The 57671-nt window shown below is 27.5% G+C and carries 49 protein-coding genes (2 of these 49 running past the window's edge); 24 read left to right on the top strand and 25 right to left on the bottom strand.

The genetic code is table 11. The features are described from left to right. Nucleotides 1-489, top strand: partial view of a sensor domain-containing diguanylate cyclase gene (locus ACKU3H_RS14800; protein WP_320034644.1) — the end only. The gene continues 954 nt to the left of window position 1, outside the view; only the last 489 of its 1443 coding nucleotides appear in the window; its start codon lies off the left edge, out of view; its stop codon occupies nucleotides 487-489. Between the two features lie 71 nt (nucleotides 490-560). Beyond that, on the top strand, nucleotides 561-1985 hold the full coding sequence (locus ACKU3H_RS14795; protein WP_320034643.1) for a HAMP domain-containing sensor histidine kinase: 1425 nt from the start codon (nucleotides 561-563) through the stop codon (nucleotides 1983-1985). On the opposite strand, the gene ACKU3H_RS14790 is transcribed toward ACKU3H_RS14795, so the two are convergent. The 12 genes from ACKU3H_RS14790 to ACKU3H_RS14735 form a co-directional block, all read right to left on the bottom strand. Beyond that, nucleotides 1976-4705 carry an EAL domain-containing protein gene (locus ACKU3H_RS14790; protein ID WP_320034642.1) on the bottom strand — a complete coding sequence of 910 codons (2730 nt, stop codon included), beginning with the start codon at nucleotides 4703-4705 and terminating at the stop codon, nucleotides 1976-1978. The two genes, ACKU3H_RS14795 and ACKU3H_RS14790, sit on opposite strands and share 10 nt — an antisense overlap. 103 nt (nucleotides 4706-4808) lie before the next feature. Beyond that, nucleotides 4809-6536, bottom strand: coding sequence for an FMN-binding glutamate synthase family protein (locus tag ACKU3H_RS14785; protein ID WP_320034641.1), 1728 nt, complete (start codon nucleotides 6534-6536; stop codon nucleotides 4809-4811). A gap of 92 nt (nucleotides 6537-6628) precedes the next feature. Then, nucleotides 6629-10201 (bottom strand): bifunctional proline dehydrogenase/L-glutamate gamma-semialdehyde dehydrogenase, encoded by a 3573-nt coding sequence (locus tag ACKU3H_RS14780; RefSeq protein ID WP_320034640.1) that lies wholly within the window; start codon nucleotides 10199-10201, stop codon nucleotides 6629-6631. A gap of 136 nt (nucleotides 10202-10337) precedes the next feature. Then, nucleotides 10338-11060, bottom strand: coding sequence for an ABC transporter ATP-binding protein (locus tag ACKU3H_RS14775; RefSeq protein ID WP_320034639.1), 723 nt, complete (start codon nucleotides 11058-11060; stop codon nucleotides 10338-10340). Continuing rightward, on the bottom strand, nucleotides 11060-11842 hold the full coding sequence (locus ACKU3H_RS14770) for an ABC transporter ATP-binding protein (RefSeq protein ID WP_320034638.1): 783 nt from the start codon (nucleotides 11840-11842) through the stop codon (nucleotides 11060-11062). The genes ACKU3H_RS14775 and ACKU3H_RS14770 overlap by 1 nt, the downstream gene beginning before the upstream one ends. Beyond that, nucleotides 11842-12795, bottom strand: coding sequence for a branched-chain amino acid ABC transporter permease (locus ACKU3H_RS14765; protein WP_320034637.1), 954 nt, complete (start codon nucleotides 12793-12795; stop codon nucleotides 11842-11844). The genes ACKU3H_RS14770 and ACKU3H_RS14765 overlap by 1 nt, the downstream gene beginning before the upstream one ends. Continuing rightward, complete coding sequence (locus ACKU3H_RS14760) at nucleotides 12795-13697, bottom strand: branched-chain amino acid ABC transporter permease (protein WP_320034636.1); 903 nt, start codon at nucleotides 13695-13697, stop codon at nucleotides 12795-12797. Before ACKU3H_RS14760 ends, ACKU3H_RS14765 begins: the two co-directional genes overlap by 1 nt. Before the next feature lie 21 nt (nucleotides 13698-13718). Beyond that, on the bottom strand, nucleotides 13719-14837 hold the full coding sequence (locus tag ACKU3H_RS14755) for a branched-chain amino acid ABC transporter substrate-binding protein (protein ID WP_320034635.1): 1119 nt from the start codon (nucleotides 14835-14837) through the stop codon (nucleotides 13719-13721). Between the two features lie 43 nt (nucleotides 14838-14880). Further along, the gene (locus tag ACKU3H_RS14750; protein WP_320034634.1) at nucleotides 14881-15540 is read right to left on the bottom strand and encodes a hypothetical protein; all 660 of its coding nucleotides are present in this window, start codon (nucleotides 15538-15540) and stop codon (nucleotides 14881-14883) included. After that, nucleotides 15540-15773, bottom strand: a complete 234-nt coding sequence (locus tag ACKU3H_RS14745; RefSeq protein WP_320034633.1) for a hypothetical protein — start codon at nucleotides 15771-15773, stop codon at nucleotides 15540-15542. Before ACKU3H_RS14745 ends, ACKU3H_RS14750 begins: the two co-directional genes overlap by 1 nt. A gap of 254 nt (nucleotides 15774-16027) precedes the next feature. Continuing rightward, nucleotides 16028-16915, bottom strand: coding sequence for a DMT family transporter (locus ACKU3H_RS14740; RefSeq protein WP_320034632.1), 888 nt, complete (start codon nucleotides 16913-16915; stop codon nucleotides 16028-16030). A gap of 45 nt (nucleotides 16916-16960) precedes the next feature. After that, nucleotides 16961-17377 (bottom strand): NUDIX hydrolase, encoded by a 417-nt coding sequence (locus ACKU3H_RS14735; RefSeq protein WP_320034631.1) that lies wholly within the window; start codon nucleotides 17375-17377, stop codon nucleotides 16961-16963. A gap of 102 nt (nucleotides 17378-17479) precedes the next feature. Between ACKU3H_RS14735 and ACKU3H_RS14730 the strand changes: the two genes are divergently transcribed. From ACKU3H_RS14730 to ACKU3H_RS14715, 4 genes are all read left to right on the top strand, one after another. After that, nucleotides 17480-19069, top strand: coding sequence for a PAS domain-containing sensor histidine kinase (locus ACKU3H_RS14730; protein WP_320034630.1), 1590 nt, complete (start codon nucleotides 17480-17482; stop codon nucleotides 19067-19069). Then, a complete protein-coding gene (locus tag ACKU3H_RS14725; protein ID WP_320034629.1) occupies nucleotides 19062-19601 on the top strand; it encodes a hypothetical protein in 540 nt (179 codons plus the stop codon). Before ACKU3H_RS14730 ends, ACKU3H_RS14725 begins: the two co-directional genes overlap by 8 nt. Nucleotides 19602-19687: 86 nt before the next feature. Continuing rightward, on the top strand, nucleotides 19688-20482 hold the full coding sequence (locus ACKU3H_RS14720) for an SPASM domain-containing protein (RefSeq protein WP_324292201.1): 795 nt from the start codon (nucleotides 19688-19690) through the stop codon (nucleotides 20480-20482). After that, nucleotides 20475-21302 (top strand): EI24 domain-containing protein, encoded by an 828-nt coding sequence (locus ACKU3H_RS14715; protein WP_320034627.1) that lies wholly within the window; start codon nucleotides 20475-20477, stop codon nucleotides 21300-21302. Before ACKU3H_RS14720 ends, ACKU3H_RS14715 begins: the two co-directional genes overlap by 8 nt. Here ACKU3H_RS14715 and ACKU3H_RS14710 read toward each other — a convergent pair. Continuing rightward, a complete protein-coding gene (locus tag ACKU3H_RS14710; RefSeq protein ID WP_320034626.1) occupies nucleotides 21297-21980 on the bottom strand; it encodes a response regulator transcription factor in 684 nt (227 codons plus the stop codon). The two genes, ACKU3H_RS14715 and ACKU3H_RS14710, sit on opposite strands and share 6 nt — an antisense overlap. A gap of 61 nt (nucleotides 21981-22041) precedes the next feature. Here ACKU3H_RS14710 and ACKU3H_RS14705 point away from each other — a divergent pair, with 61 nt between their 5' ends. Next, a complete protein-coding gene (locus ACKU3H_RS14705; RefSeq protein ID WP_320034625.1) occupies nucleotides 22042-23598 on the top strand; it encodes a cache domain-containing protein in 1557 nt (518 codons plus the stop codon). Nucleotide 23599: 1 nt separating this feature from the next. Here ACKU3H_RS14705 and ACKU3H_RS14700 read toward each other — a convergent pair whose 3' ends face one another. Genes ACKU3H_RS14700 through ACKU3H_RS14690 form a run of 3 tightly spaced genes read right to left on the bottom strand, consistent with a single transcriptional unit; the run spans nucleotide 23600 to nucleotide 26328 of the window. After that, nucleotides 23600-24874: a response regulator gene (locus tag ACKU3H_RS14700; RefSeq protein ID WP_320034624.1), complete on the bottom strand. Its 1275-nt coding sequence runs from the start codon at nucleotides 24872-24874 to the stop codon at nucleotides 23600-23602. Continuing rightward, entirely contained in the window at nucleotides 24867-25601 is a 735-nt protein-coding gene (locus tag ACKU3H_RS14695; RefSeq protein WP_320034623.1) for a response regulator transcription factor, read from the bottom strand. The genes ACKU3H_RS14700 and ACKU3H_RS14695 overlap by 8 nt, the downstream gene beginning before the upstream one ends. 46 nt (nucleotides 25602-25647) lie before the next feature. After that, nucleotides 25648-26328, bottom strand: coding sequence for a winged helix-turn-helix domain-containing protein (locus ACKU3H_RS14690; protein WP_320034622.1), 681 nt, complete (start codon nucleotides 26326-26328; stop codon nucleotides 25648-25650). Between the two features lie 131 nt (nucleotides 26329-26459). On the opposite strand from ACKU3H_RS14690, the gene ACKU3H_RS14685 reads away from it, so the two are divergent. Genes ACKU3H_RS14685 through ACKU3H_RS14670 form a run of 4 tightly spaced genes read left to right on the top strand, consistent with a single transcriptional unit; the run spans nucleotide 26460 to nucleotide 31934 of the window. Further along, nucleotides 26460-28235: an HD domain-containing phosphohydrolase gene (locus ACKU3H_RS14685; protein WP_320034621.1), complete on the top strand. Its 1776-nt coding sequence runs from the start codon at nucleotides 26460-26462 to the stop codon at nucleotides 28233-28235. Between the two features lie 14 nt (nucleotides 28236-28249). Beyond that, a complete protein-coding gene (locus ACKU3H_RS14680) occupies nucleotides 28250-29320 on the top strand; it encodes an FIST C-terminal domain-containing protein (protein WP_320034620.1) in 1071 nt (356 codons plus the stop codon). Beyond that, nucleotides 29314-30813, top strand: a complete 1500-nt coding sequence (locus tag ACKU3H_RS14675; RefSeq protein ID WP_320034619.1) for a HAMP domain-containing sensor histidine kinase — start codon at nucleotides 29314-29316, stop codon at nucleotides 30811-30813. The genes ACKU3H_RS14680 and ACKU3H_RS14675 overlap by 7 nt, the downstream gene beginning before the upstream one ends. Nucleotides 30814-30815: 2 nt before the next feature. Further along, nucleotides 30816-31934, top strand: coding sequence for a hybrid sensor histidine kinase/response regulator (locus tag ACKU3H_RS14670; RefSeq protein WP_320034618.1), 1119 nt, complete (start codon nucleotides 30816-30818; stop codon nucleotides 31932-31934). A gap of 42 nt (nucleotides 31935-31976) precedes the next feature. Here the strand turns inward: ACKU3H_RS14670 and ACKU3H_RS14665 are convergent, their stop codons facing one another. Together ACKU3H_RS14665 and zupT are read right to left on the bottom strand one after the other, a co-directional pair. Further along, a complete protein-coding gene (locus ACKU3H_RS14665) occupies nucleotides 31977-32165 on the bottom strand; it encodes a hypothetical protein (protein ID WP_320034617.1) in 189 nt (62 codons plus the stop codon). A 71-nt stretch (nucleotides 32166-32236) separates the two neighbouring features. Then, entirely contained in the window at nucleotides 32237-33082 is an 846-nt protein-coding gene (gene zupT / locus ACKU3H_RS14660) for a zinc transporter ZupT (protein WP_320034616.1), read from the bottom strand. A 98-nt stretch (nucleotides 33083-33180) separates the two neighbouring features. Between zupT and ACKU3H_RS14655 the strand changes: the two genes are divergently transcribed. Further along, the gene (locus ACKU3H_RS14655; RefSeq protein ID WP_320034615.1) at nucleotides 33181-33735 is read left to right on the top strand and encodes a manganese efflux pump MntP family protein; all 555 of its coding nucleotides are present in this window, start codon (nucleotides 33181-33183) and stop codon (nucleotides 33733-33735) included. Here ACKU3H_RS14655 and ACKU3H_RS14650 read toward each other — a convergent pair. The 5 genes from ACKU3H_RS14650 to ACKU3H_RS14630 all read right to left on the bottom strand — a co-directional run bounded on the left by ACKU3H_RS14650 (nucleotide 33732) and on the right by ACKU3H_RS14630 (nucleotide 38952). Then, nucleotides 33732-34670 carry an L-lactate dehydrogenase gene (locus tag ACKU3H_RS14650; RefSeq protein ID WP_320034614.1) on the bottom strand — a complete coding sequence of 313 codons (939 nt, stop codon included), beginning with the start codon at nucleotides 34668-34670 and terminating at the stop codon, nucleotides 33732-33734. The two genes, ACKU3H_RS14655 and ACKU3H_RS14650, sit on opposite strands and share 4 nt — an antisense overlap. A gap of 131 nt (nucleotides 34671-34801) precedes the next feature. Beyond that, nucleotides 34802-36085 carry a TRAP transporter large permease subunit gene (locus ACKU3H_RS14645; RefSeq protein ID WP_320034613.1) on the bottom strand — a complete coding sequence of 428 codons (1284 nt, stop codon included), beginning with the start codon at nucleotides 36083-36085 and terminating at the stop codon, nucleotides 34802-34804. Further along, nucleotides 36082-36708, bottom strand: coding sequence for a TRAP transporter small permease (locus tag ACKU3H_RS14640; protein WP_320034612.1), 627 nt, complete (start codon nucleotides 36706-36708; stop codon nucleotides 36082-36084). The genes ACKU3H_RS14645 and ACKU3H_RS14640 overlap by 4 nt, the downstream gene beginning before the upstream one ends. Nucleotides 36709-36711: 3 nt before the next feature. After that, nucleotides 36712-37770: a TRAP transporter substrate-binding protein gene (locus ACKU3H_RS14635; protein ID WP_320034611.1), complete on the bottom strand. Its 1059-nt coding sequence runs from the start codon at nucleotides 37768-37770 to the stop codon at nucleotides 36712-36714. A 186-nt stretch (nucleotides 37771-37956) separates the two neighbouring features. Further along, nucleotides 37957-38952 carry a TRAP transporter substrate-binding protein gene (locus tag ACKU3H_RS14630; protein WP_320034610.1) on the bottom strand — a complete coding sequence of 332 codons (996 nt, stop codon included), beginning with the start codon at nucleotides 38950-38952 and terminating at the stop codon, nucleotides 37957-37959. A 215-nt stretch (nucleotides 38953-39167) separates the two neighbouring features. On the opposite strand from ACKU3H_RS14630, the gene gltB reads away from it, so the two are divergent. The 12 genes from gltB (at nucleotide 39168) to ACKU3H_RS14570 (ending at nucleotide 55994) form a co-directional block, all read left to right on the top strand. Continuing rightward, nucleotides 39168-43604: a glutamate synthase large subunit gene (gene gltB, locus ACKU3H_RS14625; RefSeq protein WP_320034609.1), complete on the top strand. Its 4437-nt coding sequence runs from the start codon at nucleotides 39168-39170 to the stop codon at nucleotides 43602-43604. Nucleotides 43605-43607: 3 nt separating this feature from the next. Next, nucleotides 43608-44981 (top strand): glutamate synthase subunit beta, encoded by a 1374-nt coding sequence (locus ACKU3H_RS14620; protein ID WP_320034608.1) that lies wholly within the window; start codon nucleotides 43608-43610, stop codon nucleotides 44979-44981. Nucleotides 44982-45186: 205 nt separating this feature from the next. Further along, nucleotides 45187-45441, top strand: coding sequence for a YfhL family 4Fe-4S dicluster ferredoxin (locus tag ACKU3H_RS14615; protein WP_320034607.1), 255 nt, complete (start codon nucleotides 45187-45189; stop codon nucleotides 45439-45441). Nucleotide 45442: 1 nt separating this feature from the next. Next, complete coding sequence (locus ACKU3H_RS14610; RefSeq protein WP_320034606.1) at nucleotides 45443-46930, top strand: Ppx/GppA phosphatase family protein; 1488 nt, start codon at nucleotides 45443-45445, stop codon at nucleotides 46928-46930. Further along, nucleotides 46911-47906 carry a lipopolysaccharide heptosyltransferase I gene (gene waaC / locus ACKU3H_RS14605; RefSeq protein ID WP_320034605.1) on the top strand — a complete coding sequence of 332 codons (996 nt, stop codon included), beginning with the start codon at nucleotides 46911-46913 and terminating at the stop codon, nucleotides 47904-47906. The genes ACKU3H_RS14610 and waaC overlap by 20 nt, the downstream gene beginning before the upstream one ends. Further along, a complete protein-coding gene (locus tag ACKU3H_RS14600; RefSeq protein ID WP_320034604.1) occupies nucleotides 47903-48790 on the top strand; it encodes a lipid A biosynthesis lauroyl acyltransferase in 888 nt (295 codons plus the stop codon). The genes waaC and ACKU3H_RS14600 overlap by 4 nt, the downstream gene beginning before the upstream one ends. Before the next feature lie 76 nt (nucleotides 48791-48866). Further along, nucleotides 48867-50324: an MBOAT family protein gene (locus ACKU3H_RS14595; RefSeq protein WP_320034603.1), complete on the top strand. Its 1458-nt coding sequence runs from the start codon at nucleotides 48867-48869 to the stop codon at nucleotides 50322-50324. A gap of 8 nt (nucleotides 50325-50332) precedes the next feature. Then, complete coding sequence (locus ACKU3H_RS14590; RefSeq protein ID WP_320034602.1) at nucleotides 50333-51409, top strand: hypothetical protein; 1077 nt, start codon at nucleotides 50333-50335, stop codon at nucleotides 51407-51409. Further along, nucleotides 51402-52697, top strand: a complete 1296-nt coding sequence (locus tag ACKU3H_RS14585) for an O-antigen ligase family protein (RefSeq protein ID WP_320034601.1) — start codon at nucleotides 51402-51404, stop codon at nucleotides 52695-52697. Before ACKU3H_RS14590 ends, ACKU3H_RS14585 begins: the two co-directional genes overlap by 8 nt. A gap of 115 nt (nucleotides 52698-52812) precedes the next feature. Beyond that, on the top strand, nucleotides 52813-53811 hold the full coding sequence (locus ACKU3H_RS14580) for a hypothetical protein (protein WP_320034600.1): 999 nt from the start codon (nucleotides 52813-52815) through the stop codon (nucleotides 53809-53811). After that, nucleotides 53804-54928, top strand: coding sequence for an alginate O-acetyltransferase AlgX-related protein (locus tag ACKU3H_RS14575; protein ID WP_320034599.1), 1125 nt, complete (start codon nucleotides 53804-53806; stop codon nucleotides 54926-54928). Before ACKU3H_RS14580 ends, ACKU3H_RS14575 begins: the two co-directional genes overlap by 8 nt. Then, nucleotides 54909-55994 (top strand): hypothetical protein, encoded by a 1086-nt coding sequence (locus tag ACKU3H_RS14570; protein ID WP_320034598.1) that lies wholly within the window; start codon nucleotides 54909-54911, stop codon nucleotides 55992-55994. The genes ACKU3H_RS14575 and ACKU3H_RS14570 overlap by 20 nt, the downstream gene beginning before the upstream one ends. Here ACKU3H_RS14570 and ACKU3H_RS14565 read toward each other — a convergent pair. Together ACKU3H_RS14565 and ACKU3H_RS14560 are read right to left on the bottom strand one after the other, a co-directional pair. After that, nucleotides 55980-56945 (bottom strand): glycosyltransferase family 2 protein, encoded by a 966-nt coding sequence (locus ACKU3H_RS14565; protein WP_320034597.1) that lies wholly within the window; start codon nucleotides 56943-56945, stop codon nucleotides 55980-55982. The genes ACKU3H_RS14570 and ACKU3H_RS14565 overlap by 15 nt on opposite strands. A gap of 1 nt (nucleotide 56946) precedes the next feature. Then, nucleotides 56947-57671, bottom strand: partial view of a glycosyltransferase gene (locus tag ACKU3H_RS14560; RefSeq protein ID WP_320034596.1) — the end only. The gene runs 868 nt beyond the window's last position; only the last 725 of its 1593 coding nucleotides appear in the window; the start codon falls outside the window, past its right edge; its stop codon occupies nucleotides 56947-56949.

Raw genomic sequence — 57671 nt, 5'->3', positions numbered from 1 at the left:
TCAACTTATGATTCTTTAACAAAAATACCAAATAGACGTACATTTGAAGAAAAACTAACTGCACAAATATTACTTCAAAAAAGAAGGGACAATGATATAGGTTTGATATTTTTAGATATAGATAATTTTAAAAATATAAATGATAAATTAGGTCATCAAAAAGGTGATGAAGTTCTAAAACGTATTGCAACAGTTTTAAATGAAAATATTAGACAAACAGATTTAATAGCAAGATGGGGTGGAGAGGAGTTTATTATTGCCTTAATAGATTCATCTTTAGAAGATAGTAAATTAATATGTGAGAAACTTAGAAAAGCTATAGAGGATGATTTAGAATTAACAAATTTATGCTCTTACAATGTTACTGCAAGTTTTGGTTTAACTATGGTAAATAGTACAGATACAAAAGAGAACTTATTATTAAGAGTAGATAATGCAATGTATAAATCAAAAAATGAAGGTAAAAATAAAATTACAGTAGTAAGTTAAATTTTCTAATTTTTATATAATATATAATTAAATTAATTGTTTTTTTAGTATATAATTGTTTAAGGTATAACATGAAAACAATATTAAATATAAAAATCACTTATGCAATACTAATTGCTTCATTAATATTTTGGGCTTTTTTTGCTTTTTTTACAATGAATCAATTAATAAATACTCAAGAGATATATGCAAAACTAATAAATATTAGTGGGAAACAAAGAATGTTATCTCAAAAAACAACTCTTATGGTAAAAAGAGTTTATGAAACTGAAGACAAGGAATTAATAAATCATTTAGAAGAATTAATTTTGACAATGAAACATGATCATGAATTTCTTTTAAATAATACGGAAAGTAAAGATATAAAAGATATATATTTTGAAGAAAAATTTAATTTAGATGTTAGAGTAAGAAATTATATTTCACTTTTAGAAACTTTTCTTGAGAATTTAAATAATAAGTTTATTGTTGAATCTATACAAAATTACTCTTTTAAACTTTTACCAACTTTAGATTATGCTGTAAATAGATTTGAAAAAGAGAGTGAGAAGTATACAAATGAATTAAAAAACAGAGAGTTATTTATTTTATTTGGTACTTTATTAACAATATTTCTTGAAGTTATACTTATAGTAGTACCATCTTTAAATAGAATGATTAAGACAGAATCTGATTTGAAAGATTTAAATAATAATCTTGAAAAAAAGATTCAAGAACAAAAAGAGATGATTTTAGCAGAGCAAAAAGAGATAAAAAAAAGAGATAAACTATCTTATGAGCAGTCTAAACTTGTTTCAATGGGAGAAATGATTGGAAATATTGCACATCAATGGAGACAACCTCTAAGTATTATAACTACAATTGTAAGTGGACTGAGTTTAAAGATTGAATATGATGAAAAAATAGAGAAAAAAGAACTTAATACATCACTTGGGAAGGTTTTACTTCAAGCTAATTATTTATCAAAAACAATTGATGATTTTAGGAATTTTATAAAAGTAGATAAGAAACCCTCTAATATAAAAATATCTGACTCAATAAATGAATCTTTAGTTCTTTTGGAATCTTCATTAAAAGTAAATCAAATAAAAGTTGATGTTGATATAACTGAAGATTTAACAATGTTGGGTAATATAAATGAGTTATCACAAGTTTTAATTAATATATTGAAAAATGCAATTGATGCTCTTGAAAATCTAGATGAAAAAGAATCTAAAAGACTTATTTTTATAAAAACTAAAAAAACAGATAATGATGAGTTTATTATCTCTATTTTAGATAATGCAGGTGGAATTGAAGAAAATATATTAAATAGAGTTTTTGAACCATATTTTACTACCAAACATGCAACAATTGGTACAGGGATAGGATTATCAATGTGTGATAAAATTATAAGAGAGAGGTATCGTGGAACCATTACAGTTGAAAATAAAACATTCTCTTATAAAAAAGAAAAATATGTTGGAGCACACTTTCAAATTATATTTTATAGATGACAGATTAAATCTTTTGAGGGTTTTCCATAATAAAAACCTTGAGCATAGTCCACATTTAACTCTTTTAACAAACTGTCAATCTCTTTAGAACTAACAAATTCTGCAATAACCTTTATATCTGATTTTTTTGCAAAACTTACTATTGATTTAACTAAATTTTGTGTTTTTGTATCATCTAAAATATGTTTAATAATTGAACCATCAATTTTTATATAGTCAACTTGAAGTTTAATCAAATAATCATAATTTGAATATCCACTTCCAAAGTCATCGATTGCTATTTTACACCCTTTATCTTTGAATCTTTTTAGAAGTTTAGTAATATGTTCACTATCTTCAATCTCTTCTGATTCAACTATTTCTAAAACCATTTTATTAAACACTTTTTTCTGTTGGGCAAAATCAAAGATAAAAGACATCAATTCATCATTCATTAAATCTTCAACACATAAGTTTAAAGAGAACTCTTTTTCTATAGTTGAGAATTTACTTATAACTTTTTCAACCATTTTATATGTTAACTCAGGATATAGTCTTGTCTTTTTTGCAATACTTAGATATTCATTTGGATATATTATCTTATCATCTTCAATTAATCTCATTAAGGCTTCATATTTTTCAATTTTTTTAGTTTGATAATTGTAAATTGGTTGATAGTGGGCAATTATTCTATCTTCACTTAAAGCTTTATATAGTTTATCTACCCATAAAATATTGTTTTTAAATTGCTCCACACTTTTCATTGAACTATTATATACAGCAATTCTTATTTTCTTATTTTTTGCTTCACTTAAAGCTATGTCTGCAAAGGTTAAAAGATTTTCTTTATTGGTTGCTAAACCACAAGTATATGTAACAATAAATTTATTTTTTTCTACATAATAAGCTTCTTTACCTTTTTCTTTCATAAATTTTTCTACAAGTTCTTTTAATACTTCAATATCTTGATAAGGGTAATATATAGCAAAAATATCAGCTTGTACTCTATATAAAATGCAATTTTTGTCACTAAAGAAATCAAATAATCTATTTGCAAAAGTTTTGATTACTTCATCACCTATTTCATGACTATAACTATCATTTATCTCTTTAAATCTATCTATATTGATTAAAGCTAGTACTCCTTCATCAACTGTTGCAAGTTTATTTATAAGACTTACTCTATTTCCTAAACCTGTTAAAGGGTCATTTTTAAATAGATCATTTAGTTTGGTTCTATTTTCTAATAGTTCTGTCACATCTGTAGAAGAGGATATGAATTCTACTATCTTTCCATTTGAATCTCTTATTGGAAATATAGTTGTTTTATTATAATAGCTTTCCCCATTTTTACGTCTATTTTTAATTAAACCTTTCCAAATATTACCTGCTTTTATTGTTTGCCATAACTCTTTATACTGTTTTTTATTGTTATCTGGATGTTTTAATATGCTATAACTATTGTTTATTAGAACCTCTTTTTTAAAACCACTTATCTTTTCAAAGTTATCATTTACATAATGGATCTTTCCATTGATATCAGCTCTTGAAACAACTGAGGTATGGTCTAAAATCATTTTATATTGTTCTAACAGATTATAGTTTTCATTTTTTTCATCTTCTATTTTTTCAATTCTTGAGGATATAAATTTAGCAATTAGTATAGAGAAAATTGTTAGAATAATAAGTATTGATAAAACTTTTTCAGAATACTCAATTAATGAATCTTTTAATTTCATTTTTTCATCAGATAAGAACTTTTTTAATTCTGCAAGATAAAATCCTGAATTTATGATAATATTCCAATCTTTAATATAATAAAAATAACTGGTTTTTTCATCTACTTGTAAGGTATCAGGTCTATTCCAATGATAAGTTATATATCCTGTTACATCTTTTTTTGCTCTTTTTATTATCTCTTGAATAAACATCTTATTATCGAAACTTTTTAGATTTGTTAAGTCTCTTTTCTCTAATTCAGTATCAATTGGATGCATAAGAATTGTAGCTTTTGTATTAAGTACCCAAAAATAGCCATAATCATTTTCTCCAAATCTATTCACTTCTAATTCATTTAAAAAAGTATTTATGGTTTTTTTGTCCATTTCATCTTTATATACACCAGCAGCTATATATATCTTAAGCTCTTCATTATATTTTATATAAACATATTTTTCAAAGAGTTCATTTTTATTTGTTAGGGGTTTATTCCAAAAATAACTACCATAATTTTCATCTTTAGAGAGTGTTTGTTGTAGGAAAGATACAAATTCACTATTATCTTTTGCAATATCTAAAACATTTTTTGAAATTAGGTTTTTGTTGGTTCCATGATAAAGAATTTTACCTTTTTTATCAAAAATATAAATATATCCAGTATTGTTATCCCACTTATAATAATCAAGTGTAGGTTTTGTTTCATTTATTATTTTTTCAATGTTTTGTTTTGAAGAATATTTTTTGCTAAGTACCCTTTGTATATAATCAATCTTCTCTTTTAATACTAATTTATTATTTGCATATTGTAATTCTTTTAAAGCTTCAGCTCTTTTAATAACTTTTTCAATTTCATTTTTTATTAAATCTTTATTTGAGTTTATATAGTTATTTTCGTATGTCTCTACTCTATCATCATAAAAATCATCGGCAAATTTATATACAAAAATACCTGTTATAATAGAAAATAATAAAGTACTAATAACTAAATTTAAAAAATTAAACTTTGAGAGGGAAAAACGCATTTTTAACCTTGATTTTTATAATAACAAAATATTATAGTATTATTATTTTATAAAATCAACAGTTATATGTATAATTTGTAAAATAAGAAGAGAGTGATTCTTCTTATTTTATTGTATCTTTTGAGTCAGCATTTTCTGTATTTTGAAATACTCTTCTTTCAAAAACACTTTCAATATTGTCGTGAATAATTGAGTCTTTATCTAAAAATATCAATTTATCTTTATCTAATTCATTAATATTTTTTAATCCCATAACAGCGAGTAAACTTTTCATACTTTTTAAAATATTATTATGATAGTTTTTAATATAGTCTGAATGTTTTTTTACAAAATAGTGTTTTCTTTTTTTGATATCTTGTGTAGCCAAACCTACAGGACACTGATGTTTACCTGCTCCTGAACAATATCTAGCTCGAATACATCCAGCACTCATCATAAACCCTCTTGCTATTTGGATAAAATCTGCACCAATACATAAAGTAATAATTACATCATCTGGAGTTAATATTTTACCACTTGCTGAGATTTTTACTTTATCTCTAATACCATATTTTTTAAGTATTTTATCTACTAAATAAATGGCATCTCTTATATCCATTCCTATTCTTTCCATCATATCAAGGGGAGCTGTAGCACTTCCTCCACTACCACCATCAATAGAGATATAATCAGGATAAGATAATCCCAAATCAACTCTTCTTTTAATCTCTTTTGCAATTGGTTCAATATTTTCATTATCTGAAATTACTATTTTTATCCCTACTGGTTTTCCTGAAGCTTCTTGTAGTTTTGCAATGAAGTCAAATAATTCTTCATTTGTATTTGCATATGGAAATCTATTTGGAGAAAAAGCATCTTTAAATGGTTCAATATTTCTATAATGGGCAATTGCAGGAGTAACTTTTTTCCCAATTAGTTTTCCTCCTGTTTGTTTTGCCCCTTGGGCTATTTTTATCTCTGTCATACGACAAAAACGCATTTGCTTTTTATATCTTTCAATATCAAATTTACCATCTTTAGTTCTAACACCATATAATCCTGAGCTTATTTGTAAAATTACATCGGGCATATCTTCAGGTACATCTTCAGGAAAGTGTTCTAATGGTACATTCCAATCAGGTCTATAAAAACACTCTTTATCCATATTAAATACATAAGTATCAGCTTCAGGGTCTTTATAGAAAACCATTTTTCTATAAAAGTCTATTGCTACAGGTTTGTTAAATAGTAGTTTAAATAGTTTAAAAGAGCTTTCTTGAAAAGAGCTACCTTTTACCTCTTTCATATATTTTATGTCATAGTTATTGTGTGTAACAAAGAAGTTTGAAGTTAATCCACCTTCCCCTGAATTAATAGGAAAATCTCCCTCTTTTGCTCCATAAACAAAAGCTCTTGTTCCTTCAGGTGAAATAGAACCATCACTCATAGGACCTCTTCCTATAATAGAGTTTGAAACAAAAGGTTTTTCTCTTGTCTCTCCAAAAGTAACTATAAAGTCATTTTCAACTTCATCATCATTTAAAACAATATTAGTATGTTTTAACATTAATTTTGGCTTTTGAAGAGGTTGAGAAGGAGAAAAAGAAGCAAAATTTACTTTATCTCTTGCGGCACTATAAACCCACTCAAGTTTATCCATTGATTCATAAAACTTTTCATCACCAAAGTATTGCCTAAATGGTTCCCTAAACTCTTGAAAAACAAATCTTAATCTACCAATAATTGGATAATTAACCAAAATCTGATGTTTTCTTTGAACATACTTATCATGAACATACCAAGCAAAAATAAATATTGCTACACAAGCTAAAACTAAAACCCAAGTTTCCATTAAAAGTCCTGTAAAAAATTATATAATTGAAATATATCGTAGGAAAGTGACTAAATAGTAGTGATTTGTATAAAATAAGAAGGATTTCCTTCTTATTTTATACCTCTTGCACCAATGTTCCCATATCTATGGAAAGAGTGCGAGATTGATTGTTCAATGAAATAGTTAAGAAGCTCTAGTCTTCCCTCCATCATTGGTTTTTGTCTAACAATAAAAGTTAGAGTTTCTGAAGCTTTTTCAAACACTAAAGCTGGAACTTTTGCTAGGTTAGAGTAGATAACTTTATCATAGTTAGGAATTGATTGCATAAATTTATTATCATCTTCTTGCGCTAAAGTATCTCTTCCACTGAATAAATCAGTTTTATTCTCTTCAAGGAATGATTTTATTTCATCATTATTATTAATTGAAATTCTATAATGTACTCCTGAAATTTTAGCTGCTAAGATTCTTGAAACAACTTCAAAAATTGTATCATCACTTGATACTCTAATTAAAACATTTTTTAATGGTAAATATCTAAAGTGGTTGTCTTCACCTCTTACTTCACAATAATCTTTTGCTTTTGAAAACTCATTATCATAGTTTTCAAGATAAGATTGAAGTGCAACTTCTAACATCTCAAATTGCTCTTTGTTTGAACTGTTTTGTTTAACTCTTTGGATAAATCTAGTTAAATCAGTGTTGTAAGTTTTAGATACTTTTGGTGTAGAAACCTCTTCAAACTCAACAAACTGAGTGATGTAGTTAAATATACCAACTTTTCTACCTGCTCCAATTGCAGATTTACCCATTCCACCAAATGGTTGTCTTAAAACAATAGCACCAGTTGTTCCTCTATTTACATAAAGGTTACCAGCTTTTAGATTTGCTTTCCAGTATTCAACTTCTCTTTCATCAAGAGACTCAATACCTGAAGTTAACCCATATCCTGTTGAGTTTACAATATCAACAGCATGTTTTAAATCTTTTGCTTTCATTACAGCTAATACTGGACCAAAAAGCTCATTTTTATGAATAAAGTTTCCTTCTTCAACTCCCCATTTAATTGCAGGTTTTAACATATATGGATTTTCCCCTGCATATTCAGGAGCAACTAGCCACTCTTCATTTTTCTCTAATGAGTTGATTGCTTTTTCTAAGTTTCCTGATACAGGGTTTGCTAAAGTACCAATTCTATTTTTGAAATCCCAAACAGAACCAACACTCATAGATTTTGCAGTATCAATTAAAGCTTTTTTAAATGCTTCATCATTGTAAACTTCCTCTTCTAAAACTAAAAGTGAAGTTGCTGAACATTTTTGACCTGAGTTATTAAATGCACTTAAACAAATATTTTTAACAGCTTGTTCTCTATCTGCCATACTTGTTACGATAGTTGCATCTTTCCCACCAGTTTCAGCAGTTAAGAATAAGTCTGGTCTTGTTTTTAACATAGTTGCAGCTGTATCTTCACCACCAGTTAAGATTACAAAATCTACATCTTTGTTTGCTATTAAGTGTTCACCTGCAAGTGCACCTGGACAAGGAACAAATTGTAATACATTTTTAGAAACTCCAGCATCCCAGAAACATTTGCACATCTCATAAGCAGTTAGAGCTGCAACTGAAGCTGGTTTGATAATAACTGTATTACCAGCAGCTAATGTAGCAGCAACACCACCTAAAGGAATCGCAACAGGGAAGTTCCATGGTGGAACAACAACACCTACACCTTTTCCTTTGAACTTAAGGTTTTGATATTTTTCAAAGTAGTGAGCTGAATATGGATAAAACTCTAAGAAGTCAACTGCTTCAGAAACTTCAACATCAGTTTCAGTAAATACTTTACCAACTTCAGCAGCAGCAACACCTATTAAGTCATCTCTTCTTTCTCTAACTTTAATAGCTACTTGTTTTAATACAGCGTGTCTCTCTTCATGAGTTAAATCTCTCCACCCATCAACATCTGCTTTTGCTGTTTCAACTGCTTTTTTAAGATCATCAGCATTTGCAGTAGCAAATTTACCAGCAAGAACATTATCTTCTAATTGAGACTTATCAATTGCTTCCATTACTTTTCTATCTTCAGTAATCTCTTCTCCAGCAACAATAATAGGTTTGATATCATGGTTTGTATCTTTATCAAACTTCCATTTTTTTACAATAGTTTTTGCCCACTCTTGATTTGCAGGAAGTACGAAGTCTGTATCTGCTTCAGCATGGTACTCTTTTGTATCATAAGAAGTTGTTGTAAAATCTTCCCATTTTTCAGTTAGTCTATTTTGTTGTCTCTTTGCACCAACAAAAGATGTAGCTTCATGTTCAAATGATTTTAAAAATAAATCTTTTTGCATATTCCAATCTGGTGTTCCAACTTTTAGTCCAAATGAATATCTAATAAAGTTATCATCACCTGTATTTTCATCAAGTCTTCTAACTAAATAAGCAATTGCATTTGTAAACTGCTCTTTTGCAGCTGTTGGAGCATAAAGAATTACATTTTTAGAGATCTCTCTAATAGCTAATCTAGCTGCTTCACTCATACCTTCAAGCATCTCTAAAGTATGATATTCACTTGTACCATTTTCACTTGCTAATTGTGTAGCAAAAGCTAATTCAAATAGGTTGTGTGAAGCTGTACCTATATGCATAAATGGAGCATTTTCTGGAAGTAGGGCATATCTAGCCATTCTTTTATAATTTGAGTCTGTGTCACTTTTATCTGTATATGTAACCATCTCCCAGTGCTTTTGAGAAGCTTCTGTTTCTTCCATCTCCATATTAGCACCTTTCACAAGTCTAAACTTGATAGGGCTTCCACCATTTTCAACTCTTTTTTTAGCCCATTCACATAAATCTTTTTGCCAGTTAAATGAATCTGGAAGATAAGCTTGAAGAACTATACCCGCATAGAAGTCTTTAAACTCTTCTTGCTCTAAAGTCTTTTTAAACACAGCAACAGTAATAGCTAAATCTCTATACTCTTCCATATCAAGGTTTATAAATTTGTTTGATTTTGTTCCATCAGGAGCAATATATGGGTATTTTTTTGCTTGTTTATAGATTCTTGTTAGTTTTTTAACTAATACATCAACAGTATCTTCAAAATTTAGTGCATTTATTTGAGAATAGATAGTTGAAATCTTGATAGAGATATAATCAATATTTGGGTTTTTTAAAGCTTCAAGATATTTTTCAATTCTTTCTTCTGCTTCTTCTTCTCCTAGAACAACTTCCCCAATAAGGTTAATATTTATTCTAGTTCCCTCTTTTTTCCTCATTTCAAGGTGTTTATTAAAAGGCTCTTTTTCACCTTTTAGTACAACTGTTTTTGTATCATCTCTAATTTGGTCTATAAACATTGGAACAGATAAACCAGGAAGGTGTTTACCTATATTTTGGAATAACCATAAAAGCATTCTATCTTTTGTTGTAAAGAAATGTGCCATTCCGTGTTTTTCTAATAAAAAGCAGATTTGGTCTGCAACTCTTGCGTAAGAATCACATCTAAAAGATTGGTCCATAAGCTCTATTAAAAGAGCTTTGTCTTTTGGATGTTCTAGCATTTTGTTCATTTTCACATAGAACTCTCTGTCAAAGTCACTTACAAGTTCAGTTGCTCTGTTTTGCCATTTTTCTGCTAATTCAATTGCTGATTGAATAATAGTTTCTTCATTTTTCATATGCTTTCCTCTTAAAATTTATCAAAGTTTAATCAAATTTTAAGTAGCTTTAAGCGCACGCTTTTAAATGTGCTTTAAGAGGGGTGTACCGCCAAGTAAAACCCCTCTAGCTACTTGATATTTTTCTTCTTTTTAATTAATGTTTTTTCCCTAGATATGCTTCTTGAATTGTTTTTGAATTTAACAACTCTTCAGCTGTACCTTCATGGGTAATTTTTCCTACTTCCAAAACATATGCTCTATCAGCTAGTTTTAGAGCTGCTTTAGCATTTTGTTCAACTAGCAATACTGTAACACCACTTAATGCAATCTCTTTTACTGCTTTAAAAATTGCTTTAATTAAAATTGGTGCAAGTCCTAATGAAGGCTCGTCCAAAATTAATAGTTTTGGTTTACTCATAATTGCTCTACCAATTGCAAGCATTTGTTGCTCACCACCAGATAATGTTCCTGCTAACTGTTTTCTCCTCTCCTTTAATCTTGGTAAAATGTCATAAATCCATTCTAAAGTCTCTTTATCATGGTCTTTTAGTGTATAAGCACCCATCATAAGGTTTTCTTCAACTGTTAAAGTTCCAAAAACTCTTCTTCCTTCAGGAGAATGTGACATACCTAAAGATACAATATCGTGTGCTTCTGTTTTAGTAATATCATTTTTATCAAAAATAATATGCCCAGATTTTGATTTTAGAAGCCCAGAAATTGTTCTAAGTGTTGTAGTTTTACCAGCACCATTTGCACCAAGTATTGTTACAACTTCACCTTTTTTTACATAAAGTGAGATACCTTTAATTGCAGCAATAGCTCCGTAACTTACTTCTAAATCTTTTACTTCTAAAAGAATTTCATTATTTACCATTACTGCTCCTCATCTTCATCGTCATCTGAACCAATATAAGCTTCAATAACTCTTGGGTCATCTTGAACAAAACTTGGCTCACCTTGAGAAATCTCTTTCCCAAAATTGATTACAGTGATATAGTCAGTTAAGTTCATAACCATCTCCATATCATGCTCAATCATCATAATCCCAATATCCATTTTACTGATACTTCTGATTATCTCTGTTAACTCTTTTGTTTCGTTTTCATTTAATCCCGCTGCTGGTTCATCTAAGATTAAAAGTTCTGGATTAGCTGCAAGAGCTCTTGCCATCTCAACTTTTCTTTGATTTCCATAAGATAAATCTCCAGTTGGGTGAGTAGCTAAATGACTTAGATTAAAAAACTTCATTAACTCTTCAACTTTTTTCCAAGCTGCTCTTTCATCTTTTTTGTATGCAGGTGTGTGAATAATTGCGTGATACCATTTTTGTTTTGATTTTGTATGATATCCAGCCATGATATTTTCAGCTACACTCATCTCTTTAAACAATCTGATATTTTGAAATGTTCTTAGAACACCTCTTTGTGCAATCAAATGTGGTTGCATACCTGTGATGTTTTCACCTTTATATTTAATAGTTCCCTCTTCAGGAGTATAAATACCAGTTACGCAGTTGAATAGTGTAGTTTTACCTGCACCATTTGGACCAATGATTCCATAAATTTGACCAGGTTTAACTTTGATTGTTAAATCATCAATTGCAACTAAACCATGAAAAAATTTAGATACATTTTCTATTTCTAAAACATATTTCATTATTTAGCTCCCTCTTTTGGTCTTAAAAATTTTGGAATATTTCCAAATTTTGCTGGCCATACACCATTTGGTCTAAGAACCATTGTAAGAACCATAGCTGCACCAAAAATTAAATATCTTGATTCTTTAAACTCTGTAAATAGTTCTGGTAATACAAACATCACAAATGTTCCAATAATTACACCAGGAAGTGATGCAGAACCACCAACAAGTACAATTGCAAAGAACATAACTGATTGCATAAAGTTAAAAGATTCAGGTGAAACAGCTGAATATTGAACTGCAAAAATAGAACCTGCAGCACCTGCAATAGCAGCACCTAAAGCAAATGCAAATAGTTTGTAGTAAGGGATATTAATACCCATTGATTTTGCGGCAATCTCATCTTTGTTGATATAGTATAAAGCTCTACCATATCTTGAATTATCAAGATTTCTAATTATTAATAGTGTAATAATTAAAAGCCCATATGCCATATAATAAATTGCAGTATCTGACCATAATTCATATCCAAAGATTCTAACTACATCAATACCAAAAATACCATTTGGTCCACCTGTTAATCCAAAAATATCATTTTTTAAAACTTGTTCAAAAATAATATTAAATCCAATAGTTGCAACTAATAAATAGTCACCTCTTAAGTGGATAATTGGGCCAGCTAATAAAATAGCAATAATAACAGGGAAAATGATTGCAAAAGGAAGTGTTTCAATTATTTCAAATCCAAATTGTACATTTAAGATTGCAGTTGTATATGCTCCAATACCAAAGAAAATTGCATGTCCCATATTAAATACACCAGCACGACCAAGAATAATATCTTGTGAAAATGCAACTGTAGCAAATACTAAAAATGTAATACCAATTGATAACCAAGCAGAGTCAACTAAAAACGGAAAAATTGCCATCACTGCGATAAAAAGAGCAGCTATTATAGTAGTTCTATTCATTATACTTTCTCCGCTGTTTTTTCACCAAGTAATCCAGTTGGTCTTACTATTAGAATAATGATAAGCAAGATAAATGTAAATGTCTCTGCCCATTCTGTTGAGATATATCCTGCAATTAGTGCATTAAATAATCCTAGTAAAAGTCCACCTAACATTGCTCCTGGAATTGAACCAATTCCACCAATAATTGCTGCAATGAAAGCATTTAATCCATAAAGCCATCCCATATCAAATGTTAAAGCTCTATAATAAAGTCCAATAAATAAACCACCAATAGCTCCAAGCATTGAACCTATGATGAAGATTATCATTACAACTTTGTTTACATTGATTCCCATAAGTTTAGCTGCATCTTGATCTATTGCAGTTGCTCTAATTGCAGTTCCCATTTTCGTTTTATTAATAAAAAAGAAAAGTGCAATCATCAATACAGCAGAAAGTATTAAAATACAAACTTGAGTAAATGTAATAATCACACCACCTAAATTCCAAGTTGTATTTGGTAATAAGTCAGCTGGGAAAATCAACATATTTGGTCCCCAAATTAACATTATTCCATTTTGAATTACTAAAGCTGCTCCTAAAGCAGAAACTACAGCACTAAGTCTTGGTGCCGTTCTTAAAGGTCTATATGCTAGGCGCTCAAGAAGGACACCAACAAAAGCTACAATAATTGCAGTAAGTAAAAATATAATAATAATATTAATGAAAGAAGATGCACTACTTCCAAAAAATTGAGTAAATATTGTAAGCCCCACATAAGCTGAAAAGGCTACAAGGTCTCCATGGGCGAAGTTGATTAACTTCATTACCCCATAGACCATTGTATAACCTAAAGCAACTAATGCATATAGACTTCCTATAGTTAATCCATTAATTAACTGTTGAAGAAAAATATCCATATTACCTCTTTGTTTTATTTATTATTGACCAACAACGTCTTTTGTACCGTTATTATTTAGTTTATATACTACGAATTTAGCTCCAACTCTTTCACCATCTTCTCTAATGTTAAATGGTCCAGTAATACCTGGGAAGTCTTTCATATCGTTTCTAATATAATCAGAGATTGTTTTAGTATCAAATGATTTTGTTTCTTCAACTGCTGCCATAATTGCTCTTAAACCATCAGCATTTGTAACAGGCCAAATTGAAGGAGGGTTAATTCCAAACTCTTTTTTATATGCTGCAAGATATTTTTTCGCTTCTTCATAAGGTAAAATTTCTGGAGTAGGGAAGTTAATAATAACAGTTCCTTCAGATGCTTTACCAGCTAATTTATAGAAATCTGGGTTATCATTTGAATCCCCACCAACGAAATCAGCATTAATACCTAATTGAATTTGTTGTGCTCTTAAAAGACCACCATCTGTATAATAACCTGAGTAGTAGATTACATCTGGATTCATAGCTTTAATTTTTGTTAAAACTGCTGTAAAGTTTTGAGTTCCTGATTTAATTTTACCTCTGAAAATTACATTTCCACCAATTTTTTTAATAGATTCTTCAGTAGCTGTACCTAATCCATCAGAGTATGAAGAGTAATCAGATAAAACAACAATTCTTTCATATTTTTTTTGATTTACAAAGTAATCTGCTGTAAAGTCACTTTGTGAAGAGTTTGGAAATGAGTTTCTAAAAAAAGTCCAATATTTTTTCTCAATTAATGAATCACTTGTACCATCACTAGTTTGTAATACTTTATTTCTATAATATGTAGTTTGAGCAGCTTCTGTTGCTCCTGATGTATATGAACCAATTACAGCTATAACTCCTGCATTTACTAGTTTTTTTGCACAAACAGCTGCTTTTTGAGCTTTTGCTTCGTCATCGCAAGTTACAACTTCTAGTTTTTTACCTAAAAGTCCACCTTGGGCATTTTTTTCATTTACTAATAATTTTACAAAATTATCAATACTTTGACCTTCATTTGCATATTTACCTGTAATAGGTGCTTGTACACCAATCTTAACAACATCACTTGCTAATAGTGAGCAAGTTACAATTCCACTTAAAGCTAATGCTTTTACAATTTTTTTCATATTTTAACTCCTTAAATTTTGTCCTACTTTTTTGTCCTAAAGATTATAACGATGGCTCAATGATGTAACATCCTATACACCATTCTCCAACTTTTTCAATTTTCTTTATTTTCCCTCCTTTAAAAGTTGATTTAAGATTATTAAATTTTGAAACTATATTATCAAAAGATTCTATTATTGCATCAAGTCTAACTTGAGCTTTTTTTCTTGCACTACTAGATATATCTAAATAAAATCCAAAAATAGCATAATCTAAAGTTGTATCATTTAGATTATCTTTTTGAAGTATTTTACACATTAGTTCTATATCATCTAAATACTCTTGTTGAACATTTCTAACACCATTTTTTAAAGACATAATCACTTTAGAAATTGAGTCATTATCACTTTTATGTTCAAATCTTTCATCTAAAGTTATACTTAGATTTCTATCCATGATATAATTTTCTCTCATAAATTCTCTAAATGCACCTCTGTTTGACAATGAACATCTTAAGATATCTGAAACTGTTGCATCAATGAATATTTCTGGTGCAGCATCTAATTTTGCAATCTCTTGTGCTACATGAATAGATAAAAATTTTGGTGGGGCATAAGATAAATATAATTCATCTGCTGTCCAGAAAGAGTAGTTGTTTTTTGCATTTTCAATACCCGTTAAAACCGCATCAATTACTGCTTCTTTTTTTGGAAAAATATTCATTAATCTATCTCCACGTAGTTTTCATCAACTTCTTCTAATATGCCACTTTCAAAAAGTATATCTTCAATTAGTCTATTTTTAGATATATTTAAATCTTTACTTAAAATGATTAAGGCATCATCTAAACGACTATCAATTTTAATAGTAAGTTGAGATATCTCTTTTTTCTTACCTTTAACATGTTTACTAATAACTTTCTGAATTACAGATCTTTTATTTTTTAGTTTAGCCAATGATTTAATCCCTATAAAGTTTTTTTAGTAATACTTTTTGTACTACCTTTTGAAACTTAGAAAATTATTTCATATAAAAACTTTGTTGAAACTTAATTTTTTACTCTCATTTTGTATAATTATTATGCAATAATTAAAAAAAACTGTATACTTGCACAATTATAGTACCTATGAAAAAATAAGTCAAAAAAAATAAATTTCTAAATAGTTTTTTATAAATTGTATTTATGTGTCATAAAGTAACAAAAAAGCTATTAAGAAAACTTATTTTTTAATTGTTGAATTATTAGTCCTAATATTATAGTTATAAGACCAAATAGTGTTGAGTAATATATCTCTTCCCCTAAAAGTAGGTGAATAAATATTAAAGATAAAAAAGGTGATATAAAAATCAAATTTGCAATTTTTGAAGTAGATTGGGCATGTTTCATGGCATTTAGCCAAAAAAGAAATGTTATTCCCATCTCAAAAAAACCTACATAAATAGCTGCGAAAAGCCCTTTTAATTCAGTCACTTCTTGTAATGTGCCAGTAAAATATCCATATAGGCCAATAATAGGAACAGAAATTATAAAGTTAGAAAATACACCAATTATAGGTTCAACTTTGTTTTTTGTATTTATTATCCAATACATAGACCATAAGACTGTAGAAAATAAAGCTAAGAATACACCATTTAAATTTGAGAAATTTAAACTAAAAGGTTCACCTTTTGTTGCAATAATTAAAACACCAAAATAACAGATTATCCCAGCAACTATATCATTTATAGTTAATTTTTGTTTTAAAAAAATTACAGAAAGAAAAGTCAACATCAATGCCCAAGTATAATTTATCACTTGTGCTTCTTGGGCTGGAAGTGCATCATATGCTTGAAATAATACTAAATAATAAAGAAAAGGATTGATTAATGCTAAAAGTAACACTAGTTTCAAGTTATTTTTAATATAAAAAATCACATCTTTTATTTGTTTATTTAAAACAATTATAAAGAACAATATAAACATAGAAGATACAGATGCATAAAAAAGCAGAGTTATTGGATTTAAAGTTAAAAGTGCAATTTTAAATACAGCTGCAACTGTAGACCAAAAAAAAACTGCTATAAGTGCATACTTGTATGCTTTATTTTGTGATTTCATAAAATACCTTTTAAAAGGTGAATTTTAATCAATAATCTTTAATATTTATTTAATATGATTATTTTTTAGATAATCCTCAACAATTTTTCTATGGTCAAATACTAGTTTTTCTAAAGGGATTTCATCTCTTTTATAAACAAAAACCTCTTTTGCATCATCACAAGCTTTTGGAGTCCCTTTTGCTTTGCATACATATACAGCAGATACAGTATGAAATCTAGGGTCTCTGTTTGGATCAGAATAAATATTTTGAAGTTTAATAATTTTAACATCTAAAGAGGTTTCCTCTTTCATCTCTCTTATTAAAGCATCTTCTACTTTTTCTCCAATATCTACAAAACCTCCAGGTAATGCCATACCATGGGGTTCATTAACTCTTTCTATTAAAACTATGCCTAAAAATTTGTTTTCATCATAAAGTTCAATAATTCCATCAGTTGATAAAAAAGGGGTCTTAATCATAAAAATACCTTTGTTTAGATGTTTTATAATAGCAATATTTAACTATTTTTAATTTTAAGTTAAATAAAATCACTTTCAAATTAGAGAAAAGATATTTTTATAATGACCAATTTTTTAGAAAAAAATAGTAATGAAATTTTAAAATCTTCAGTTGCCCAATCAAATCAAGCAATATACTGGATAGATAAAGAAGGAAATTTTGTATTTGCAAATGATACTGCTTTAGAGTGTTTAGGTTATAGTTTAGAAGAGTTATTAACATTGAAACTTTGGGATGTAGATGTAAAAGTTGATACTAAAGATAAATACTTAAATGCCTTAGATAGTTTTAAACAAAGTGAGATTGCAGGATCAAATATTATTGAAACTTCCCATAGAAAAAAATCAGGAGAACATTTTCCTGTAGAAGTTGTCTCAAAATTTAAAGTTATTGATTCAAAAGAGTACGTTATATCTTATTCAAAAGATATTACTAATAGATTAGAAAGAACAGAAAAAATAAACTTATATTTTGAATTGATTAATTCTTCAAGTGATATGATTTTTTTAATTAATAAAGAAAATGAGATGATTGAGTTTGCAAATGAAAAGGTTTGTAAAAATTTAGGTTATAGTTTAGAAGAGTTAAAAAGTAAAAAAATCAGTGAAATTAGAAGACCTTTTGAGGGAAGCCAAAAAATACAAATAGCTGAAATTTTTAGAAAGTTAGAAGATAAAAAAAGTTTAATTACCTTTGGTATTTATATGGCTAAAGATGGAACTGAAATACCAGTTGAAAGCTCTTTACATCTAAAAAACTATTTAGATACAGATTTTGTTACAGCAATCTCAAGAGATATTAGAGAGAGAATCGAGATAGAAAAAGAGAAAGAGGAATTAAATACAAAATTAAAAGAGTACAATAGAACACTACAACAAGAGATCTCAAAAGCCAAAAAAGAGTTGATTGAATATGAAACAATGATGAAAAAACAATCAAAAATGGCTGCAATGGGTGAGATGATAGAAAACATTGCCCATCAATGGAGACAACCTTTATCTGCAGTTTCAGTACTTTCTAGTGGCATGATTTTACAAAATGAACAAGGTGTTTTAGATAAAGAACTGTTAAGTTCTGGATTAAATACAATACATGACCAAGTTCAATATTTATCAAAAACAATTGATGATTTTAGAAACTTTTTTAAACCAGATAAAGAGAAAAATCTTTTTGAAATTAGAGACTTAATTCAAAGTGCTATAAAACTTATTAAATCACGTTATAATCAACTTTCAATAATTTTTACTTTGGATATAGAAGATATGAAACTATTTACTTATGAAAATGAATTTCTTCAAGTGCTATTAAATATCTTAAGTAATGCTGTTGATGAGTTGATAAAAAATAAAAATAAGAAGATAATAGCTATTCAATTTCATGCAAACAAAAATTTTATTATTTTAGAAGTAAAAGATAGTGGTGGTGGAATTAGTGAAAAAATTATTGATAGAATATTTGAGCCATATTTTACAACAAAACACAGATATCATGGTACAGGAATAGGTCTTTATATGTCAAATAATATAGTTAAACATTTAAATGGACAAATTGATGTTACAAATGATATATTAGAATATGAAAATAAAACCTATAAAGGTGCATGTTTTAGTATAAAATTACCTCTAGATACAAAAAGGGAAATAGATGAATGATAGATTACATGAAATTTTAGCTCAAGTTAGTATGATACACAAAACTTTACTTGATGATGATAAGATTGAAGATGTTGAATATGTTTTGGAGTATATAGAAAACTTTGAAGATGATGTAAAGGAACATTATTTAAAACTTCTTTTACAATACTATTTCCAAAAAAATAGTATATTAAATTTTAAAGAGGTTCTTTTATTGGGTTATAAATTTGATTTAAGAATGGATGATATTAAACATGCTTTTTTAAATATTAAGTCAAATGAAGAAAATGTAATTGAGTTTTTAGAAGACAATGTTGTGTTTTTTAAAGACACAAATTATGAAGAACCTTTAAAAGCTATATATGAGTATTATAACAATAGTGATGAGGATTTAAAAGTTGCTTTAGAACAAAGTTTAGAATTACTTAGAAGAAACAGGTATATTTGTGCATATGCTTATAAAAATAGAGCTGAAGAGTTTGCACAATTTTTTATAAATGAAGATTTATTGGAGTCTTTAAAACGAGACTTACCATACCTTCTTAAATAGGATTTATTATAAAAAAATTTAGAAAAGTACATATTGAAATAACAAATATATGTAATCTAAAATGTAGTTTTTGTCCACCCAAAACATTGCCTAATAAAACAATGTCTTTAGAAAATTTTAAAAATATAAATATGCAGTTAGAGGGTATAACTAAAGAGTTAGCATATCATATTGTAGGAGATCCTTTAGTTTTAGGAAATCTTGAAAAATATTTAGATATCAGCTTTGATTCAAATCTGAAAGTTAATATAACAACAACTGCAAATAATTTAAATAAAAACCACTTTAACACTTTGATGCACAATGCTATAAAGCAGATAAATTTTTCTATAAACTCTTATAATGCCAATTCTCATAAAAAAAGTTTAGATGAGTATTTAGTACCAATTTTAGATTTTTTAGATTATGCAATCAGTAAAAAACAACACTTTTTTATAAATTTACGGATTTGGAATTTAGATGATTCAAAAAGTGCAAAAGAGTTTAATAAAAATGTTTTTGAAAAAGTAAATGAAAGGTTTTGTTTAAATCTTGATATTGATGAGATATATAAAAATAGACCTAAAAATATAAAAATAGCTAGAATGGTGTTTTTTAATTTTGATGATTATTTCCAATGGCCGGATTTAAACAACGATTTTATCTCTGATACGGGGAAATGTTATGGTTTGGATTCCCATTTTGGGATTTTAAGTAGTGGGGATGTTGTTCCTTGTTGTTTGGACAAGGATGGTATAATCAACTTAGGTAATGTAAATAATGATAAAATATCAGATATTTTAGATACTAAAAGAGTTAAAGATATTCAAAATGGATTTAAAAATGGCAAAGTTATAGAAGAGTTTTGCCAAAAATGTGATTATAGGAGAAGGTTTGATTAATAAAGATAAAAATTTGTTAGAGGGTGAAATTATAGCTTTAAGTATAAAAGATTTTTTTACAAAACCTATGCTTAAAATAGCAATTTTACCTTTGATATTTACGCTAATTATTATGCTTATAATGTTTTATACGGCAGCAGGTTATGGTTTTGATTCTTTAGAGATTTATATTCAGCAAACACAAAATGGTCAAGATGTGATGGTCGATGAAGAAGCGCCTTTTTATTTTGTTTGGATGATTTCTTTATCTGCATTTTTGTTGAAGTATTCTATTACATCATGGTTGGTTGGTTTTCTAATTTATACAGTTGGAACAATTTTTATTATGATGTTTTCTGTTTTCCTTACAGTTATTATTATTGGTTTTTTAACTCCAATGATTTTAAGTGTAATTCATAAAAGACATTATCCCCATTTAGAGATAAATGGTTTTGGTTCCCTTTTAAGTCCAATATTTATAGCCGTTAAGAGTTTAATTATAATGGTTCTGCTTTTTATACTTTTTATCCCTTTATATTTTATCCCTTTAGTAAATATCATAGCTATTAATTTACCTTTTTACTATTTCTTTCATAAGATGTTAAATTATGATGTTGCTTCAACTATTTTAACAGAAGAGCAATATAAATATATACATTATAAAAAGGCTAATAGTTTTAGAATGAGATCATTGTTATTATATTTTTTATCAATGATTCCCTCATTAATGCTTTTTTCTGCTGTATTTTTTATAATATATTTAGGACATGGATATTTTCAAGAGTTAAATAAAATAAGAGATATTAAAGATGATAATAATTTAATTGAACAGGAATTATAGAACTAATCTATATCCTGTTCCTTGTACATTTCTAAGTACATCATTTGGTAGTTTTTTTCTAAAGTTTTTAATAAATAGTCTCATAGCATTTGGAGTCATAATATTGTCTTCATTCCAAATTACATTTTCCATCTCTTCATAGGTTATAATTCTATTTTTCTTGATTAGTAGTTTTAAAAATTGATTCTCTTTTTTTGTTAATTTAAACTCTGTATTTTCATTTTGAATTATAGATTTACTCGCATCAAAAAGCCAGCCTTCTTTTAAATTAAAGATTTTTGAATCATCATAACTTTTAATAAATGCTTCGAATGCTGCATCAAGTTTATCTTCTGTAATGGGTTTAATAATATATTTTACAAGATGAAGTTCAGTTGCATCTAACATATAGTTTAAATCAGTGTGTGCAGAAGTTATAATAACTCTTACTTTACTATCTCTTTTTCTAATTCTTTTAATTAAATCAATTCCTGTTTCATTTGGCATTTTAATATCTGTTATGATTAAATCTGGTTTATTAGATTCATACATATTAAATGCTTCTTTTGCATTTTTAGCAAGAAATGTTTTTTTAAAAAGATGTCTTAATATCTCATATATATTGTTTCTGATTCCCTCTTCATCTTCCACATAAAGAACAGAAAAGCTACTAAGTTTTGATATTATTGTTTTATCCATACAAAGCCTTATTAATAAAGATAGTGGTATCATAACAAAAAACCATTTTACGGAAGTTGAAGTGAAGTTTATTACCGAAAAAAATATCTCAAAAATGATAATCTATATTTTCATTATCATTATGAGTACAATGATATTTTTAATCTCATATTTTTATGTTAAAAATACCTATGAAGACTTTGAAAGACAAATGGAAAAGTCTGTTCAAGACCAATATAGAAGTCAAAAAAGTATTTTAAAAAAAGAGATAAATACTATTATAGATATTATAAATTATAATGCTACAAAAAGTGATGAGGATGAAACAGAGTTAAAAGCAGATACCGTAAGACTTTTAAATAATATCACTTTTGATAGAGATAAAAGTAATTATATTTTTGTGTATGAAATATTAAATATGAAAGGTGGAGATGATTTTGCTAAACTTTTAGTTAATCCAAATCGTCCAGATCTTTTAGGTAAACCAATCTCTACAAATTATGAAGATAGCAATGGCAAAAGGTTTAGAGAAGAGTTTATGACCGAGATTAGGATTTTTGGCGAGTCTTATACTGAATATTCATATAATAAAGTTTATACAAATGAGGCTAGACAAAAGCTTTCTTATTTTAAATATTTTCCAAGATGGAATTGGGTTATTGCTGTTGGAGTTTATGTAGATGATATTGAAAAAGAGATTGCAAAAAATAAAGAACATTTAACAAAAAGAGTTCAAAATCAAGTTTTTCAAAATATTTTACTTTTTTTACTGTTTTTATCAATGGCAATAGTGATTTCAATTATAGTTTCACAAAAAATAGATGAGGTATTAAAACGATATAAAAAAAGTGTACAACTAAAATCTAAAGCCTTAAAAGAGTTAAATGAAACTCTAGAAAAAAGAGTTGAAGAAGAGATAGATAAAAACAGAGAACATGAACAGCTTTTAGTACAAAAATCAAAATTTATAGCTCTTGGTGAAATGATTTCAAATATTGCTCATCAGTGGAGACAGCCTTTATCTGAGTTATCTACAATATTTATGTTTATAAAATTTAAATATAATCTAGGGCAGTTAGATGAAGAGTTAATGAAGAAAAAATCAAAAGAGGCTGATGCTGTTTTAGAGTATATGTCTCATACAATTGATGATTTTAGAAATTTCTTTATGCCTAAAAAAGAGAAAGAAAAATTTAGTTTAAAAACGGCGATGGATTCTATTATGACTATTATCTCTAGCTCTTTATCAAACAACAATATAAATATAACTATCTGCATAGATAATGAAGTGGTTCTAAATACTTATCTAAATGAATTTCAACAAGTTATCTTAAATATAATCAGTAATGCAAAAGATGTATTAATTGAAAACAATATTGAAAATCCTTGGATAAAGATAGATGCTGTTGTTGATGATGAGGGTAGGGTAATAATATATATTGAAGATAATGGTGGTGGTATAATAGTTGAACCAAAATCAAAAATCTTTGAACCATATTTTACTACTAAAAATGATAGTGATGGAACAGGAATAGGACTTTATATGTCAAAAATTATTGTTGAAAAAAGTATGCATGGTAAATTAAAAGTAAGAGAGGGTGAGTTTGGGGCAAGATTTGAAATAATCTTGCCAAAATGATTTAAAAAGGTAATATCTTTTTATTTTTTATAACTTGTGTATTTTCTTTTTGGAGATTACTTACTAAATCTTTTAAATCAGAGATTCTTTTTGTAAGTTTTATCTCTTTTGAAAGTAATTCATCTATTTGTTGAACTTTACTTTCATATTGTTTATCTCTCTCTTCTTTCTCTTTTTCAATTTTTGATAGTTTTGTTTTTAACTGATTGTATGATTTATAAATCTCTTCAAACTGTTTAGTTTTATCTTTTTTCGTCATTAATTCCATTTTATTGTATTCTAGACTGTTTTTTTCATAGGCTTCAAGTTGACTGTGTAACTCTTTTCTTTTTGTTTCACTAATTTTATACTTTTCATCAAAACCTGATATTCTATATTCTAAATCTCTAACAGTTTTTTCTAAAGACTCTTTTTCTTTACTCAAAGTATTTATTAATTTTTTTAAATTTGTTAATTGAGTTAAAAAGTTTTTATGACTTTCCCTTTTTTGTTCTTCTAAATCAGTTACTAAAAATCTAACTGCCATATATTCTTTTATAGTTGTTTTATCAAGTTCAAAGATTGGAAATATTTTTGAGTTCACGAAATATGTTGTACCATCTTTTGCTAAGTTTTTATGTATACCATTCCAAACATTACCACTTTTTATTGTTTGCCACATCTCTTCAAAGTAGTTTTTTGGAACATCAGGATGTCTTACAATATTGTGTGCACTTCCTATAAGTTCCTCTTTAGTATATCCTGAAACTTCACAAAAACCATCATTTACAAAAGTTATCTTACCTTTTGTATCTGTTTTAGAAACTAAAGCTTCTTGGTCAATAATCTCTAAATATGTTTCCATCTCTTGATTTTGTTTTTCAAACATTTTTTTATAATAAATCTCTTTAGATACTTTGTCTAAAGTTAAATTTACTACATCAAAATCAATAGGTTTTAAAATATAGCTTTCTACATGTAGGTTTATGGCTTTTAGCATTTGCTCTGATTCTGAACGTGCTGTTATGAGTATTACAGGCACTTCTTTGTCATATTGTCTTATCCCATCTAAAACTTCTAATCCATCCATTTTAGGCATATTTATATCACTAATTATTAAATCAAATTTAGAATCTTTTGTAAAGTACTCTTGGAATTTCATAAAACCTTCAACTCCATTTGCACACAAAACAACTTCACCAAATCTTCTATTTAAAAACTTACCAAATTTTTCCCTTGCTAAGTCTTCATCTTCGATATATAAAACTCTAAATGTTGAAGTATCAATCTCATTCATGTTTCATCCTTAATTTATATCCTAGTCCATAGACATTTTCTATGTTTAAATTTGGAATTTTAATTCTTATTCTTGAAATTAGGTTTTTTAGATTTGATATAGAAGAATCAAATTCAATGGAATCCTCCCATAAAGTGTAGATGATATCATCTGTACTTACTACTTGATTTATTCTACTACATAACATATCTAAAAACATCATCTCTTTTTTTGTTAGTTTTATTTGCTCTTCTTTTTTATAAATAGATTTTTCAACTGGATCCCAATATAATTCTTCATTTAGATAAAGTTTCTCTTTATCACTTGCAAAGAATCTTCTTTTAAAACTCTTTTTAATTGTTTTATCAATACTTTGTAATAAAGTATTTACATCAATAGGTTTTAAAATATAATTATCAATATCTAGTTTTACCACCTTTAAAAGAGTATCTACATCAAGTTGTGCAGTTACAAATATAAAAGGCAGAAGTTCATCTATTTGTCTTACATTCTCTAGAAGATTAATCCCATCCATAATAGGCATATTTATATCACTAATAACCAAATCAAAAGATTTGTTTTGTAAGTGGTATGCTCTAAAAATGGTTAAAGCTTCATCTCCATTTTTTGCAACAACAATATCATCATACACTCTATTTAAGATTTTCACTAACTTAACTTGTGTGTGATAATCATCTTCAACTAACAATATCCTAATGTTTTTTTCATAATCTTTAAAATTTTCCATGGCTCTATTCTATTTTAATAAGGTATTATAATAATACCATATTTCACTAAATATAGATATAATCATTATTTATTGTATAACCTTGTTTTGAAATATTATTGATTATTTCGTAATATGATTTTTCTCTAATTTTATTAATTACATTTCTTACACTATAAATTGTACATGGATTGTTATCCCATACATTTTCTCTAATCTCTTCATAACTAATTATTCTATTGATATTTTTTACTAAATATTTAAATAGTTTTAATTCTAGTTTAGTTAATGCAACCTCTCTATTTTGATAATAGAATCTATTATCTTTTAAAGAGTACAGATAACCATTTTTAAATATCAATTTATCCTTTTTTTGAAGGATAATATAACTATAGATAAAAATATTATTTAATGTTTCATCTTTAGTTAGTATATTTTTAACTGTTATATTAAATAGTGCATTAAAATCTATACTATTTAAATCTGATGTTAAAAAGATAATTGGGGTATTATAAAAGTCATTTGAAAAGGTATGAACCAAATCTTTATTATCATAATACTCAATATCTATTATCACTAAATCATATTTAGAAAGATTTAGATAACTTGGTATATCTGTTAATATATCAATGTTTGATATATGGCCTGATAGGGATCTTTTAACTCTTTTATTTACAGAGTTATCTTTTCCTATTACTAAAACTGATTTATCTTCTATAAATTGATAAGTACTTGCTTTCATTGTCATAATAAACTCCTTATTTTCAAAATTATAACAATAAAAAATATTTCAAAAGTATTTTTTTTCTAACATAATATGATACCTTTGGAATACTATTTATCGTTATAATTTTCCGAAGGATTTATAAGGAAATTATTATGGTAAATAAAGGTTTTTTGAAACGATTAAATGTTTTATATGTTGAAGATGAACTAGAAGCCGCAAATAAGCTTTCAAAGTTTTTAGATAGAGTATTTAATAATGTATATTATTCTTCTAATGGAAAAGATGCCTTAGATATATTTTCAAAAAGAAGAATTGATTTAGTTATTAGTGATTTAAATATGCCTTTAATAGATGGATTAGAAATGTCTGAAAAAATTAAAGAGATAAATCCAAATATCCCAATTATTTTGACAACTGCAAGAACAGAAACACCATGCTTAATTAAAGCAATAGAGTTAAATATTGATAGTTATCTTTTAAAACCAATTGAATTGGATATATTAATAGATAAGATATATGCTATTGCAGATAAAATTGAAGCTAGCCAATCAAGAAGATTATTAGAACAATATAAAGATGCAATTGATGAAAGTTCAATTGTATTGAAATTTGATGTTGAAGGCAAAATTAGTTTTGTAAATAATCAATATGAAAAAATCACAGGATATAAGTTTAGTGAAGTAAAAGATAGATTTTTTAACTTTAATACATTAGATGATACTTCATCAGCTACTTTTTCAGAACTTTGGGAAAAATTAGAAAATGATGAGATTTGGGAAGGTAAAATATTTGGAAGAACTTCAGAAGATAAAAAATATATTTTAAACTCTACAACTATACCAATAGTAGATAATAATAAAAAAATATTGGAATACTTATGTATCTCTAATGATATTACAGAAGAAGAGGGCTTAAGTGAAGTTTTAAAAGCCAAACTTGAAGAATCAAAAGATGATTTAACAAGCAAGAGTTATCTTTTAAATGAATATAAAAGATGTTTAGATATCTCTTCTATATTAATTAATTTAGATAAAAATTTTAAGATAACTAATTTAAATAGTAGATTCTTAGAACTTGCAAAAAAACCTATTGAGAGTTTTAAAGATAAAACATTAAAAGATATATTAAAAGATAAAGATCTATATAATGAAATAGTCGAAGAATTATTAGAGAGTAAAAGTAAAAATAAAGTAATAAAATTAGATTTTAACGGCAATGAACATAAATACATTGACTTTACATTCTCTCCAGTATTTAATGAAAATAAACAAATTATTGAATATTTAGCTGTTGGACATGATGTAAGTGAGATTATAGAATTACAGCATGAGATAGAAGATACTCAAAAAGATTTGATTTTAACTTTAGGTTCAGTTGGAGAGTCAAGAAGTAAAGAAACTGCAAATCATGTAACTCGTGTTGCTTTATTCTCTTATATGTTAGCAAAAGAGTATGGACTTAGTGAAGAGGAGGCAAATCTACTTAAATTAGCTTCTCCTATGCATGATATTGGAAAAATTGGAATTCCTGATTCTATATTAAAAAAAGAGGGTAAATTAACTTTTGAAGAGTATGAGATTATGAAAACTCACACAGATATTGGTTTTAATATGTTTAAAAATTCAAATAGAAAAATCTTAAGAAGCTCTTCAATAGTTGCCCATGAACACCATGAAAAATGGGATGGATCAGGATATCCAAGGGGTTTAAAAGGTGAGCAAATTCATATTTTTGGAAGAATAACCGCAGTTGCAGATGTTTTTGATGCTTTAAGTTCTAAAAGATGCTATAAAGAGTGTTGGTCTTTGGATGATATTAAAAAATATATGTTTGAGAAAGCAGGAACTGAATTTGAACCAAAATTAGTTGAACTATTTTTTAAAAATATAGATAAAGTTTTGAAAATAAAAGAAAACTTTAAAGACTAAAAAGAAGGAAAAATATGAAAAGTATTAAATATTATGAAAAACTAGAAGTTTTTATTGAAACAAATAAAAACAGCAAAAGTAAATTTTTTCTTTTAGTTTCTGAGAATTTTAATTTCAATTTTGATTTATTAAATAGTACAGGCTTAGATTTTAAAGGAGCAATTGTTCCTCAAATTGTATATGAAGATTTTAATACAGATAAAGGGATGGTTGCTTGTGAATTAGATGATAGTATTGGAGCTTTTATTTTAGAAGATATGACAAGTATTGATATAGATAAAGAGCAGTTACAAGCGTTTGATTCAATTATGCTTATTGTTGATGGTCTTAGTAAACATATAACTACTTTTTTAGAAGCTGTATTTCAAACCTTACCAATGAAAAGTGAAATTATTGGCGGTGGAGCAGGGAAATTAACATTAAAGCAAGAACCAGTTATTTTTTCAAAAAATGGTATGTTTAAAGATGCTGCTATAATATTAGCAGGAAAATCAACTTTAAATGTTGGGGTTGAAAATGGCTGGGAATATTTAGAAGGTCCATTTATAGTAACTTCTGCTGAAAAGAATATTTTAAAATCACTTAATTTTAAAAATGCTTTTGATGTATATAAAGAGTTTGTTGAAAAAAGTAGTGGTTTAAAATTTGATGAGATGGATTTTTTTGATATTGCAAAAGCATATCCATTGGGAATTGTAAAATTCAATAATGAAATTGTTGTAAGAGACCCAATAGGTTTAGATGATAATGGAAATATTATACTTGTTGGAGATATTGAACAAAATTCAACTATAAATATTTTAAAAGGTGAAAAAGAGAAGCTAATAAACTCTTCAGCTATTGCTATAGATAATGCAATAAAAAAAGTAGATGATAAAAATAGAATAAAACATTTTGTACTTTTTGATTGTATATCTAGAACAATATTTTTAGAAAAAGATTTTAAAAAAGAGCTTGCAAGTATAAAAGAGCCAATGCCAAACAGAAGAGTTTTTGGTGCCTTAACATTAGGTGAAATTGCAAATAATGGAAATGAATACATAAATTTCTATAATAAAACTTGTGTGGTGGGAGCATTATGCTAGTAAATAATTTAGCTATAACATATAAATGTTACAGTTCAATAGGAAACTCTTTAGATCTTTCAATAATGATGAAAGAAGTACTAAGAACATTTGTAAGTGAAACTTATGCTGTTTATGGTCTTTATTCAATTATTGAAGATGAAGATATTAAAGAGTTTGCATCTTTTGGAAAGATTGATAGTTTTGATCCATCTTTATATGATGATTATAAAGAGGTAATAAACAAGATTTATGAAGAGGATAAGATAATTTTGATTTTAAGATTAGAACATGGTTCTATGTATCTAGTTGTAAAACAATTAGATTCAGATGTAGACTTTTTTATTTCTATGTTTGAAAGTTTTATCACAAAATTAAATCTTAGTATAAAGTCATGTCTAAATGTACATAAAATGAAAAAAAACAATGAACTTTTAAGGGAACAAAAAAAAGAGTTAGAACTTGCAAATAAATCAAAAGATGATTTTTTGGCCAATATGAGCCATGAATTAAAAACACCTCTAAACTCTATAAATGTAATCTCTTCTGTGATGAAAGAGAATAAAAATGGAAACCTATCTCCTAGAGATATAAAAAACCTTGAGATTATACAAAGTTCAGGTAATTATTTATTGGATTTGATAAATGATGTTTTAGATCTTTCAAAATTAGAATCAGGAAGAATTGTAGTTGATTATTCAGAAGTAAACTTACAAAAATTATTAGAAGATATTTATAATATGTTTCTTCCTCAAACAAAAGAAAAAGGTGTAAATTTATATTTTGAATTTGATAAAAATATAGACCCTTTAATATATAGTGATGAGAAAAAAATAAAACAGATTGTAAAAAATTTGTTAAGTAATGCTGTAAAATTTGTAGAGAAGGGTAAGTCTATTTATCTGTGTGTAAAAGATGAAGATGAACAAATAAACATTTCAGTAAAAGATGAAGGGATTGGAATCCCAGAAAATAGGTTAAGCGATATATTTGATAGATTTAAACAAGCAGATAGTAGCACAACAAGAAAGTTTGGTGGTACAGGTTTAGGTTTAGCTATTACAAAAGAGTTATTGGAACTTTTAAAAGGTTCAATCTTTGTAAAAAGTAAAGTTGGTATGGGTACAACTTTTTATGTAACTATTCCTAAAAATGATGATGCAATTAAGTGTTTAGATATTTTAACTTTAGATGATGAAAATAATAAAATAAAAAAAGCAGTTGAGGTTGATAAACAAGTAGCTAGTAAAAATATACTTATTTATAATACTGATGCAGTTAAGTTTATAAATATAGTTATAACTTTACAAAAAAATCATAAACTAACTCAAGTTAGAAATATGGAGGAACTTTTAGAAAAAATAGATAATAGCTTTGATGTTTTAATTGTTGATAGTAAAGGTTTATCAAAACATGAATTAAATATTATAAAAGAAACATATAAAAATGATATTTATGTAATAAAAGATAATATTGTAGATATACCAGATATAATAGATTTTATAGGGAGATAGCGATGAAAAATAAGTTCTCAATTTTAATTTTAGATGATGTTGAAGAGAATATTTACTCTTTACAACTGTTAATTGAAGAGTTTGATGTTGATATTTATACAGCATTAAATGCAACAGATGCCATTCAAATATTAATGGACAATGATGTAGATTTAATCTTAAGTGATATCCAAATGCCAGATATAGATGGTTTCCAATTTGTGGAATATATAAAAGGGATTGATAAGCTAAAAGATATACCTATTATTTTTATCACAGGTATTTATGATAAAGATGCTTACCAACAAAAAGGTTATGATTTAGGTGTTATTGAGTATATCTCTAAACCAATTGATGTAAACCTTTTAAGTTCTAAATTAAAAGTTTATATTGATTTATTTCATAAAAATAAAGAAACAAAAGAGTCTTTACAAGAAGCAAATAAACTAGTTGTTCATAATACAAAAATGGCTTCTATTGGTGAGATGATAGGGGTGATTTCACATCAATTGAAACAGCCTTTAAATATCTTATCTTTATATTGTGATGATATAAAATATTCATATGATTATGGAGAACTAGATAAAGAAGCTATTGATGAATTTTCTGAGAATACTAAACTTCAAATACACCATATGAGAGATACAATTGATGGTTTCTTAGAGTTTTTCAAAGCTGATAAAGATAAAAAAAGTTTTTCAATTAGAAAAACTCTTGATGGAAGTTTTGAATTGGTTGATTCGGTTATTAAGAAAAACAATGTTCAACTTGAAATAGACTTTCAAAATGACTTTACACTAAAAGGTGTAGAGATGGAGTTAACACAAGTTTTAATGAATATAGTAACAAACTCAATTCAAGCTTTTCAAGATAGAAATATAGATGATAGAAAAATAGCATTAGAAGTTTATTCAAAAGATGATAAAAACTATTTAACAATCAGCGATAACGCTGGAGGAATAGATGAACAAGATTTAGAAAAAGTATTTGACCCTTATTATACAACTAAATCTGAAGGTACTGGTATTGGACTTTATATGGTTAAACTTGTTGTTAAAAACTCTTTTGAGGGTAATTTAACTTTAGAAAATTCAAATGTTGGTGTTAAGTTTATAATGGAGTTTGATAAAATTCAAGAATAGTTTTAAACAAATAGTTTAGTAGTTTAATATTACTATAAACTACTAACTATTTAGTTGTAGAAGAAGTATATTATCAATTTTTTTAATTTTATAGTTTTCAGAGTTTTCTGCTTTTTTTACTATGTTTTCAGATAATAATACATATCCCACATTTTGTAACATTCTTATCTCTTTTTTTGTTAAGATATTTTTCATCTCTAAGATTTTATTTTTACTTACATTATGTTCCATAAAAAATCCTTTCCTCTTTATATATTATTAACTATACTAAGGAAGTGTATCAAAAGTGTATCAATTATAAATTATGAGATAAAATTAAAAGATAAGAGACTTAAAGCCATTATAAACATACCTAAAACTAGACCAAATATTGTGGTATGGGCATTTCCATAAACCCTTGCAGCTGGTAATAGTTCATCAAAAGAGATATATATCATAATTCCAGCAACTATCCCAAAAGTTACACCAAGAGTTGCTTGTCCCATTATTGGAAAAAGTATAAAAAATCCTACAATAGCTCCAATTGGTTCTGCAAAGCCTGAAAGTGTTGAGTACCAAAAAGCTTTTTTCTTATTATTTGTTGCATGATATATAGGTAAGGAAATAGCCATTCCTTCAGGGATGTTATGAATTGCAATAGCTAAAGCGATAGTTATTCCTATTGAGATATCATTTAATGAAGAGATAAATGTAGCAAAACCCTCTGGGAAATTATGAATACCAATAGCTAAGGCTGTAAAAACACCTGTTCTATGAAGTGTTTGTTTATTTTTAATTTTATGATTTGGTTTTAATTCTTCTAATTCATTATAAGATTTTGGTTCGTGGGGATTTACATCTTCAGGTATTAACTTGTCGATTATAGCACTTAAAAGTATCCCTCCAAAAAAACAGATTAAAACATATGTTTCTGAAATAATTTCATTTGAAGTAATTTGGATAAATGAATCTTTTGCTTTTTGTAATATCTCCATAAAAGAAACATAAATCATAACTCCTGCTGAAAAACCAAGACCAAGTGAAAGTAAAATATCACTTTTAGCTTTTGAATAAAAAGCTATAATTGCTCCAAAAGAAGTAGATAGTCCAGCAAATAAAGTTAATAAAAAAGCGTATAAATAATCTTCTATCCCATATAACTCAAACATATATTCTCTTTTAACTGTAAACTTTTAATTTTTTATATTCTATCATAATAGATATTTTTTATTGTTTTGGTATAATTGCATTTTTATAGGAGTTTATATTGTTTGAAGTACTACTTTTATCTTTTGCTTTAGCTATGGATGCTTTTGCTGTATCTATAGGTTTGGGAGTAAAAAATAAAACATTTAATAAGTTTTTAGCACTAAAAATAGGTATATTTTTTGGTTTCTTTCAAGGTTTTATGCCTTTAATTGGGTTTTTAGCAAGTGTTGGATTAGGAAGTTTTATTGAATCAATTGATCATTGGGTTGCATTTTTCCTTTTAAGTTTAATTGGTGGAAAAATGTTATATGAAAGTTTTGGTGAAAGTACTGAAGATGAAATTAGTATTATTACAAATAAAGTTTTATTAATACTTGCAATTGCTACAAGTATAGATGCAATGGCTGCTGGATTTACCTTAAATTTATTAGAATTAAATCCATACTATTCGATGATAATTATTGCTCTTGTTACTTTTGTTTTTTCTTTTATTGGAAATTTCTTAGGAACTAGAGGTGGAGAGTTTTTAGAAGATAAAGCAGAGAAAATAGGAGGAGTAGTTCTAATAGGAATTGGTCTTAAAATTTTAATAGAACATACTCTTTTATCTTAAATATTTTTATAGGCATTATTTAAACTATTAGAGGCTTCTAATAGTTTCTCTTTCTCCTCTTTTGTTAAAGTTAAAATAAGTCTATTTTCTGCTCCATCTTTTCCTATAACACAAGGTAAACTAAGAACTGTATTTTCATGTAAGTTGTATTCTTTATTTGCTTTAACAGATACAGAAAATATTTTCTTCTCATCTCTAATTACACATTGTATTAGTTTTGCAACTGCAACAGCCACACCAAAGTTGGTATAACCTTTTCTTTGTATAATCTCATAAGCTCTTTTTTTTGTAACTGATAAAACTTTGTTTTTTAAGTCTTCAAGGCTAGCCAAATCTTCTAGTGGGAAATCTTCAAGTTTAATTGAACCTATTATTGCATTAGACCAAACAGCAAATTCACTATCTCCATGTTCACCTATTACATGAACATGAACATTTTTCCTATTTACATCTAGCTCTTTTCCAAGTTGATATCTTAATCTGGAAGTATCTAAAACAGTTCCAGAACCAAAGATTTTATTATGAGCTCTTGTTGATACCTCTTGGGCAACTCGTGTTAAGATATCAACTGGGTTTGAAACAATAAGTAATATAGCTTCAGGTGCATATTTATCAAGATTTAAAACAACATCTTGCATAATTTTTGCATTTCTTCCTAGAAGCTCTAGTCTTGTTTCATTCTCTTTTTGTCTTGCTCCAATAGTAATAGCAATAATTGAACAATCTTTTAAATCTTTGTAATCATTTGTTGCTTTGATTTGCATCTCTGAAAGTAAAGGGATAGTATCATCTATATCCATAGCTTCAGCGATAGCTTTTTCTTTATCCCTATTAAAAAGTATTAATTCTTTTCCAATATTTCTTAATACTAGTGCATTTATTATAGCTGCACCAACATTTCCTGCTCCAATAACACCAATTTTTAATTTTGACATAATATAATCTTTTAGTTTTATTTTGCGAAATTTTATCTATAAAAGTGTTAAATGGAAATAAGTAGCTTGAGTAGTTAAGTTTTTGATTTAGATAAAATGGGCAAAAGCCCATTTTATCTTAGAAGTGTATGTTAATTTCCATACATCAAGTTTGGTAAGAACAATGATATATCTGGAATATATGTGATTAATATAAGTCCAAATAAAATAGTCATTGTCCAAGGGAATGCGGCGACGATTACATCTTTTATACTCATTCCTGTAAGACCTGATGTAACAAACAGATTCAGTCCAACAGGTGGGGAAACCATTCCTAACTCCATATTTACTGTAATTAAAATACCAAAGTGAATTGGATCAATTCCCAGTGCAACGGCAACTGGAAGTAATAATGGAACCATAATCATAATAATTGCACTTGGTTCCATAAATGAACCAGCTAGAATTAGAAGTAAGTTAACCATAAGTAAGAACATATATTTATTTACATTTGCTTCTACTAATGCTTCAGTAATCATATGAGGAATATTCTCAATAGTTAAGAAGTGAGCAAATAACATAGCATTTGCAATAATAAACATAATCATTGCTGTAGTTTTTGCTGACTCTAAAGCTGTAATATAAATTCTTGATAATTTAATATCTTTGTAAATAAATACAGAAACAATAAATGCCCAAACACAAGCAACAGCTGCTGCTTCAGTTGGAGTAAATATACCTCCATAGATACCACCAATTACAAGAACGATTGTAAATAGTCCCCATGAAGCATCTTTCATCTTTGCAAGTCTAACTTTCATAGGTTGTGGTTCTGTTCTTTCAAATCCAAGTCTTCTAGCACCAATATATGTTACAGCCATTAACATAATACCAAGCATAAGTCCTGGAATAACACCAGCCATAAATAGTTTACCAATAGAAACTTCTGCAGTTACACCATATACGATTAATACAATTGATGGTGGAATCAGAATTCCTAATGAACCAGAAGTTGCAATTGTACCAATTGCATATTTTTTTGGATAACCAGCTTGCATAATTGCACCAAACATAATTGAACCAATAGCAACAACAGTTGCAGGAGATGAACCAGAAACAGCAGCAAAAATAATAGATGCAAAAATAGCTGAAATTGGAAGACCACCAGGTAAGTGTCCCACACAAGATTTTGCAAACTCAATAATTCTTTGTGCTGCACTACCTTTAGAAAGTAAGTTACCTGCAAAAATAAACATTGGAATTGCCATTAATGAGTAGTGGTGAACTTTCTCAAAAATCATTGCTGAGATTTCAATAGGTGAAATATCTGTAAATAACATTAATGTTACAAAAGTTGAAGCACCTAAACAGATTGAGATTGGTGTTCCTAAAATAACAAGGAAGAAAAATATTGCAAATAATACAGCTAAACTCATAGCATCCCTCCTGTTTTCTTTTCTACTTCTTTGACCATGTCATTTAATTCCTTAACATTTTCATTTTCTTGGTTTCTTCTTGCACCAATACCCATTTCAGCTAAAACATGTTCAGCTTCACTCTCTTTTAGAATTCTGTCATGTGGTGTAGATAAAATTGCATGTATTCTTTCAGCAACTCTATATGCTGCAAAAGCAAATGATACAGGAATTACTAAATATGGAATCCACATAGGCATATCCCACATATCTATAGATCTTTCATCTAAGTCTATTACAAGAAGTAGATATTCATAACCATAATATGCAACTGCAATTAAAAATACAATTGTAACAATATGAGACAATAGTAACATCACTTTTGCTAATCTTGATGGCATAGCATCAAGTACAATTGTTACTGCAATATGTGCATCTTTCTTAAAGCAATATGCTGCACCAAAAAATACACTCCATAAAAACAAGTATACACTTAATTCTGATGCCCAAACTAGTGAGGCATCAAATACATATCTTGCTACTACATTTGTAAATGCAACTGCAACACCAGCTGAAATACCAATGGCTGCAATTGATTGGTTTATAAAACCAATAGTTTTACTTATAATTTTAAATATAATCATCTTTTACTCCGTTGCTAAAGCGCCTTTAATTAAATCTTCCCCAATTTTATTTTTATCATAAAAATCAGGATAGATTTTACTAACAGCTTTTCTCCAAGCATCTTTTTGCTCTTTTGTTAGATTTATTATCTCTAACTTACCTGTTTGTTTTGCATACTCTTTAATCAAGTTAAATTGCTTGGTATTTAACTCTTCAGCATACTCCCTCTCCTTCACCGTTGCTTCACTCATCGCTTGCACAACAGCATTTTGTAATCCCTCTGGTAAAGAGTTCCAAAATTTTTCAGACATAACTACTAAATATCCTAAATATCCATGATTTGTCACTGTTAAATACTTTTGAACTTCATGAAATTTTTTTGTATAGATATTTGAGTTAGTGTTTTCCTGTCCATCAATTACACCTTGTTGTAATCCTGAATACACCTCTGAAAATGGCATCATTTGAGGATTAGCCCCAATAGCTTTAAATTGTTCTTCTAAGACTTTAGATGACATAATTCTAAATTTTTGACCTTGGGCATCTTCAGGAAGAATTAAAGGTTTTTTAGAAGAAGACAATTGTTTGAAATGATTATCCCAAAAGTTAAGAGCAATATAACCTTTAGAGTTAACCATGTCTTTCAGCTTTTGACCCACTTCTGTATCTTGAACTCTATGTAAATGGGCCATATCTTTAAATAGAAAAGGTAAATCAAAAAGTGCTAACTGAGGTACAATTTTCCCAAATTTAGAAAAACTTGGAGCTGCCATTTGAACAGAATCAAGTTTTAATGCTTTTAAAACAGCATTATCTTTATAAAGTTGAGATGATGGATATACTTGTACATCAATTCTACCTTTTGTAAGCTCTTCAAGTCTTTTTTCAAAATAACTTGCAGCCTTACCTTTAGGAGTATTTGGACTTACCACATGTGAAAACTTAAGAATATATTCACCCATTATTGGAGCTTCTTGAACTTCTAAAATTTTCTGTTCTTTTTTCTTTTCCCCACAACCAGTAAATAATAGTATTGGCATAATAACAATACTAAAAATTACTAATTTTAATGTTGCCGTCATTTTTTCTCCTTATTCTATTATAGATAAATTATAATTAAAATTTATGTATCTATTGTGTACATAAGAAGAAATTTTGAAATTTGTAAAAATAGTTAGAAACATACATTTTAGGGCTTTGTAGGATTTTTTTGTGATATTTTTTATAGAGTTTAAACTATCGGAAAACCGATAGTTTAATTTTTGAAATTACTTAGTATTTAAAGCACCTTCAATTAAGTCTTTACCAATTTTTCTGTCACTGTAAAAGTGAGGATAAATTGTACTAACTTTTTTTCTCCAAGCCTCTTTTTGTTCAGGAGTTAATTCAATAATTTCAAGCTTACCTGTATCTTTTGCATATTGTTTAATCTCTTCAAATTGAGAATCGTTTAATTGTTTTGCAAACTCTCTCTCTTTTGCAGTAGCTTCTTTCATAGCTTGTTTAACATTTGCTTGTAAATCAGCTGGTAAAGAATTCCAGAATTTTTTAGACATAACAACTAGGTAACCTAAATATCCGTGATCAGAAATAGAAAGGTATTTTTGAACTTCGTGGAATTTTTTAGTATAGATGTTAGAGATTGGATTTTCTGCTGCATCAATAACACCTTGTTGTAACCCTGAATAAACTTCAGAGAAAGGCATCATTTGTGGATTACCACCTACTGCTTTAATTTGCTCTTCAAGTACTTTTGAAGACATAATTCTAAATTTTTGACCTTCAGCATCTTCTGGCATAATTAATGCTTTTTTAGATGAAGAGAATTGTTTAAATCCATTGTCCCAGAAATCTAAAGCAACAATACCTTTAGCTGTTACCATATCTTTAAGTTTAGTACCAACTTCACCATCTTGAACTCTGTGTAAGTGGTCAATATCTTTAAATAAAAATGGTAAATCAAATAATGCTAAGTTTGGTACAATTTTACCAAATTTAGAAAAAGATGGTGCTGCCATTTGAACAGAGTTTAATCTTAATGCTTTAACAACTGCATTATCATTATATAACTGAGATGATGGATAAACTTGAACATCAATTTTCCCCCCAGATAACTCTTCTAATCTTTTTTCAAAAAAGTCAGCTGCTTTCCCTTTTGGTGTGTTAGCACTTACAACGTGAGAGAACTTTAAAGTATACTCCGCTGCTAATCCAGAAGTAGCTAAAAGTGTAGCTGCAACTGTTCCCATTAATAGTTTTTTCATTTTCACTCCTTGTTTTCGTATCAAAAAAAGTATAATCAAAAGTTGTGTAAGATTTATGTATAAAAGTGTAAATTTTAAAAAAAATGGGTGTTTTCGTAGCATTAAAATAGCAATTGTATAAAAAGTAACACATTCCCACCTTAACCATGTTTTAAACAAAATAAGAGTATAATCGTCCACTTTTTTGGAATATAAAGATACTATAAAGGATAATGATGGGATGTAATTTAGATTTACTTACTTCTTTTAAAGATAACTGTGGTTTTGGTCTTGTTGCGGATTTAAAAAACAGACCTAGTCACAAAAATTTAGAAGATGCTATAACATCGCTAGAGCGAATGATGCACAGGGGTGCAGTGGCAGCTGATGGTAAAACTGGGGACGGTTCAGGTTTATTACTATCTATGCCAGATAAATTTATGAGAAAGATTGCTTCTGAGAGTGGTATAGATTTACCAGAAAGATATGCAGTTGCAATGATATTTACAAGAGATTTAAATGATATTGAAACATTTAAATTACAATGTGAAGAGAATGATTTAAAAGTACTTCTTACAAGAGAAGTGCCTGTTGATACGGATGCTTTAGGAAAACAAGCTTTAGAATCTTTACCTCATATTATACAAGTATTTGTAAGCGCAAATGCTTTAATGAGTTTAAAAAGATTTGATGCAATGCTTTACTTAACAAGAAAAGAGTGTGAGCACAAATTAGTAGATAAAAGTGATTTTTATATTCCAACGTTTTCATCTAAAGTAATAGCCTATAAAGGGCTAATTATGCCTACGCATATTAAGCATTTTTATATTGATTTAAGAGATGAAGATTTCCAAATCTCTTTTTCTCTTTTTCACCAGAGATTTTCAACAAATACTCTGCCACAATGGAAGTTAGCACAACCTTTTAGAGCAATAGCTCATAATGGTGAGATTAACTCTGTTGAAGCAAATAGGGTAAATGTACAAATTAAATCTGAACAGATAGAGTCTGAAGTATTTACTGATGAAGAGATTAAAAGAATATTACCAATTCTTCAAAATGGTGGATCAGATTCAGCATCATTAGATAATATGTTTGAATTCTTAATCGTAAATGGTGTTGATTTCTTTAAAGCTGCAAGAAGCATGATTCCTGCACCTTGGCAAAATGCACCACATATGGACTCAGAATTAAGAGCATTCTACGAATATACATCGACTGCTATGGAAGCATGGGATGGACCAGCTGCTGTATCATTAACAGATGGTAGACATATTGGTTGTTTAATTGATAGAAATGGTTTAAGACCATCAAAATATATTATTACGAAAGATCACAAAATCTATATCACTTCTGAATATGGAACTGTATTTTTAGATGAAGATAATATTTTAGAAAGAGGTAGATTACAATCAGGACAGATGATTGGACTTGACCTTAAACATGGAAAAGTTTTAAAAGAAGAAGATATTAATGATTATTTAAAATCATCACAAAACTATAGTAAATGGTTAAATGGTGATATGGAATATCTTCAAGAATATATTGATGAATCATTTGTTGATGCTGATGATTATAAATTTGAAGATTTAGAAAAAAGACAAAAATATTTTAATATTACTTATGAAGTATTAGATCAAATGATTGATCCAATGGCTAAAGATGGTAAAGAACCAGTTGGTTCTATGGGGGATGATACACCTTTAGCATGTTTTTCACAAGTAAATAGAAATTTTACAGACTTTTTTAGACAAAAATTTGCACAGGTAACTAATCCACCAATTGATCCATATAGAGAAAAAATTGTAATGTCTTTAGAGACTGGATTTGGTCATATTCATAATGTTTTAGATGAAAAACCTGAATATGCAAGAAGATTAAAAGTTGCAAGTCCAATTTTAATGAAAGAGAAATTTGATGTATTAGTTTCATTTGGTGATTCTAAATCTCCAAGATATGACAATTACTACAAAAATAGAACTTTTTCTACAACATTTAAAAGTGATTTAAAAGCTTCATTAGAACAATTAGCATCTTATGTGGTAAAAGCAGTAAGAGATGATAAAGTTTCAGTTGTAATTTTAGATGATAGAGATATTAATGAAAAATCAAAACTTATCCCTATGGCTATGGCTGTTGGATTTGTAAATGAAAAATTGATCTCTGAAGGTATTAGACATAGCGTATCTTTAGTTGCTGTATCAGGAGAAGTTTATGATCCACATATGGCAGCTGTTATGATTGCATATGGTGCAACAGCTATTTATCCATATATGATGTATGCTTCAACAGTTGCCTTATATGAAAGAAAAGATATTTCAAAATATAAGATGCAAAGACTTCTTAAAAATACTCAAAAAGCAGTAAATGCTGGACTTCTTAAAATTATGTCTAAAATGGGTATTTGTACTATTGCTTCATATAGAAACTCGAGATTATTTGATGTTATCGGACTAAGTGATGAGATTATTGAAAATTGTTTTGAGGGTAGCCATTCTGATTTAGCAGGACTTGGATATGAGGATATAGAAAAAAGAATTGAAAAATCACACTTTGATGCATTTTTTGATGATAAACATATGTTCCCATTAAATCTTGGTGGTTTCTATAAATATTTAGATGGTGGTGAATACCATGATTATGGTCCAGCTACTACTAATGCTATGCATAATAAACATGCTAAAAATAAAGAAGATATTTCTGATTTTGATAAACTAAGAGAATTAGTTGAAACAAGAGATAAAAAATTTATTAGAGACTTCTTTGAGTTTAATTCAGACAAAGAAGCTATTGATGTAAGTGAAGTTGAATCAAAAGATGAAATCTTCAAAAGATTTGCAACAGCAGCTATGTCATGTGGTTCAATTTCACCAGAAGCTCACGAAGCTATGGCTATGGCTATGAACACTATTGGTGGTATGAGTAACTCAGGTGAGGGTGGAGAAGATCCAGCTAGATTTGGAACACTTAAAAACTCTAAGATTAAACAAGTTGCTTCAGGTAGATTTGGTGTTACTCCAGGATATTTAAGAAGTGCAGAAGAGATTCAAATTAAAGTTGCTCAAGGTGCTAAACCAGGTGAGGGTGGACAATTACCAGGTCACAAGGTTACTGCACTTATTGCTTCTTTAAGACATACTGTTGAGGGTGTTACACTTATTTCACCTCCACCACACCATGATATCTATTCTATTGAAGATTTAGCTCAATTAATTTTTGACTTAAAACAGATTAATCCAGAAGCTAAAATCACTGTTAAATTAGTATCAACAATTGGTGTTGGAACAATTGCAGCTGGTGTTGCAAAAGCTTATGCAGATAGAATTGTAATCTCAGGTGCTGATGGTGGTACAGGAGCTGCTCCTTTAACATCTATCAAACACACTGGTAACCCTTGGGAACTTGGATTAGCAGAAGCGCATAATGCTTTAAAAGCTAACCATTTAAGAGAATCAGTGCATGTACAAACAGATGGTGGTTTAAAAACTGGTCTTGATGTAGTTAAAGCTGCAATGCTTGGAGCTGAATCTTATGCATTTGGTACAGCTTCATTAACACTTCTTGGATGTAAAATCCTAAGAATTTGTCATACAAATAAGTGTTCTGTTGGTGTAGCAACACAAGATGAAGATTTAAGAGAACACTTTAATGGTACAGTTGAAAGACTTATCTCTTACTTTACATTTATTGCTGAAGATGTAAGAGCTATTCTTGCAAAACTTGGTTACAAATCATTAGAAGAGATTGTAGGTAGAAGTGATTTACTAAAAGTAATTGATGATGAATTTGCACAAAAATTTGATTTCCAAAATGTATTAAGAAAAATTGAGGGTGTAGATACTTGTCAAAAGGATAAAAATGAGCCTTTTGATAAAAACAAATTTGAAAAAGAGTTACTTAAAAAAGTTCATAGAACAATTGAACAACCAACAACTCCTATTAAAGTTAAAGAAACTATCTCTAACTTAAATAGATCGTTTGGTACATTAATCTCTGGTGAGATTGCTAAATATTATGGTGATGCAGGATTACCTGATGGTTCAATAAATATCTTCTTAAAAGGTATAGCTGGACAATCATTTGGTGCATTATTATCTAAAGGGATGAACCTTTACTTAGAGGGTGCAGCAAACGATTATGTTGGTAAAGGTATGAATGGTGGTAAAATCATTATAAACACTGCTCATCAAGGTCCTGAATTTGCAGGAGCTGGTAACACTTGTCTTTATGGTGCAACTGGTGGTAAACTTTATGTTAGAGCTGCTGTTGGTGAAAGATTTGCAGTTAGAAACTCAGGTTGTACAGCTGTAGTAGAAGGTACAGGTGATAATGCTTGTGAATATATGACTGGTGGTATAGTTGTTATTTTAGGTGATACTGGTATTAACTTCGGTGCTGGTATGACAGGTGGTTTATCATTTGTTTACGACCCTGAAAAACACTTTGTTGATAAAATGAATCAAGAGTTAATCGAAGCTGTTAGAATAGATACAGATGATACAGAAAGAGAAAGATTGTATCTAAAAAGATTACTTATGGATTATTTAAATGAAACAGAATCGCAAAGAGCTGAAGATATTTTAGAAAACTTCAGAGCTGAGATTAGAAACTTCTGGCTGGTAAAACCAAAAAATATGACAGTGTTACCACTTAATCCAGAGGAGGGAGATTAAGAGATGTTAAATTTTACAAAATTTGAAAGAATAAACCCTGAAAAAAGAGATGTTTTACAAAGACTAAAAGATTATGGTGAAGTATATCAAGTATTTGGAAAACATAGAGCTAGAGAGCAAGCTGATAGATGTATGCAATGTGGAGATCCATATTGCCATACAGGTTGCCCTTTACACAATTTTATTCCAGCATGGTTAAAACAAACTGCTGAAAAAAATATGGAATTAGCATTTGCTTTATCAAATGAAACATCTCCTTTCCCTGAAATTTTAGGAAGAATTTGTCCTCAAGATGTACTTTGTGAGGGTGCATGTTCTTTAAATACTGGACATGGTGCTATATCAATTGGAGCAATTGAGACACATCTAAATGAAAGAGCTTTTGAAAATGGATTCAAGCCTACATTTACTAAATCAAAATCAGATAAAAAAGTAGCTGTGATTGGTTCTGGACCTTCTGGAATTTCTGCTGCAACTTTCCTTTTAAGAAAGGGAATTCAAGTTGAAATGTTTGAAAGAGATGATAGAGCTGGTGGACTTTTAATGTATGGAATACCAGGTTTCAAACTTGATAAAACTACAGTTGATAGAAGAATCAATTGGTTACTTGAAGCTGGTATGAAATTACACTTAAATTGTGAAATTGGAAAAGATAAATCAATTAAAGAGCTTGAAGATGAGTTTGATGCAATCTATTTAGGAATAGGTGCAAAACAAGGAAGATTTCCAAGAATTGATGGTGAAGATGCTTCTAATACATATTTAGCAATGCAATTTTTAACAGGAATTCAAAAAAGAAATCTTGGAAATAAAGATAGTGAATTTATTGATGTAAAAGATAAAAGAGTAGTTGTTATTGGTGGTGGAGATACAGCAATGGACTGTGTAAGATCATCTGTTAGAGAAGGTGCTGCTACTGTTAAATGTCTTTACAGAAGAGATGAAGCTAATATGCCTGGTTCTAAAAAAGAGGTTGTTAACTCAAAAGAAGAGGGTGTAGAGTTTATTTTTAATGTAAGCCCTAATAAAGTGATTAAAGATGGAGATACTGCAACTGGTATTGAACTACTTGAAACTGCTTTAAGTGAGCCTGATGAATCAGGAAGACAAAGAGTTACTATTGTTGAAGGTAGTGAGTTTGTTGAAGAAGCAGATATTATCATCTTTGCACTTGGTTTCTCTCCTGAAGCTCCAAAATTTTTAACTGACTTAAATGTTGAAATGAATTCATGGGGTGGAGTAGTTACTCAAAACTACCAAACTTCAAATAAAAAAGTTTATGCTGGTGGTGACTGCCAAAGAGGTGCACATTTAGCTGTAACTGCAGCTGCTGATGGTAGAGAAGCAGCAAAAGAGATTGCAAAAGCAATATTATAATAACTAATATTACACAAGATGAGAAAGACTCTCATTTTGTGTTTTCTTCCCCTTTTTTTTCTTAAAATTCAGTAACCTTTTGTACCTTAATCTTCTAAATTCTTAATTGTTACTAAAAAACTATACAATTATGCACCACTTAAAGAAATTATTAAAGTTTTTTAGGTTATAACTCCAACAGAATATTTTAGTTAGGGAAAAGTTAATGTCTTTAATAATTACAGATGAATGCATAGCATGTGATGCTTGTAGGGAAGAATGCCCAAATTACGCGATAGAAGAGGGTGATCCAATATATATTATTGATCCAGATAGGTGTACAGAATGTGTAGGTCATTATGAAGAGCCAGCATGTGTAGAAGTTTGTCCAGTTGACTGTATTGTAGTAGATCCAGACAACCAAGAGACAATGGAAGAATTACAATTTAAATACGAGCAACTTCAAGAAGAAGAAGTATAAAATGGCTAAAATAACAACTATTATAGACATTGGGTCTAACTCAATGCGTATGGTTGTTTTGGAAAAGAGTAGTAGATTTGCTTTTAACTTGATTAATGAAACACGTAGTCGTGTTAAAATTTCTGAAGGTTGCTATGAAAATTTTGGTAACCTTCAAGAAGCTGCTTTACAAAGAGCATTTAACTCTTTGCAATCTTTTTTAAATATCTCCAAAGCATTAAAATCCAGAAAAATCATTTGTGTTGCCACTTCAGCATTAAGAGATGCTCCAAATGCAAAAGTTTTTATAAATAAAGTTAAAAATGAATTAGGCTTAAATATAAAAGTTATTGATGGTGTTAAAGAGGCTTATTATGGTGGAGTAGCTGCTTTAAATTTGATTCATGGAGATGAATTTGTTACTGTTGATATTGGTGGCGGTTCAACAGAGTTTGCTTTTATTAAAAATAGAAAAATAGAAAAATGTATTTCTTTAAATATAGGTACTGTAAGACTAAATGAATTGTTTTTTAGAAAAAATGATTTTGATGGTGCAAGAGAGTATGTATTAGACAAGTTAAAAGAGGTAATGACTTGTGGTCATGAAATTCCTAGTACAGTTGTAGGAATAGGTGGAACAATAAGAGCTTTAAGTAAAGTTATAATGTCTAAAAACAATTATCCTCTTGATATATTACATGGTTACAGTTATAGTGTAGATTTAAACAAATATATTTATGATGCAATACTAAGTGCAAAAGATTGTGATGCTTTAAAAGCCTTAGGAGTAAAAAAAGATAGATATGACACAATAAAAGAGGGTACATTTATCTTTAAAACTATTTTAGATGAATTACAAACAAAAAGGGTAATCACATCTGGAGCCGGAGTTAGAGAAGGTGTTTACTTAAGTGATTTATTAAGAAACAATAATAATGTTTTCCCTGCTAATTTTAATATTAGTGTAAAAAGCTTATTAGACAGATTTCAAATTGATGAAAAACAAAGTGCTTATTTAGGAAGAAATGCTGGGGCTATTTTTGATGCTTTACAAGCAAGACATAATTTACCTGAAAAATATAGATTGCTTTTAGTAATAGCTTCAAAGGTTCATTCTATTGGTAATTCTTTAAACTTTTATAAATCAAATGATAATACTTTTGATTTTATAATTAGTGGTTTAAATTATGACTTTTTACACTCATCTAGAGTTATAGTAGCTCACACTATAAAGTTTTCAAAAAAATCTTTACCAAAAAGAAAAGATTTAAAAGAGTATGAACAATTGCTTCCTGATATTGAAGTTATGCAATGGCTGTCATTTATGATATCTTTAAATCTTTTAATCAATCAAGATTTATCTTGTCCAAAAGTAGAATATACTTTAAAGAGCAATAAATTAAAAGTATCTTTAGACCAATCAATATTTATGATTGAAAATGAAATAGAGAAGTTAGAAACACCTAAGAATTTAAAGGTTAAAATCTGTTATGAAGATTGCAATAGTTAAACTTTCTGCAATGGGAGACATAGTTCATGCTATGGTTGCCTTGCAGTTTATTAAAAAACATAATCCAAATATAGAAATAGACTGGTTTGTCGAAAAAGCTTTTTTTCAAGTTTTAGAAAACAATCCAGATATAGACAATATATACTCTTTAAATCTAAAAGCAATTAAAAAAGATAAAAAACAACTTCTTTCTCAAATTAAACAAGTAAAAAGATATTCTAAAAAAACATATGATTTAGTAATAGATGCCCAAGGATTAATAAAATCAGCAATAGTAGCAAAGCTTCTAGGGAAAAAAGTTGCAGGCTTTAGTAAAAACTCTATTAGGGAAAAAGCAGCATCTTATTTTTATAAAAAGAAAGTTTCTATTGCTTATGATGAAAATACTATAGATAGAAACGCAAAAGTTTTATCAAAACCTTTAGGCTTTGAGATATTAGAAGCTGATATTCTAGATATGAAACCATTTTTATATTATAAAGATGAAGATAAGATTATTTATGAGTATTTAAAAGAGAATGAAAAAAATATCATTTTTGTTATAGGTTCAACTTGGGAGAGTAGAAACTACCCTAAAGAGAAGTTTTTAAATATTGCTAATAGTTTAAAAAACAATTGTTTAATAGTTTGGGGAAATGAAGAGGAAAAAGAAAAAGCTCTATGGCTTGAAGAAAACAGCAAATATATAAAAGCAATGCCAAAAATCAACCTAAACAGTTTAAAAGCACTTATTTCAAAGTGTGACCTTTTGATAGGTAATGATACAGGTCCTACACATATGGCTTGGGCTTTGTGTAAACCCTCAATTACTATTTTTGGACCAACCCCAATAAATAGAGTTTATCAAACATCAATAAATAAAGTGGTAAAATCATCATCTAAAGTAAATCACTATAAATTAGACAAAAATGATTTTTCTATTAAAGAGATTGATGAAGAGATCATTATTGAGATGGCAAGGAAACTTTTAAATTGAAAGACTACTTAATATATATTTTATATAAGTTGTTTAGAGGATTTGTATTATTTTTACCAAAAGGTTTTATGAAAATCATTTTGAATCTTTTAGCAAAGTTAGCTTATATATTAGATAAAAAACACAGAAAATACGCAAAAATCAATTTAGATTTAGTATATGAAAATAATATTTCTGAAGAGAGAAAAGAAGAGATTATAAAAAACTCTTATTTTAATTTGATTTATAATCTTTATGAACAAATAGAAAACAATAATCTTGAACTAGAAGAGTTAGAAAAGAAAATCACACTTGAAAATGAAAATATAATAACTGAGGCATTAAAAGATAATAAAAATATTATCTTAATATCGGCACATTATGGTAACTGGGAATATATAACTTCATATATATCTTTAAAATATGCTCCAACTACAATGGTTGGAAGACCTTTAAATAATAAGTACTTAAATGATGATTTAAGGAAATCAAGAGAGAGTCACAATAGTGAAATGCTAGATAAAAAAGGTTCAGCAAAAGGTTTAATCAAAGCTTTAAAAAATGGAAGAATAATTGGTTTAGCAATAGACCAACATGTACCAGTTAATAGAGGTGAAAAGATTAAATTTTTAGGTCATGATGCGATACAAACTGATTCTTCTACAAGAATTGCTATAAAAACAGAAGCTTTAATTATTCCAGTTTTTTTTATAAAAGATGATTTTAGAAAATATACAATTAAATTTTGTGAAGCAATTGACCCTTTAAAGTATGATAATGATATTAATAAAATCACTCAACTGCAAGCTGATGCTATGTCTAATCAAATTTTAGAAAAACCTGATGATTGGTTTTGGCAACATAGACGTTGGAAAGATATTTATTTAGGGATTTATTCAAAATAGCAAATATGTGATTTTTATGTGATTTAAATATTTTTTTTAATATAATATTGTCCTAATTTTCATAAGGACATTTTATATGTTATTCAACAGTTACGAGTTTATATTTGTATTTATGCCAATCACGTTTTTTGTATATTACTTTTTGCTAAGTAAAAGACTAGTAGTAGGAGCAAAAGGGTTTCTAGTATTCGCGAGTTTGTTTTTCTATAGCTGGTGGAATCCAATATATTTGCCCTTAATATTAAGCTCAATGCTGTTTAACTATGTAATAGGGAACTCCTTAAATGAGAACTTTAAAAAGATAAAAATAACAAAGAAGACCTTACTAACAATAGGAGTAATAGCAAACCTAGCTTTACTAGGATACTTTAAATACGCAGACTTTTTTATAAATAATATAAATATGGTAACAAATGGAAGTGTAGAACTACTACACCTAGCCTTGCCATTAGCAATCTCTTTCTTTACCTTCCAACAAATAGCATACCTAGTAGATAGCTATAGAGGAGAGACAAGTGAATATGATTTTCTAAACTACGCACTGTTTGTAACATTTTTTCCCCAATTAATAGCAGGACCAATTGTACACCATAAAGAGATGATGCCACAGTTTGCAAGTAGATGGAATCTGGTAAAAAATTATAAACATATAGCAATGGGATTGTTTATATTCTCAATAGGATTGTTTAAAAAAGTAATAATAGCAGACCAATTTGCAATCTGGGCAACAGCAGGATTTGATAACGCTGTAACATTAGAACTGTTTGAAGCATGGGCAACATCACTTTCTTATACCTTCCAATTGTACTTTGACTTTAGTGGATACTGTGATATGGCAGTGGGAGCAGCACTGCTGTTTAATATAAAACTTCCAATAAACTTTAACTCACCATATAAATCTTTGGATATACAAGACTTCTGGAGAAGATGGCATGTAACTTTAGGAAGATTTATGAGAGATTATATCTATATCCCATTGGGTGGAAATAGAAAAGGAAATATAAGAGGATATACAAACCTGTTTACAGTAGCAGTAGTGTCAGGGTTTTGGCATGGAGCAGGATGGACATTTATAGCTTGGGGAGCCTTGCATGGTATAGCTTTAGTAACACATAGAATCTGGAAAGACTTTGGCTTTAATATGAATAAATACCTAGCCTGGTTTATTACCTTTAACTTCATAAATATAACATGGGTGTTCTTTAGAGCATTAAGCTGGGAAGATGCAGTAAAAGTGTTAAAAGGTATGGTAGGTTTAAATGGAATAGTAATGTCAGATAAATATGCTCAGAAGTTAGAGTTTTTAAAAGAGCATGGAGTAGAGTTTGGACAATGGCTAATTCATATAGATGGCAATAAGAGTTTTACTTGGATTGCTGTTGCTTTTATTATTACAGTATTTATGAAAAATGCAATGCAGTTAAAAGATACATTTAAACCAAATATCTGGTATCTAATTTATAGTGTTATTTTGATTTGTTACACAGTTTCAAATATGAATAAATTATCTGAGTTCTTATATTTCAATTTCTAGGAATTATTTTGATTAATTATAGAAAGTTTACATATAGATTTATAGGGATTTTAGTATTATTAATATTATTTCACTTTACTGTTTGGAATATCTATACAAAATATGTTTTTCCTGAAAACTATAATGTAGGCGATTTAGGAAGAATGTCTTATTTAAAAGATAGTTTATTCCCTAGAGTCTCAGAAGTTACTTTACCTAAAAAACATATGGAATCACATGAATGGGATTGGAAAGATACAGATCTAATTACTTTAGGCGATTCTTTTTCAAATGGTGGAGGAGCAGGTAAAAACACTTATTACCAAGATTATATCGCTTCATATAATGATTTTCGAGTATTAAATTTAAAACAATTAACTAAAAATGACAACTATTTAAATAGTATTATCGCCCTTTACAATAATGGTTTTTTTGACAAAATAAAAGTAGATTATGTTTTAATTGAATCAGTTGAAAGGGAAGCAATAAGAAGATTTACAATGAAGACTGATTTAACTTTATCTTTATCAAATGAAGAGATTAAAAATAAATTGGATAATTCAAAAAATCAATTTCAAGGTGGTCCTTTAGCAAAAGAGAATATAAACAGTTTTATATCAAATCTTAATGTAAATGCATTAAAGTATAACATCCTTTATAATTTTAAAGATAATGCATATTCATCAAATGTATATAGGTTAAAATTAACTAAAGAGTTTTTTTCAGTAAAAGATTCCAATATACTTTTAGCTTATAAAGATGATTTAAAAAGACTACATATGGCAACTAAAAAAAATGTAGAGCTTATGAATGAAAATATAAATAAAGTTGCTAAACTTTTAAAAACAAAAAATATAAAACTATATTTTATGCCAGCAGTTGATAAATATAATTTATATTCAAAATATATTATTGATAATAAATATCCTAAAAGCACATTTTTTGAGTATTTAAGAGATTTACCTAAAGAGTATATTTTTATTGATACAAAAAAAATCTTATTAGAAGAGTTAGAAAAAGGTAAAAAAGATATCTTTTATTCAGATGATACTCACTGGTCTTTTAATGCAAGTAGAACCATATTTGAAAAGGTAAAATTTGATTAGTATTAATCAAAATATAGTAAATATACGTGAAAAAATTAACTTTTTATTAAATTATTTAATTGTATTTTACGCATTTATTATACCTTTTGAATATACAATAACAAAAGAATTAGTAAAAGTTATGTTTTTATTGTGGATTTTAACTTTTGATTATGAAAGATTAAAATTGATTATAAAAGTTCTAAAAGAAAATAGGGTGTTTCAATCAGTTTTACTTTTGTCTTCTTTTATTTTACTCTCTTATTTATGGAGTGACAGTTATCCAAATACTGTATATGGGGATACAAATTTCTTTTTTAAATCTTTTATATATTTTTATATTTTACCTATAATCATTATTGTATCATCATTAAATACTAAATATATTCCTATGATTATTTATAGTTTTCTTATATCAATGTTTATTAATGAAATTATCTCATATGGGATATTTTTTGAATTTTGGAGTACTGGAATACCAAAAAGTAGCCACTTTAGTCCTGTTCCTTTCCAATTAAGTGGTAGTCATATCACCTATAGTGTTTATATCGCTTTTGCTATTTTATTATCAATATATAAACTAAAACAAATTAAAAATAGATACATTTACGGTGTTTTTATATTTTTTTTAATAACAATGAGTATTAATCTTTTTATATCAATAGGACGAACTGGTCAATTTGCTCTGTTTTTAACCCTATGCTCTTTGCTTTTAATTTATTATAAACATAATATTAAAAAGATTATTTTGTTTGTATGTTCACTTCTTTTTATATTTGTAGTTGCATATTACAATATTAATACCTTTAACATAAGAATAAATGCTGGAATAAAAGATGTCAAAAATATTATTTATAATAAAGAGATAAAAAATTCAAGTGTTGGTAATAGACTTTTATCTTGGAATGCATATAGTTATATTTATGAAACTAAATATTTATTATATGGTGTTGGAATGGGTAATAAAGAAGAATATGTTAAAAAAAGGTTATTAGAAACAAATTATCCACATAAAAATATAATTGATTTTTGGAAGTTTGGACGGCTACATAATATGTATTTAGAAATATTAGTCTCAAATGGAATAATAGGGCTTTTTCTTTTAGTTATGCTTTTTTATTCTATATTTAAAGTAGATATCAAAAATAAACATATAAAATATATTTCATATATTACAAGTTTAGTATTTACCTTTGTAGCTATTGCCTGTGATCTGTTTTTCTTCTATGAAATGATGCTTTTATTTGGATTATTTTTATCTGTAGTTATAAGCCAATCAAATTATGAAAAAAAAGAGAGCCATATATAATATGAAAATATATAAAAGTTATACAAAAATATTTTTGTTAATAATATTTCTTTTTTTACTTTTCCATTTTTTTGTATGGAACATATTTACTAAACAAGTTCGTCAAAATGATAAGTTGGTATACAAAGGAGACTTAACAAGAAAATCATATAAGATTGATAGTGTTTTCCCTAGACCTTCCTATTTTGATCCCAATAAAATCAATCTAAAAAACAAACACACCTCTATAGTAAATTGGGATGAAAAAGAGATTGATATGATTACAATTGGTGACTCTTTTTCAAATGCTGATACACAAGGCTTAAATCCATTTTATCAAGATTATATTGCTTCTTTTAATGAAATTAAAGTACTAAATATACCAAGATTATTTAAAGTAAAAGGTGCAAATTTAGATGCTTATAATTATATAGAAGTGGTTCAGATACTTAATAACATGGGATATTTAGATAAAATGAAACCTAAATATATATTAATAGAATCAGTTGAAAGATATGGTATAAGTAGATTTGCTAAAAAATTAGATTTTGAAATAAAGGATGAAAACCTTTTTAATCTATTAAAACTATCAACAAATTTACGTTACGAAGAAGCTGTAGATGATAGTTTATTTTCATTTTTGAATTTAAACAATTTCAAGGCAATAAGAAACAATATTTATTTAACTTTTACTAATAAATCTTTAATTTCTGGAGTATATATTGAAAAAATGAAAAAAGATTTTTTTACTTCAAAAGATCAAAACTCATTACTTTTTTTAAAAGAAGATGTGGATAATATAAGTTTAATAACAAAAGAAAAAATTAAAATTCTAAATGATAATTTCAATAAATTATCAGAAATTTTAAATAAAAAAGGTATAAAGCTTTATTTTATGCCTGCTGTTGATAAATACGATTTATATTCTAAATATTTAATTAACAAAGATGCTTATCCAAAGAGCAATTTCTTTGAATATTTAAGAAAATTACCTAAAAAATATGAATTTATAGATACTAAAAAAATTTTATTAGAAGCTTTAGAAAAAGGTGAAAAAGATATATTCTATTCAGATGATACACACTGGTCATATAAGGCAAGTGAATTAATTTTTAAAAAGGTTAAATTTGATTAATAAATATAAAAAATTTGTACTTGGTTTTGTTGTTCTTTTATTATTAACAATAGGCTTTCACTATTTTGCATGGATAAAGTATACTAGTCATGTTTTATTAGTTCATGATGATATATATACAGGTGATTTAGGTAGAATGTCTTTATATGCTAATAGCTCTTTCCCTAGACAAGCTTATCCATCTGCTAAAAGTGTTAATCTTCCTAAGGAACATATAAATTTTGTAACTTGGTATAAAACAAAACAAAATGTTGATATGATAACAATTGGAGACTCTTTTTCAAATGCAGCAACTCAAGGAACTAATCCTTTTTATCAAGACTATATAGCTACTTATAACAATTTTTCAGTATTAAACTTAAATCAACTTTCTGGTTTAAATTATATTGAAACAATTACAGCCCTTACAAATAATGGATTGATTGAACAAATAAATCCTAAATATATATTAATAGAATCAGTAGAAAGATTTTCCATTGGAAGATTTGCAAATAATATAGACTTTAATATAACTCGTCCACTTGATTCAACTATAAATGAATTTAATAGACTTAGCAACCCTTATTTAGGAAAAGATGAAAATATAAAATTTATAAATAATCAAAACTTTAAAGCTGTTAAGAATAATATTTTATATAACTTTGATGATAGAGCTTTTAATACAAAATGTTATAAAAAAGAATTAAAAAAAGATTTTTTTACCTCAAAAGATCAAAATTCATTACTATTTTTCAAAGAAGATATTGATGTACTTTATAAAGCTACAATGAAAAACATAGAGAAACTTAATGATAATTTTAACAAACTAGCAGAGATTCTAGAAAAAAAAGGTATAACTTTAATTTTTATGCCTGCTGCGGATAAATATAATTTGTATTCTAAATATATAAAAGATAATAATCTTCCCAATAGTGTATTTTTTGAAAACTTAAGAAAATTACCTAAAAAATATATTTTTATAGATACAAAAAATATATTGAGTAAAGCATTGGAAGATGGAGTAAAAGATTTATATTATCCAGATGATACCCATTGGTCATATAAAGCTTCTGATATTATTTTTAGTGATTTTAATTTTAAAAAAGAGATTAGGGTTGATGACGAAAAAAATAAATAATAAAAAATGGGCATTTTTACTTATATTTGTTTCCTTATTGGTTCTATTTCTTGTAATATTATTTAATTATATAATTGACCCATTTCAACAATATAGAAAAGCTACACTTTATACTTTTTTAGATGATAAACCAAGGTATTTAAATGCTGGACTTGCAAAAAACTATGATTATGATTCTGTTTTAATTGGATCATCAATGGTAGAAAATTTTTATGCAAAGGATATTGAAAACTATTTAGGTTTTAATAAAGTATTAAAGCTTGCAACAAGAGGTGGAAAAATACACGAAGAGGTAAAAACACTCGAAACAGCAATATCAAATAATAAAAAATTAAAAAATATACTTTTTGGTTTAGATATATATGCATTTAGTTTTTTATCACAGCCTGTTGAAAAAAATAAGGATTTTCCTGAATATCTTTATGATGATAATTTCTTCAATGATTTTACCTATTTATTAAATTTTAATGTTCTAAAAAACTCTTACAAGTCTTTACTTAATCCTTATGATAAAAATAAAGTTTCTGATAATCTAAATAAGTTATATTCTTGGCAAGAAGAATACAATATGAGTTTTACAAAAAAGAATTACAATACCCAATTACAATTTGCATATTTAAAAACAAACAAAAAAGTTTCTAAAAATCTATATTCCCTAGATGTTCTAAAAGATAGATTTGATAATGTTTTTTTACCCCTTATACAAAATAATACAGATAAAAACTTTTATCTTTTTTTCCCTCCATATTCCATAGGACAATTTAAAATTATGGAAATGTCAGATTATTTGAGTATCCATTTAGATTTTAAAAAATATATTTTCAATAGATTAAAAAATTACAATAATATAAAAATATTTGATTTTCAAATTGAAAAAGATATAACACACAATTTGTCAAATTATAAAGATTTAACACATTATTCTGAAAAAATCAATTTACTTATGTTAAAACAAATGTCAAAAAACAATTATTTACTTAAAGAAGAAAATATTGACAAGTTTCTAAATACACTTAAAGAACAAACTTTAGCATTTGATATAAAATCTGTTTTAGATGGTAAATAAAGAGATTATATGTGCTTTAAGCCCATAGCTTATTCTTCTAATATATTTTAATCTTTTTTTATCTTTTTTAATTGCAAAAACTTCATCTTTATATTTTTTTAATATTTTGAATAATTTATAATTAAAATAGCTATTTGAAAAATCATTAAAGTGTATTAATGATTCTTTTATTATTAGTTTAATATCTTTATCTAAATACTCAAGGGTTTCAAATATACTTAGGTTATCAATAATATCTTTAGCTGATTTTAAATTTGAAGCTTTTTTTGTTTGGAATCTATCAATGAAACTTTTATAGTTTTTTTCTCTTGTACTTGTTATTTGTTCGGCATATCTTCTATAATAAGTTAGTGCTTCTTGTGTAAAAGTTATTGTTCCTAAACTTGAAGCAACAAAAGCTATCCATATATCATGATATGTGATTTTTTCTGGAATAGGCAATATATCTTTTATAAGTTCATTTTTGAACATCAATGTATTTCCTGATACACAATTAGTAAATAAAAAAGCTTTATTACATCTGCCTTTAACTAAATTACCTTTAGGTCTTATCAGTTCATTGTTTGATATAGTTCCTTCTCCATCCATTATTATTGCATCAGAATAGATAAGTAAATTATCACCTATCTCACATAAAAATGCTTCTAGTTTATTTACTTTCCAGATATCATCTTGATCAGCAAGGGCAATATAATCACCTTCACATAAAGAGATAGATTTTTCAAAGTTTTTTACAAAGCCAAGATTTGTTTCATTTTGAAAAAGTTTAATGAAACTATATTTTTTTGAGTAGGTTTTTATTATTTCAATTGTATTATCTGTGGAACCATCATCACATATAATAATCTCAATATTTTTGTAAGTTTGGTTTATAATAGAATCTAATTGCTCTTTTAAATATTTTCCTCCATTATAAGTGCACATAGCAACTGAAATCAATTTTTCATTCATATTATTTACAACCTTTAAATAGTTTTTTTATTTTTTCTCTAATTGGTTTAGAATAAATTCTTATTTTTTTTAAAATGCTTTTATTTTTTATATCATGAATTTGTACTTGCATTTGATTAAATATATTATCTGTAATATATAAATCCTCTTTTTCTAATATCTCTTTGTTATTCTTTTTTAAAATAGCTTGTTCTTGTAAAAGTCTTTTTAATTTTTCACCATTTTTATCTGAACCCCTTGAGATTGATTCATAATGGTAAGCTGTACAATAAGGTGTAAAAACATTTGTTTTACCTTTTCTAATAGCTTTTAAACACAAATCAACATCATTATATGCAACTGTTAAGTTTTCATCAAAATAATCTATCTCTTCTAAAAGAGTTTTTTTTATCATCATACAAGCAGCAGTAACAGCAGTAACATTTTGAACTAATGATTCCCTATATTCATAGCCTGTATTTTCAATTTTTAAATGAGCTAAAAAATGTTGGGCTACATTTTCTCCCCCAACTTTTATACCACAATGTTGAATTGTATTGTTTGGATATAGAAGTTTTGCTCCAACACATCCTATCTCTTCTTGCTGAGAGTATTGAAGTAATGCCTCAATCCAGTCAGAAGAAATAATCTCAATATCATTATTCAAAAAAACTATATGTTCACCTTTTGAATAGTTTTTTACAGCATAATTATTGATATGTGAATAGTTAAAAGGTACATTATATT

It is taken from the genome of Halarcobacter sp., from assembly GCF_963675975.1.
Lineage (GTDB): Bacteria > Campylobacterota > Campylobacteria > Campylobacterales > Arcobacteraceae > Halarcobacter.
The sequence above is the reverse complement of the archived record's forward strand: the minus strand, read 5'-3'. Positions and strand labels throughout refer to the sequence as shown.

Excerpts from the sequence above, each read along its gene's own strand:
- ACKU3H_RS14795 (WP_320034643.1), top strand. The coding sequence starts at position 561 with ATGAAAACAATATTAAATATAAAAATCACTTATGCAATACTAATTGCT.
- ACKU3H_RS14790 (WP_320034642.1), bottom strand. The coding sequence starts at position 4,705 with ATGCGTTTTTCCCTCTCAAAGTTTAATTTTTTAAATTTAGTTATTAGT.
- ACKU3H_RS14785 (WP_320034641.1), bottom strand. The coding sequence starts at position 6,536 with ATGGAAACTTGGGTTTTAGTTTTAGCTTGTGTAGCAATATTTATTTTT.
- ACKU3H_RS14780 (WP_320034640.1), bottom strand. The coding sequence starts at position 10,201 with ATGAAAAATGAAGAAACTATTATTCAATCAGCAATTGAATTAGCAGAA.
- ACKU3H_RS14775 (WP_320034639.1), bottom strand. The coding sequence starts at position 11,060 with ATGGTAAATAATGAAATTCTTTTAGAAGTAAAAGATTTAGAAGTAAGT.
- ACKU3H_RS14770 (WP_320034638.1), bottom strand. The coding sequence starts at position 11,842 with ATGAAATATGTTTTAGAAATAGAAAATGTATCTAAATTTTTTCATGGT.
- ACKU3H_RS14765 (WP_320034637.1), bottom strand. The coding sequence starts at position 12,795 with ATGAATAGAACTACTATAATAGCTGCTCTTTTTATCGCAGTGATGGCA.
- ACKU3H_RS14760 (WP_320034636.1), bottom strand. The coding sequence starts at position 13,697 with ATGGATATTTTTCTTCAACAGTTAATTAATGGATTAACTATAGGAAGT.
- ACKU3H_RS14755 (WP_320034635.1), bottom strand. The coding sequence starts at position 14,837 with ATGAAAAAAATTGTAAAAGCATTAGCTTTAAGTGGAATTGTAACTTGC.
- ACKU3H_RS14750 (WP_320034634.1), bottom strand. The coding sequence starts at position 15,540 with ATGAATATTTTTCCAAAAAAAGAAGCAGTAATTGATGCGGTTTTAACG.
- ACKU3H_RS14740 (WP_320034632.1), bottom strand. The coding sequence starts at position 16,915 with ATGAAATCACAAAATAAAGCATACAAGTATGCACTTATAGCAGTTTTT.
- ACKU3H_RS14735 (WP_320034631.1), bottom strand. The coding sequence starts at position 17,377 with ATGATTAAGACCCCTTTTTTATCAACTGATGGAATTATTGAACTTTAT.
- ACKU3H_RS14730 (WP_320034630.1), top strand. The coding sequence starts at position 17,480 with ATGACCAATTTTTTAGAAAAAAATAGTAATGAAATTTTAAAATCTTCA.
- ACKU3H_RS14725 (WP_320034629.1), top strand. The coding sequence starts at position 19,062 with ATGAATGATAGATTACATGAAATTTTAGCTCAAGTTAGTATGATACAC.
- ACKU3H_RS14710 (WP_320034626.1), bottom strand. The coding sequence starts at position 21,980 with ATGGATAAAACAATAATATCAAAACTTAGTAGCTTTTCTGTTCTTTAT.
- ACKU3H_RS14700 (WP_320034624.1), bottom strand. The coding sequence starts at position 24,874 with ATGAATGAGATTGATACTTCAACATTTAGAGTTTTATATATCGAAGAT.
- ACKU3H_RS14695 (WP_320034623.1), bottom strand. The coding sequence starts at position 25,601 with ATGGAAAATTTTAAAGATTATGAAAAAAACATTAGGATATTGTTAGTT.
- ACKU3H_RS14690 (WP_320034622.1), bottom strand. The coding sequence starts at position 26,328 with ATGACAATGAAAGCAAGTACTTATCAATTTATAGAAGATAAATCAGTT.
- ACKU3H_RS14685 (WP_320034621.1), top strand. The coding sequence starts at position 26,460 with ATGGTAAATAAAGGTTTTTTGAAACGATTAAATGTTTTATATGTTGAA.
- ACKU3H_RS14680 (WP_320034620.1), top strand. The coding sequence starts at position 28,250 with ATGAAAAGTATTAAATATTATGAAAAACTAGAAGTTTTTATTGAAACA.
- ACKU3H_RS14675 (WP_320034619.1), top strand. The coding sequence starts at position 29,314 with ATGCTAGTAAATAATTTAGCTATAACATATAAATGTTACAGTTCAATA.
- ACKU3H_RS14670 (WP_320034618.1), top strand. The coding sequence starts at position 30,816 with ATGAAAAATAAGTTCTCAATTTTAATTTTAGATGATGTTGAAGAGAAT.
- ACKU3H_RS14665 (WP_320034617.1), bottom strand. The coding sequence starts at position 32,165 with ATGGAACATAATGTAAGTAAAAATAAAATCTTAGAGATGAAAAATATC.
- zupT (WP_320034616.1), bottom strand. The coding sequence starts at position 33,082 with ATGTTTGAGTTATATGGGATAGAAGATTATTTATACGCTTTTTTATTA.
- ACKU3H_RS14650 (WP_320034614.1), bottom strand. The coding sequence starts at position 34,670 with ATGTCAAAATTAAAAATTGGTGTTATTGGAGCAGGAAATGTTGGTGCA.
- ACKU3H_RS14645 (WP_320034613.1), bottom strand. The coding sequence starts at position 36,085 with ATGAGTTTAGCTGTATTATTTGCAATATTTTTCTTCCTTGTTATTTTA.
- ACKU3H_RS14640 (WP_320034612.1), bottom strand. The coding sequence starts at position 36,708 with ATGATTATATTTAAAATTATAAGTAAAACTATTGGTTTTATAAACCAA.
- ACKU3H_RS14635 (WP_320034611.1), bottom strand. The coding sequence starts at position 37,770 with ATGACGGCAACATTAAAATTAGTAATTTTTAGTATTGTTATTATGCCA.
- ACKU3H_RS14630 (WP_320034610.1), bottom strand. The coding sequence starts at position 38,952 with ATGAAAAAACTATTAATGGGAACAGTTGCAGCTACACTTTTAGCTACT.
- gltB (WP_320034609.1), top strand. The coding sequence starts at position 39,168 with ATGGGATGTAATTTAGATTTACTTACTTCTTTTAAAGATAACTGTGGT.
- ACKU3H_RS14620 (WP_320034608.1), top strand. The coding sequence starts at position 43,608 with ATGTTAAATTTTACAAAATTTGAAAGAATAAACCCTGAAAAAAGAGAT.
- ACKU3H_RS14615 (WP_320034607.1), top strand. The coding sequence starts at position 45,187 with ATGTCTTTAATAATTACAGATGAATGCATAGCATGTGATGCTTGTAGG.
- ACKU3H_RS14610 (WP_320034606.1), top strand. The coding sequence starts at position 45,443 with ATGGCTAAAATAACAACTATTATAGACATTGGGTCTAACTCAATGCGT.
- waaC (WP_320034605.1), top strand. The coding sequence starts at position 46,911 with ATGAAGATTGCAATAGTTAAACTTTCTGCAATGGGAGACATAGTTCAT.
- ACKU3H_RS14595 (WP_320034603.1), top strand. The coding sequence starts at position 48,867 with ATGTTATTCAACAGTTACGAGTTTATATTTGTATTTATGCCAATCACG.
- ACKU3H_RS14570 (WP_320034598.1), top strand. The coding sequence starts at position 54,909 with ATGACGAAAAAAATAAATAATAAAAAATGGGCATTTTTACTTATATTT.
- ACKU3H_RS14565 (WP_320034597.1), bottom strand. The coding sequence starts at position 56,945 with ATGAATGAAAAATTGATTTCAGTTGCTATGTGCACTTATAATGGAGGA.